We start from the raw sequence: 55,035 nt of genomic DNA on the forward strand, positions 1-55,035 counted from the left end.
GTTCGGAAAACTTGGTTCAAAGACAGCGCCATCCCAACCAGGATCGACAACGACCTAGACAAAGCGATAAAAAGCGGAAAACTTCAAACAACTTTGACGAAGGCCGAAGGAAGTCTCCAAAGATTTCTGGGATCAATAGTATTCACTTATGTTCCAGCAATCAAAGATAGGGATTTTTTCTCTTCAGTTTTAGATGAACTTCAGTTTGTTCTCGTCAATCAGAGTAATAGCTCAACGTCTAGCCTAGACACCGAGCTAGAGAAGTTCAACGCCGAACTTCAAAATACGGCGGAAGAACTTAGAGATGAATTCAAGAAAAAAACAGGAATAGCAGCAAGAATAGCCCTACCATCGGACTATCGACAGTTATTCCGAGCATTCAAAGTTAATACAGATGGCGAATTTGGAGATCACGTATCGCTAGATAATCGTGGCGATGGCGTTCGCGTTCGCTTTCTTCCAGCAATTATGAACTACATTGCTGAGAGGTCGGGGAAGTTGCACATCTGGGGGTTTGAAGAACCCGAAAACTCGATGGAGTACCGCCGGGCCTTCGAACTGTCCCAAGCCATGGGTCAAAATTATTCGAAGAATGCACAAATATTCATAACGACACACTCTCCTGCATTTATTGATATTAATGATGAAAATCAGGCCGTTTTCCTTGCCTCACGATCCGGATCAGACACGAAATTACATAGATTAACCAACCAAAACATAGATGACATAAAAAATGAAGATCCTGATATAATCATTGCGAATGAACTCGGCCATATTCAACTTATGGACTCTTTGAGGCAGAAGTTAGAAGAGAAGATTTTGCACACCGAGAAACTTCAGGATTTAGCTGAAGAGAAAATCGAAGAGCTAAAAGCACTTCAAAAGCCCGTCATTTTGACCGAGGGTAGAAATGATGTGAAAGTATTACAGGAAGCTTGGAAGCGCCTTCGACAAAACGAATGCCCTTTCGAAATAAAATCATGCAGCGTTGTCGATGATGATGAGGGCGAAGCAGGGGGGGCAGATCAACTAGCGAGTTGTTTACGTTCAATTTTACCAGATCACCCACATACAGTTATTGGATTATTTGACAGGGACGATTCTGGTTTGAAGGCGTGGAAGTTAGATAAGAACTTCTCACAGATTCATTCGAACGAAGATATAAAATCTTCTTCAAGCGGCAAAGCACATGCAATGCTATTACCCGTGCCGGAATTTGAGCCTGCCTTTAAAGATAGCCACACCTTGTGTTTGGAATTGATGTTCCCTGAGACAGCCGTCCGAAAAGAAATTGAGGGAAATAAACTTTCGCTTGTACCTATTAAAATCATCCATAAGCTAGGCGCTGTTGAGCTAAAACAAGAGGATGGGACTAAATTATGGCAGATGCGCGTTTCAGGTAACAAGAAATATTTCGCCGAAAAAATTGTCCCAACTCTTAACGATGATGATTTCAAGGAATTTGATAAAATTTTCCAAGCGGCGGAAAATTTAATAGATAAAAATTCTCAAATCACCTAATTCATATGGGCAGGATATTAAAATAACTTGCGCCCCTCCACCGTCATTTGAATAAGGTAGGAGGGGCGCCCCCCCTACCTTCGCAAAGGTGGGCATGATTAACTCACATCAAGCAGCGGCTTCAAATAATGCCCCGTGAATGAGCGCTTGTTCTTCACCACCTGCTCGGGCGTGCCTTCCGCAACGATCTCACCGCCGCGCACGCCGCCTTCCGGGCCGAGGTCGATGATCCAGTCGGCGGTCTTGATGACGTCGAGGTTGTGTTCGATCACCACTACCGAATTGCCCTGGTCGACGAGGCGGTGGAGCACTTCGAGGAGCTTGCGCACGTCCTCGAAATGCAGGCCGGTGGTCGGCTCGTCCAGAATGTAGAGCGTCTGCCCGGTGGAGCGGCGGGCCAGTTCCTTGGCCAGCTTCACGCGCTGCGCCTCGCCGCCCGAAAGCGTCGTCGCCTGCTGGCCGACCTTGACGTAGCCCAGCCCCACTTCGTTGAGCATGTGCATCTTGTCGCGGATCGGGGGCACGGCCTTGAAGAACTCTTCCGCGTCCTCGATCGTCATGTCGAGCACGTCGGCGATGGAGTGGCCCTTGAACTTCACTTCCAGCGTCTCGCGGTTGTAGCGCTTGCCGTGGCATTCCTCGCAGGTGACGTAAACGTCGGGCAGGAAGTGCATCTCGATCTTGATCAGGCCGTCGCCCTGGCACGCCTCGCAGCGGCCGCCCTTGACGTTGAAGCTGAAGCGCCCGGGCTTGTAGCCGCGCGCCTCCGATTCCGGCAGGCCGGCGAACCAGTCGCGGATCTGGGTGAAGGCGCCGGTGTAGGTCGCCGGGTTGGAGCGCGGGGTGCGGCCGATCGGGGACTGGTCGATCTCGATCACCTTGTCGCACATCTCCAGCCCGGTCACCCGGTCGTGCGGACCCGCGATCATGCGCGCGCCGTTCAGCGTGCGCGCGGCGGCGGCGTGGAGCGTATCGAGCGTGAGGCTGGACTTGCCCGAGCCGGAAACCCCGGTGACGCAGCAGAAGGTGCCCAGCGGGAACTTCGCGGTGACGCCGGTGAGGTTGTTGGCCCGCGCGTTCTCCACCGTGACGAAGTGGCCGTTGCCCTTGCGGCGGGTCTGCGGCACCTCGATCCGGCGCGCGCCGGTGAGGTACTGGGCGGTGAGGCTCTGCTTGCTCTTGAGCACCTGCTTGAGCGTGCCTTCGGCCACCACCTCGCCGCCGTGGACGCCCGCGCCGGGGCCGAGGTCCACCACGTGGTCGGCCGCGCGGATCGCGTCCTCGTCATGCTCGACGACGATGACCGTGTTGCCAAGGTCGCGCAGGCGCTTGAGGGTTTCCAGCAGGCGGTCGTTGTCGCGCTGGTGCAGGCCGATGCTCGGCTCGTCCAGTACGTAGAGCACGCCCGAGAGGCCCGAGCCGATCTGGCTGGCGAGGCGGATGCGCTGGCTCTCCCCGCCCGACAGCGTGCCCGAGGTGCGGTCGAGGTTGAGATAGTCGAGCCCCACGTTGTTGAGGAAGCCGAGGCGCTCGTTGATCTCTTTCAGGATGGCGCGGGCGATCTGCTGCTGCTGGTCGGTGAGCTTGCCTTCCAGTTCGCCGAACCACGCGAAGGCGTCCGCCACCGAAAGCCGCGCGGCATCGGCGATGTCGCTATCGGCAATGCGCACGGACAGCGCCTCGGGCTTGAGGCGCTTGCCGTCGCAGGTCTCGCAAGGCTGGGCGGTCTGGAACTTGGACAGCTCCTCGCGCATCCAGGCGCTGTCGGTCTGGATCATGCGGCGGTTGAGGTTGCCGATGACACCCTCGAACGGCTTGTTGACGGTGTATTCCTTGCGCCCGTCCTTGAAGGTGAGCGGGACCGGCGCGCCCGCGGTGCCGTAGAGGACGACGATCTTCACCTCGTCGGGCAGGTCCTGCCAGGGCGTGGTGAGGTCGAAGCCGAAGTGCGCGGCAAGGCTGGAGAGCACCTGCATGTAATAGGGGCTGGGCGGGTTGGACTTGGCCCAGGGCACGATCGCCCCCTGCTTGAGCGTCAGGTTCTCGTTCGGGACGACGAGCTGCGGGTCGAACAGCAGCTTCTCGCCCAGGCCGTCGCAGGCCGGGCACGCGCCCTGCGGGGCGTTGAAGCTGAACAGGCGCGGCTCGATCTCCTCGATGGTGAAGCCGCTGACCGGGCAGGCGAACTTCTCGGAAAAGACGATGCGGTTGGGCGGCAGGCCCGCGCCCTTGAGGTTGCGTCCCTGCGCTTCCTCTTCCTCGCGGCCCGGGACGTTGCCGTCGGCAAGGTCGACATAGGCGAGCCCGTCGGCCAGCTTGAGCGCCTGCTCGAAACTGTCGGCAAGGCGCGTCTGGATGCCCTCCTTCACGGCGATGCGGTCGACCACCACCTCGATGTCGTGCTTGTACTTCTTGTCGAGCGCGGGGGCGTCCTCGATCGCATGCATCTCGCCGTCGATGCGCACGCGGGTGTAGCCCGCCTTCTGCCACTCGGCCAGTTCCTTGCGGTATTCGCCCTTGCGGCCGCGCACGACGGGGGCAAGCAGGTAGAGGCGCGTGCCTTGCGGCAGGGCCATGACCCGGTCGACCATGTTGGACACCGTCTGCGCCTCGATCGGCAGGCCGGTGGCGGGCGAGTAGGGAATGCCCACGCGCGCCCACAGCAGGCGCATGTAGTCCCAGATCTCGGTCACCGTCGCCACCGTGGAACGCGGGTTGCGGCTGGTGGTCTTCTGCTCGATCGAGATCGCGGGAGAAAGCCCGTCGATATGCTCGACATCGGGCTTCTGCATCATCTCGAGGAACTGACGGGCATAGGCGCTCAGGCTCTCGACATAGCGGCGCTGGCCCTCGGCATAGATCGTGTCGAACGCCAGGCTCGACTTGCCCGAGCCCGAAAGGCCGGTGATGACGATCAGCTTCTCACGCGGAAGCGCAATGTCGAAGCCCTTGAGGTTGTGCTCGCGCGCGCCGCGCACGGTAATGTGGGAGAGACTCATGGGGAGCGTGTGTTCCAGATTTGTTCGCGTCGATCAAGCGGCGGGGTGACTTGCCCGCAAGATGGGATGCAAACGGTTTATCGCAATGGCTTTGCATCGCCCCGGACGAATTGGCAAAACGCGCGCAGGGTTCAGGTGAAGGTCTAAAAGATCATGCAGCGTTTTGGTTTCCTGTGCGCAGCGGCGCTGGCCGCGGCGACATTGTCCGGTCCGGTCCATGCGGACGATCCGTACGAGAAACTGACGCCCGAGGAACTCGCCCGCGACAAGGCGACGATCCGCCGCCTCAACCGCGAACAGCTCGACTACGTGCGCAAGCGCGACGCGCAATATGCCAAGGGCTGGCGCGCCTACGACGACGCCCGGCGCTCACCTGACTATGGCGAAAGCCGCTATGCCCGGCAGATGCGCGACTACGAGTCCGACCGCCGCGACTACGAGCGCGCGATGGCCGACTGGCGCGAAGACGTCGCCGCCTGCCGCGCCGGCTACTACTCACGCTGCCGCCGCTGAGGCGGGCGAGTCCCCGGGCTGACTTGCGCCCGGCTGCATCTTCCCTTCGTCATTCCCGCACAGGCGGGAATCCAGCTCTCGATGCGCGCTATCGGGCGTCCTGCCACAGCCCAGCTTTCCCCGCGCCGGCGAATTCCCGGTTTACACGCTGGCGCCCTGTCGCACGCAGGATGCAAGCGAACAAACTCTTGAGTCGTCCCCTTCCCCAATACAGCGAATGCGCGTAAAAATGTCGCGGGACACCAAGAAGACGATTCGAATTTTACAAGTAACGGTAACTCCAAGTAATTTTATTTCAGACAGCACTTCAATACCGGGGTGAGTCGAGGGGTTTCTGAATTCTGTAAATCATTTCAGCGTCGTAGTGAGGATATCACGCGGCGCTCAGGTCTTGTCGGGCATATTGCCACATCTACCGATTCCGGGTCGCCTGGAACTTCTCGAGCCGCAGGTTGCAGAGCCTGACGGTCCTTGCCCTGCGCGTCATATCGTCAGGAGACGAACCATGAAGAGAATCCATGCCGCCATCCTCGCCGCGACAATGTTCGCCATCGCAACTCCTTCGCTTGCCGACGTCGTGGTGAAGGACACCGCCTGGTCCAGCCTTCCCCATCGCGAAGTGCGTTTCAATGACCTCAACCTCGATACCCCCCAGGGCATCGACAAGCTCAATGTGCGCATTTCCGCTGCCGTAAGGACGGTCTGCGGCCAGCCCGATGCCCGTATCCCGCGTGAAGTTGCCATGACCCACACCTGCCGCGACCAGTCGCTGCAACGCGCCTTTGCCGATCGCGATTCGATCCTGGCCGCGCGCCTTGCCGCCCGGGACGATCCGAGTCGGCTCGCCGCGCTCGATACATCGATCGCCATTGCGGCCCGCTGAGGAACGGGCGCCGAAGGACCGCCCACCCCCTTCACACCGGACGGTCGACTGAACCGGAAGGCAGGGAACGCTCGCACGCTCCCTGCCTTCGGTCACCCCGTGAGGCAAGCATCGGGNNCCCGATGCTTGCCTCACGGGGCGGCTAACCTAAGATGGGGGCATGAGAAAACTTCCCCCCGTTCTCGCCGCAGCCCTGCTGGCTGCCAGTTCCCACCCTGCCCTTGCCAAAGTCTCGGTCGATGCCGACCGGATCGCGGCCGACGTCAAGACGCTTGCCTCCGATACTTTCGAAGGCCGCGCGCCCGGCACCGCGGGCGAGGACCGCACGATCGGCTACCTGATCGCGCGGTTCCAGGACCTTGGCCTGCAACCCGCCGGCCCGGACGGACAGTGGGTGCAGACCGTCCCCCTGCTCCACACGAAGCTTGAAAAGGCGCGGACCCTGGCCTTTACCGGCCCCAAGGGCGCGATGCCGGTCGAACAGGCCAAGGACCTTTACGTCTCCACCGTGCGGCCCGACGACATTGCCGCCATCGAGAACGCGCCCGTCGTCTTCGTCGGCTATGGCGTGAATGCGCCCGAGCGCGGCTGGGACGACTTCAAGGGCGCGGACCTGAAGGGCAAGGTGGTCGTCTTCCTCGTCAACGATCCCGACTTTGCCGCGAAGCAGGGCGAGCCGGCAGCAGGCAAGTTCGGCGGCCGGACGATGACCTATTACGGGCGCTGGACCTACAAGTTCGAGGAAGCCGCGCGGCAGGGCGCGGTGGGCGCGCTGATCGTGCACGACACGCAAGGCGCGGGCTACGGCTGGAACGTCGTCGTCAGTCCGGGCGGCGAGAACTACGACATCGTGCGCAAGACCGAGGACCTGACAAGCCTGGCCCTGCAGGGCTGGCTATCGGGCGATGCGGCCAAGCGCCTGTTCGCCAGTGCCGGGCTGGACCTAGCCAAACTATCGGCGGCGGCGCGGCGGCCCGATTTCCGGCCGGTCCCGCTCAAGGGCGTGACTTTCGCTGCCGACGTGCCGGTAACTCACGAGCAGATCGCCAGCCACAACGTGCTCGCGCGCATCGAGGGCACGACGCGCGCCGACGAGGTCGTGATGTTCGGCGCGCACTGGGATGCCTACGGCAAGGGCGAACCCGACGCGCAGGGGCGCATCTACCGCGCCGGGGCCAACGACGACGCGCTGGGCATCGCCGCGATGTTCGAGATTGCCCGCGCCATGAAGGCCGAACCCGCACCGCAGCGCAGCGTCGTCTTCGCCGCGTGGACGGCCGAGGAACGCGGGCTGCTCGGCTCCGAGTTCTATGCGGCCAACCCGGTCTATCCGATGGAAAAGACGGTCGCGAACCTCGCCATCGACATCCTGCAGACGGCAGGCGCGGCGAACGACGTCGTGCTGGTGGGCAAGGGTCAGGACACGCTGGAGGACGACATGGCGCGCGTCGCGGCCACGCAGGGGCGCACGGTGACGCAGGAAAGCCTGCCAGAGCGCGGACTGTTCTACCGCGCCGACCATTTCTCCTTCGCCAAGCGCGGGGTGCCGGTCATGCTGCTGATGGGCATTGCCGGGGCGGCTGACCTCAAGCAGGGCGGCACCGCGGCCGGTCAGGCGTGGATCGATGCCTATACAGGCAACTGCTACCACCAGGCCTGCGATGCATGGTCGAGCGACTGGAACCTCGACGGGGCCGTGCAGGACATCGACCTGATCGGCACCATCGGCGAGGAACTGGCGAACTCTGGCAAGTGGCCGCAGTGGAAGGCCGGCTCGGAGTTCAAGGCGATCCGCGACAGAAGCGAAGGCGTGCGGCAATAACCATGCGCCTGCGCCTTCCGATCAGCGCGCTGCTGGTCCTTGCGCTTTCGGCCTGTGGCGGCGGGGTGAAGTTCCGCCCCGTCAGCGACACGCCGGTGCGCGTGGGCCCGCCCTACAAGATCCGCGGCGTGACCTATACGCCCGCCGCGGACCCGCATTACGACATGCTCGGCTATGCGACGTGGTACGGCAACGAGTCCGGCAACCAGACCGCCAATGGCGAACGCTTCCGGCCCGACTGGGTGACTGCCGCGCACAAGACGCTGCCGCTGCCCAGCTATGTCGAGGTTACCTCGCTCGATACCGGTCAGCGCATTATCGTGCGGGTGAACGATCGCGGGCCCTTCGGCGAAAGCGCGCGGATCATCGACCTCTCGCGCGGGGCCGCCGAGCTGCTGGGCGTGCGCGCCAGGGGCAAGGCGGCGGTGCGGGTGCGCGTGGTCGAACCGACCGAGCGCGACCGCGCGGCCCTGCGCGAAGGCAAGGCCGCAAGCAAGCTGCCGCCGATCCCGGAGCGCACGCTGGCCAACCTGCAGGCGCAGTTCGCCCGCGGGGTCGGCTCGCGCTGAGGCCCCGGCCTTACTCGGCCGCTTCGAGCTGGGCGTAGGCGTCGGCTTCCTTGCCGATCAGGATATCGGCCAGGAACCAGTAGGCCTCACCCCAGGCGGCCAGCACTTCGTCGCTGGCGGCATCGCCCAGCACGTCGCGGATCGCCGGAAGCAGGGCATCGGCGACGTAAGGGTAATGCTCGGCCTTCACCCCGGTCTCGACATGGCGCTGGACCATGCGCTGCACCGGCGCGGTGAGGTTCTGCAGCTTGTCCACGTTCTGCGCATAGGCAAGGATCGCGGCGGCAAGTCGGCGCGGCTGTTCGCCGGAAACCTGCGCGGCCTGGTCGAACATCGCCTTCACTTCCTCGTTCACGAACAGGCGCTCGTACATGCGGGTGGTGATGGCGACGCCGTGCTCCTGCAGCACGGGCGCGGTGGCCTTGACGATGGCGACGGTCTGTTCGGAAAGCGGCTGAGCCATGACGAATCCCCTAAAAGATGCAAACTGGATGCATCTATACAGCGCGACTAAAAGATGTAAATAGGAAGCATCATTATTTCGGAGACCCGCCTTGCGCCTTACCGCGCACACCGATTACGCCTTGCGCATCCTGCTCCACGCCGCGCTGACGCAGGCGCAGGACCCAGACGCCCTGCTCTCGATCGCGGCGGTGGCTAAGGCCCATGCGATTTCGCGCAACCATGCCATGAAAGTGGTCAATGCGCTGGGCAACGCGGGCCTGCTGGAGACCCTGCGCGGTCGCGGCGGCGGCTTTCGCCTCGGCAGGCCGGCCGACGAGATCCGGCTGGGCGACGTCGTGCGCCTGACCGAGCCGAACCTGCAGCCCGCCGACTGCGGATCGTGCGTCATGCAGCGCCACTGCGGCCTGATCTCGCCGCTCGACCGGGCGGTGCATGCCTTCCTCGCCGAACTGGACAAGCAGACGCTGGCCCAGGCCGCGGTGGAATCGCGCCTTCCCGCCATGGCCGCGCCGCTCTGACGGGAACTTTCAGCGCCCCTGCACGTTCTCCTCCATGCGAGAGGAGAAAACGCAATGGACACGACCAAGATCGGACAAGAGATCCCCTATCGCCGCAAGAACGATCCGCGCAGGACCGGCTCGCTGATTTTCGATCGCGAGCGCGACGATCATGTGCGCGACAATGAAGGCGGCGAAGAGATGAAGGTCTGGTCCGGCGGACACTTCAAGAAGAGCTGACCGCCGGATCGACAGCCCCCTGCGCAAGTTTCCGCCGACGCAACAAATGTTCGTCTGGCGCAGGGGGCGCATGGTGTTTGGAACAGCCCTGCTCCCGCTTGCAATCGGTGGCCTGCTGACGCGCGTGCGCAACGTGTTCGACCAGCTCGTTTCGGCCAATACCAACGACACGCTCGATGCCCTCGATACCGCGATGTCGCCCAAGCTCGCCGCGCCGTCCCTCGAGACGGGGAGGAAATCCGGGCTGCGGCATGGCGGCCGGTCCCGCTCATCCTGAGCCTGCCGAAGGACAGGCACCAAGGCCGCCCTAACGCGCGTCCAGCGTAAAGGGCGAAGGCTGCCCCAGCGACAGGGCACGCTCGCCCGGATCGCCCAGCCAGCGTGCCGGGCAGTTCCAGACCCGGTGGATCACTTCACGGGCCAGCGCGATCTCGGGCGGGCCCTCGGCCTCGACCCTGCCGTTCTTGAGCACCACCACCTGATCGGCGTGGTTCATTGCCGTCGCCAGGTCGTGCAGCACCAGCACGACACCGCGCCCGGCCCTCGTCTGCTGGCGAAAGCGCCGCATCAGGGCGGCGGCATGGGCAAGATCGAGATTGGCGAAAGGCTCGTCGGCCAGCACCCAGCCAGGGCGGGTCGCCAGGACGCGCGCCATCAGTGCCCTTGCCCGCTCGCCGCCCGACAGACGCGAAACCGGGCGATGGCGAAGGGCTTCGAGGTCCATCGCGGCAATCGCCTCGTCGATGGCTTCCTGCGCCTCCTTTGCCGGGGCATCCTTCCACGGCAGGCGGCCGATCGAGACCAGCACTTCGACCGAAACGTCCCAGGCCACTTCGGGCGACTGCGGGAGATAGCCGATCCACTGCGCACGCTGGGCCGTCGAGCATTGCGACAGGGGCCGTCCGCCCAGCTGGACATCGCCCACATCGGGCCGCAGCAGCCCGGCCATGCACGAAAGCAGCGTCGACTTGCCCGCGCCGTTGGGGCCGCAGATCGCCGTGACCATCCCGCGACGGCACTGCAAGGACACGCCGTCGAGCCGGTTCTTCACGCTCAGGTTGCTGGCGCCAAGGCTCATGCCAGTTCCTGACGCATCTTGAGCAGCAGGTGCAGGAAGAACGGCGTCCCGAGCAGGCTGAGGGCGATGCCGAGACGCAGTTCGCCCCCGGCCAATGGCAGCACGCGGCACAGGCAATCGGAAATGAGCAAAAGCAGCGCGCCTGCCAGCGCGCTCGGGACGATCAGCGAGGACGGGCGGTGGTCGGTAAAGGGGCGCACGAAGTGGGGCACCATCAGGCCGACGAAACCGATGATCCCGGCCACTGCCACGCCCGAGCCGACCGTCAGGCCGATGCCGATGATCATCATCGCCTGCAGCTGGAACGGCTCGACCCCCAGCGAGCGCGCCGCGGCTTCGCCCAGCGTCAGGGCATTGAGGCTGCGCCCGGCGGCCAGGAGCACGCCGATCCCCGCGGCGGTAAGCGGCAGGGCGATCCAGACTTCGCGCCAGGAGCGGTCGGCAAGCGAGCCCATCGTCCAGGTGACGATCTCGGTCATGGCGAAGGGCGATGGGCTCAGGCTGATCGCAAGGCTCATCAGCGCGCCGGCAAGGCTGGAGACCATCAGGCCCGCCAGCGTGAACAGCGCGACGCCGCCGCTGCGACCGGCAATCAGTGCCAGCAGCGTCATCGCTCCGCAGGCCCCGGCAAGCGCGAAGACCGGCAGCAGCCACGGCGAGGCGGCATAGCCGGTCCAGAAGCTGAGCACCGCGCCCAGCGCTGCGCCGGGTGCAATGCCGAAGAGACCCGGGTCGGCCAGCGGATTGCGCAGGAAGCCCTGCATCGCGGCTCCGGCAGCGCCCAGCCCCGCGCCCACCACCAGCGCCAGCACCGCGCGCGGCAGACGCAGCTGGACGAGGATGATCGAAGCATTGTGCGCCGTCGGCGAAAAGGGATCGATCCACACGCGTCCGGCGAGCAGTGAAAGCGGCACGGCCACCAGCAGGCCGGCCAGCAGCAGGAGGACGAGGCGCGGGTTCATCGCACCCGTGCCGTCCGCATCGCCGCGTCCTGCCGGTCCAGTTCGCGCCGGGCGCGTCCGAGCGCGTCGATGGCGCGCGGGATCGTCGGGCCGCCGCACCAGAGGATCGAACGATCGAGCGGAAAACGCTTCATGCGGCTCAGGCTCGCGAGAGCGGGGTGATGCAGCATGCGGTCCTCTTCGGCCAGCGGATTGCCAACTGCGAAGACGACGCGCGGCGGATCGGCCAGTACTTTCTCGAGCGGCAGGAAATCGGCCTGCGAAAGCCCGCGTGCACTGGCCGCGTTCGTAAAGCCGGTGTGCTTCATCATGTCAACGATCAGGGTGTCGTCACCTGCGACCAGCCCTGCCGATTCCCAGACCAGCGCCGGTACGGGCGTAGCGCCCCGGGCCGGCGCGGCGCGGGCCAGCGCCTCGTCGATCCGGCCGATCAGGCGCTTGCCCAGTTCGGGATGGCCGGTGAGGCCCGCAAGTTCCCGGATCTGGCCGCGCGCAGCCTCAAGGTCCGGCGCAATCGGCATCTTCACCACCTTGAAGCCCAGCTCGTCGAGCGCGCTGGCCGTGGCGGGCGGCAGGAAACTGCTGGCGACAACCACTTTCGGGCCGATGGCGGCGACTTCCTCCACCGTGCCCGAGACCGCGCGGTAACGGCGCGCCTTGGCAAGGTCCATCGAAGTGGACTGGGCATCGTGGCTGTAGCCCGAGATCGCCAGCAACTGGCCCGGCCCGGTCACTTCGGCCAGGATCGCATCGGTGCAGGGATTGAGCGAGACGATGGTCGGGTGGGCCGGATCGCCCCGCGCGGCAAGCGGGGCGGCCCCGGAATGGCCACCCCCGCAACCCGATATGCAGGCCCATGCCAGCGCAAGGACCCCGGCGCGGACCAGGGCCCGCGCCAGATGCTTCCCTCCGGTCCTCCCGGACTGCGGGGGAAGCGACAGGGTCACATCTTCACCCGAACCCCGGCATAGGCCGAGCGGCCCGGCGTGCCGTAGCCCGAGACCGTCGTGTAATCGGCATCGGTCAGGTTCTCGATGCGCGCGAAGACTTCGTAGCGCTGCGCTATCGTGTAGCTCGCCCGCAGGGTCGCGGTCACGTAACCGTCCAGCGGGGTCGTATTGTAATTGTCGTTGTAGCTGTCGGACACCATGCGGATATCGCCGCCCAGCGTCAGCCCTTCAAGCGGCGCGTCCCAGTCGGCCGAGACGGTGAGTGCATTGCGCGGACGGCGGGCAAGGTCGTTGCCCCGGTTGAGATCGCCGGCCGTGCGGTTCACCGACTTGACGTAAGTATAGACCGCGCTGGCACGCAGGCGCTCGGAAACCCGGGCGCCCAACTCGATCTCGGCGCCGGTTGCGCGGGCCTTCCCGACATTGGCATAGAAACCGTAGCGGCCATCCCCGCAAAGCGCATCGCTCGATCCGAAGCACGAGACGTAGTCGATCAGGTTGCGGCTGTCGCGGCGAAAGCCGGTGACCGCGAAGTGCAGCGGGCCGTTGCGGTCGCCATACTCGATCCCGGCATCGTAGCTGCGGCTGCGCTCGGGCATCAGGTCGGGATTGCCGTATTCGGAGAACAGCTGATAGAGCGTGGGCACCTTGAAGCCTTCGCCGTAGGAGGCGCGGATGCGCCAGCCCGCCGCCACGGTGACGCTGCCGTTGGCACCGAAGGTCCACTTGTCGCCGAAATTGGAGTGGTCGTCGTAGCGCACGCCCGCGGCCAGGCTGAACAGATTGCCGTAGTAGCCGAGCAGGCCATGCACGCTCGTCAGTTCCGCGTCGGCGCGAATGCGCGAGCCGTAGAGGAAATCGTCGGACTTGATGTGCGACCATTCATGGGCGCCCCCGAAGTCGAGCCGGACGGCATCGGTGGCGTCGTAGGAGCCACTCAGTTCCGCCCTTTCGCTGCGGCCCTGCGTTTCGGAATTGAACTGGTCCGAGATCGTCGGGTCGTAGTAACGGCGGCGGGTGTCCGAAACCTGATAGCCTGCATCGAGCGTGAGCGCATCGCCGGTCCACGTCAGCCCCGCGCGGCCGCCCAGCTCGCGGGTCTTCTGGTACTCGGGCGTATCGGCGAAAGTGTAATCCGGCGCCGGATAGCCATCGAGGTCGAGCGTGCCATCGGTAAAGCGGCCCACCACGCTGGCGGTAAGGCCCGGCACCAGATCGACGTGGGCACGGCCACCGGCCCGCCACTGCCTGAAGCCGTCGGCCTCGGTACCGGACGCCGCCTGGCTGATGCCATCGGTGCGCATGTAACCGCCATTGAGGTTGACGCCGTAGGTCTCGCCGGAAAGCCCGGCCGAAACCTGCCCGTCGAAGCTGTCGCGCGCGCCATACTCTGCCGAGCCCTCGACGCCGTTGACGTCGCGGCTGGTGATCGCCAGCACGCCGCCGATGGCTTCCGATCCCCAGACGACCGAGTTCGAGCCGCGCAGCAGTTCGACCCTGCCGACCGGCCCGGTCATCAGGTTGCCGAAATCGAACCCGCCGCTGGGCGCGGCAATGTCCGCAACGCGCAGGCCGTCGACCAGCACCAGAAGCTGCTGGGAATTGGCGCCGCGCACGAACAGGCTCGTCGTCCCGCCGATGCTGCCGTTACGGCTGAAGGTCACGCCCGGCAGGCGCTCCAGCACGCGGGCGACGTCCGGCCCCTGGATGGAATCGATCTCCTCGCTGCCGACGACGCTGACGGGCTGCCCCGCCTGATCGACGCGCAGCGCGCTGCCGGTCGCGATCACCGTGATCGCGTCACCCAGCGGAACGAACGGCGCGACATCGGCCTCATCGGCAAGAGCGGGGGAAACAAGAGCGGGTGTGGACACGGCAAGCGCGGTGCCGAGCAGATACAGATACTTCACGTACAAACCTCCAACCTGAACGAAGCGTCGCTCGTGGCTGAGGCCGCGCCTTCACGGCGCATGACTCGCTGCATTCCGGTCCAACCCGCCCGGCGCGGAACGACCATCACTGGCAGGTCTCCTGGCTCCCGGATCATAGCGCCGCCCCACCTTCCCGGCATCCTTGTGACAAGACGCCAGTGGCCAATCGGGACGGAACTCCCCGGTCACAGTTGCGGGGACAGCGCCGGAATCGAACCGGCTTCCCTCTTAGGTCCGGCAAGCCGGACAACCCGTGACGTGGCCGGGCGGATACTGCGGTGTTGCAGGCTTTGCAAGCACGGCCGCGCAAGTACCTGCCCGCGCAACCGGTTTGTTTACCGGTTAAGGCTACAAGGCGGCGGTGTGTCGCTTCGGGACGGCGACCACGGAGCGGATGCGCCGGATCGATAGGCGGGTTAGGCGCAGGATGCGCCGACGAGCCACGTTGACGGGGCGCACGTTGAAGTGGCGCACATTGACGGTGCGCACTTTGACAAGGCGAGCGAAAGGAACCGAGTGACCGAGCCACCTGCCCTGATGGCCCTGATCGGCGAAAGCGAGGCGCGCCCGCGCGACTTCGCGGCCCGGTTCGAGCGCGGGCGCAGGAACCGGCATGCGCACCGCGCCCATCTGCAGCGGCGCTGGAGCGTGGCTGCTGCAGGCCTTGCCGCCATCGCCCTGCCTGCCTTCGCCTCACCGGGACACTGGGACCGCTTCACCATCGCCGCTGCCACGGCCGAGGCGCAGACCCCCGAGCCGATGCCCTTCGAGCGCGCCGGATCGAGTTTTCCCGGCTCCGCCTTCTATTACCTCGAACAGGAAGCCGCGCCCCTGCAGGTGGGCGAAGGCATCCATTCCGACGCCGGGGACGCGGACGCACCGGCCCCTGAAGCCCGCGCCCCTGCCCGCCCGCTCACCATCGATGCCAGCGGCATCGACCGCACCCGCGCGCTGCAGTGCATGACCGCCGCCATATACTATGAAGCCGCAAGCGAGGCCGAAGCCGGCCAGCGTGCGGTTGCGCAGGTCGTGCTCAACCGGGTGGCCCACCCGGCCTATCCCAATACCGTGTGCGGCGTGGTCTACGAAGGATCGGAACGCTCCACCGGCTGCCAGTTCTCGTTCACCTGCGACGGCTCGCTCGCCCGCAAACCTTCGCGCTATTTCTGGGACCGGGCGATGCAGGTCGCCCGCGCCGCGCTGTCGGGCTACGTCTATGCCCCGGTCGGCCTGGCGACGCATTACCACACCGTGCAGGTCCATCCCTACTGGGCTGCGAGCCTCGATTACCTCGGCACCATCGGGGCGCATCGCTTCTACAGCTTCCATGGCGCGGCGGGCCGCCCGGGCGCCTTCCGCTTCGCCTACCTGGGCGGCGAACCGGCAGCCGCGCCGCACCCCCGCGACACCGCTTCGCCCACCATGGCGGCGGCAGACACGCTCGATCCGGTGGCGATCCAGCGCAAGTTCGATGCGCAAGGGGCAGCGCCGACTGCCGCGACAAGCCCGATCGAGACAGCCGCCGCCAAGACCGCGCCCGCGCCGATCTATTCCAGCGCCATTCGCGAACGCGGCGGCGAAGCACTCTACCGGGCGCAGAAGCTGCCCGAAACCGGCGACATCAAGCCGCAATACGCCAATAGCGGCCGCTGGATCGCCCAGCCGGGCACCTGACCCGGCGCGACCTGTCTCCTTTCGGGGCACCGTGAGGCCATGGCAAGAATTCGGCAACCATAGGCCATTACAAACACTTAGAGCATCATCGTCATAAGGGTGGCGATCAGAACAACGACACAAAGGGCCCGCCTGACATGACGATCCGCTTCTCCGCTGCCTATGGCGGAAAAAGTCCAGCGATTGTGCGTGCCCTGTGCCCCTCCGCCCCCCTGGGCGCAGTCAACGACAATGGCTGCAGGCCCATTCTCGGCGGCTCCGCCCGCCGCGCCATCGCTGCCTATTCGGAACAGATGCACCTGCCGATGCAGGCGGCGAACGACCAGCGGATGCTGACCGAGGCCCTGCGCCACTTCGCCCGCCACGGCCTCTCGGCCGCTGCCCATGCGCGCGAGAACGCGGAAGCCGCCAAGGCCGCCAGCGACGAGGAAGCGTGCCGCTGGTGGATCTCGATCTGCCGCCAGCTGGACCGCCGCATGGCCGACGCCCTGGCGCGCAAGATCGCCCGCCACGGCTGATCCTGCGGCGGCGAGACGGCCGCGCCCCATCGTCGCAGGTAATGCCGCGCGCGATACCGATCCTTCGCCAGGCTCGGGATGAGCGGTGCGTGTGGGGTGAGCACAGCCGCTCCGAATCGCGACGGCGCGCAAGCCCCTCAAGTCCGCGCATCTTGCCCTTCCGGCGATTCGCCCCGAGCCTCTTGCAATGCCCTGGCTTCGGTGAGAGACATGTCCCGCGCCGCGCAAGACTTACGCAAACCTTGCCAAATCGTTGAAAATTCGCGCTTGGCGGTCCTGTTTTATCGCCACTATTGCAATTGCGAACTATTATCAATTAAAAGTGCCCGCTTGCGCCCTGCCCGCGTCGTTTCGCGGTTGCAATGTCGGTGCGAGGGGCGTAGGGCCCGCTTCGCAACTGACGGCACCTGCCTTATGCGGGACAAAGCAGGCCGCCTTTCACGTCCGAGGTCCCGCCATTGGGAAGGACAAGCACGCATCATGGCTCGTAAGAAGATTGCCCTTATCGGCGCCGGCAACATCGGCGGCACCCTCGCGCACCTCGCTGCGCAGAAGGAACTGGGCGACATCGTCCTGTTCGACATCGCCGAAGGCATCCCCCAGGGCAAGGCTCTCGACCTGTCGCAGTGCGGTCCCGTCGAAGGCTTCGACGCCGCCATCACCGGCACCAATGACTACGCCGACATCGCCGGCGCCGACGTCATCATCGTCACCGCTGGCGTTCCCCGCAAGCCGGGCATGAGCCGCGACGACCTGCTGGGCATCAACCTCAAGGTGATGAAGTCGGTCGGCGAAGGCATCAAGCAGTACGCTCCCGACGCTTTCGTGATCTGCATCACCAACCCGCTCGACGCGATGGTCTGGGCGCTACGCGAATTCTCCGGCCTGCCCCACAGCAAGGTCGTCGGCATGGCCGGCGTGCTGGACTCGGCGCGCTTCTCGACCTTCCTCGCCTGGGAATTCGGCGTTTCGGTGCGCGACGTCACCAGCTTCGTGCTGGGCGGCCACGGCGACACCATGGTCCCTGTCGTCGAGTACTCGACCGTCAAGGGCATCCCCGTTCCCGACCTCATCAAGATGGGCAAGTCGACCCAGGAGCGCATCGACGAGATCGTCAAGCGCACGGCCAACGGCGGCGGCGAGATCGTCGGCCTGCTCAAGACCGGCTCGGCGTTCTACGCTCCGGCCGCTTCCGCCATTGCCATGGCTGAATCCTACCTCGGCGACCAGAAGCGCATCCTGCCCTGCGCCGCCTACCTCGAAGGCCAGTACGGCGTCGACGGTCTCTACGTCGGCGTGCCGGTGAAGATCGGCAAGGACGGCGTCGAGGAAGTCATCGAGATCTCGCTCGACGAGAAGGCCAAGGCAGGCCTGCAGGTCTCGATCGACGCGGTCAAGGAACTGCTGGTAGCCTGCAAGGGCATCGACGGCTCGCTGGCCTGAGGAAATAGCCGTCGTGCGATGCGGGCCTGACAATCTCGCCAGTATCGCACGGCGCAAATAGTTTCTTGGAACCTCCCCAGCCAATCAGGCTGCTTCCACGATCAGGAACAGGAAAAGATCCATGTCCATTCTCGTCGACAAGAATACCAAGGTCATCACCCAGGGGATGACCGGCAAGACCGGCAGCTTCCACACCCAGGCCGCGCTCGACTACGGCACGCAGATGGTTGCCGGCGTCACCCCCGGCAAGGGCGGCACCGAACACCTCGGCCTGCCCCAGTTCGACACGGTTGCCGAAGCCAAGGCCGTGACCGGCGCCAATGCCTCGTGCGTCTACGTTCCGCCCTCGGGCTGTGCCGACGCGATCCTCGAAGCCATCGATGCCGAAATCGAACTGATCGTCGCCATCACCGAGGGCGTTCCGGTTCTCGACATGGTTCGCGTCAAGCGCGCCCTGACCGGTTCGAAGTCGCGCCTCATCGGCCCCAACTGCCCCGGCCTGCTCACCCCCGGTGAATGCAAGATCGGCATCATGCCCGCCAACATCTTCTCGAAGGGTTCGGTCGGCGTGGTCTCGCGCTCGGGCACGCTGACCTACGAAGCCGTGTTCCAGACCACCAATGCGGGCCTCGGCCAGACCACCGCTGTCGGCATCGGCGGCGACCCGGTCAACGGCACCAACTTCATCGACGTGCTCGAACTCTTCCTCGCCGACGACGAGACCAAGTCGATCATCATGATCGGCGAAATCGGCGGCTCGGCCGAAGAAGAAGCCGCGCAGTTCCTCAAGGACGAGGCCAAGCGCGGCCGCAAGAAGCCGATGGCCGGCTTCATCGCGGGCCGAACCGCCCCTCCGGGACGCCGCATGGGCCACGCCGGTGCCATCGTCTCGGGCGGCCAGGGCGGCGCCGAAGACAAGATCGCAGCCATGGAAGAAGCTGGCATCCGCGTTGCGGCCAGCCCCTCGCTGCTCGGTGAAACCCTTGTGGAAGCCCTCAAGGAATTCGCCTGACGATCAGGTCGGTGCATGTGTCCGGCGGGGCCCGCCCCGCCGGACCCTGCGCCGGGTCGCCAAGTACAGGCAGAACCATAACTGCATAGACGGCCAGCCAGGTTTTCCTCCCCGGGAACCAGCCGGCTTCCAATTGATTGCTCGGTAACGTCGGGCTGTTAATCCGACGAGGTAAGGTGATTCCGATGGGCAACGAAAATCTCGATTTCACTCCGGACCTCGGCATGGACGAACCCCAGCCCGGACCGAGCTGGCAGCGCAGCAACTGGCCGCGCGTAGGGGCCGAGTTCGAGGACGACCTCACCCAGGGTCTCGATCCCACGGCCCTCAAGGTCCAGATCGAAAAGGCAGCTGCCAAGGGCGGCAAGAAGGTCGATCAGGCCAGCCTCGACCAGGCTGCCGCCGACGCGATCCGCGCCATGATGCTGATCCGCACCTATCGCGTGCGCGGTCACCTGGCGGCGGACCTCGACCCGCTCGGCCTCAACCAGCGCAAGCTGCCCCAGGACCTCACCCCCGAATACCACGGCTTCACCGGCGACGCGCTCGACCGGCCGGTGTTCGTCGGCGGCAACCTCGGCCTCGAGTGGACCACGGTGCGCGAACTGGTGCAGATCCTGCGCGCCAACTACTGCGGCAAGGTCGGCCTCGAATACATGCACATCGCCGATGTCGAGGAACGCCGTTTCCTCCAGGAGCGGATGGAAGGCGCCGACAAGGAAATCGAGTTCACCCCCGAGGGCAAGAAGGCGATTCTTCAGGCCGTCGTGCGCGGCGAGCAGTACGAGAAGTTTCTCGGCAAGAAGTACGTCGGCACCAAGCGCTTCGGCCTCGACGGCGGTGAATCGATGATCCCGGCGCTGGAGTCGGTGATCAAGTACGGCGGCGCCCAGGGCGTCAAGGAAATCGTCTACGGCATGGCCCACCGCGGCCGGCTCAACGTTCTCGCCAACGTGATGGCCAAGCCCTACAAGGTCATCTTCCACGAATTCTCCGGCGGCACCGCCAACCCCGAGGACGTCGGCGGTTCGGGCGACGTGAAGTACCACCTGGGCACTTCGACCGACCGCGAGTTCGACGGCATCAAGGTCCACATGAGCCTGATGCCCAACCCCTCGCACCTCGAAACGGTCGACCCGGTCGTGCTCGGCAAGGTCCGTGCCTACCAGGTCTTCCACGACGACATCGGCGACGACGTGGGCCCCGGCGCCAAGCACAAGCAGGTCCTGCCGGTGCTGATCCACGGCGACGCGGCCTTCGCCGGCCAGGGCGTGGTGTGGGAATGCTTCGGCCTTTCGGGCGTTGCCGGCTACAACACCGGCGGCTGCATCCACTTCGTCATCAACAACCAGATCGGCTTCACCACGACGCCGAACTTCGCGCGCAACTCGCCCTACCCGACCGACGTCGCCAAGGGTGTCCAGGCGCCGATCCTGCACGTCAACGGCGACGATCCGGCCGCGGTGACCTTCGCCTGCAAGCTGGCGATCGACTATCGCCAGACCTTCGGCCGCGACATCGTGATCGACATGTGGTGCTACCGCCGCTTCGGCCATAACGAAGGCGACGAGCCCAGCTTCACGCAGCCGCTGATGTATGCGCAGATCAAGAAGCACCCCTCGGTCAGCACGATCTACGCCGAGCGCCTGAAGGCCGAAGGCGTGATCGACGACGCCTTCCTTGCCGAGACGGTGGAAGGCTTCAACAACCACCTCGAAGAGGAATTCGAGGCGGCCAAGACCTACAAGGCCAACCATGCCGACTGGTTCGGCGGGCGCTGGAGCGGCTTCAACAAGCCGGTCGATCCGGAAACCGCGCGCCGCAACGTGCATACCGGCATCGAGGGCAAGCTGTTCGACAGCCTCGGCCGTACCCTCACCACGGTCCCCGACGACCTGACCATCCACAAGACCCTCGCCCGCGTCATCCAGGCGAAGGACGAGATGTTCAAGACCGGCGAGGGCTTCGACTGGGCCACCGCCGAAGCGCTCGCTTTCGGCAGCCTCGTCTCCGAAGGCTACGGCGTGCGCCTGTCCGGCCAGGACTGCGAACGCGGGACGTTCTCGCAGCGCCACGCCGTCTGGGTCGACCAGAAGACCGAGCGCAAGTACACGCCGCTCGAAACCCTGCCCCACGGCACCTTCGAGGTTCTGAACTCGACGCTTTCGGAATACGGCGTGCTCGGCTTCGAGTACGGCTATGCCAGCGCCGATCCGAAGACCCTGGTCCTGTGGGAAGCGCAGTTCGGCGACTTCGCCAACGGCGCGCAGATCATCATCGACCAGTACATCGCCGCATCGGAAGCCAAGTGGCTGCGCGCCAACGGCCTCGTGATGCTGCTGCCGCACGGCTACGAAGGCCAGGGTCCGGAGCACTCCTCCGCCCGCCTCGAACGCTACCTGCAGCTCTGCGCCTCGGACAACATCCAGGTGTGCAACATCACCACCCCGGCCAACTACTTCCACGTGCTGCGCCGGCAGATGCACCGTCCGTTCCGCAAGCCGCTGATCATCATGACGCCCAAGTCGCTGCTGCGCCATCCGATGGCGAAGTCGCCGGCTTCGGACTTCGTGGGCGAAGGCCACTTCTTCCGCATCCTGTCGGACCCGAAGGCGCCGAGCGACGAGAAGACCAAGAAGGTCATCCTGTGTTCGGGCAAGGTCGCCTACGACCTGTTCGAGGCGCGCGACCAGAACGACATCGACGACACCCAGATCATCCGCATCGAGCAGCTCTACCCCTTCCCGGGCGAACCGCTGGCCCTGCGCCTCTCGCGCATGAAGAACCTCGAGGAGATCGTCTGGTGCCAGGAAGAGCCTAAGAACAACGGCGCCTGGTTCTTCGTCGAATCGCTGATCGAGGAATCCGCCAAGGAAGCCGGCATCTCTGCGTGCCGTCCGCGCTATGCCGGCCGCGGCGCCTCGGCCTCGCCCGCAACCGGCCTTGCCAAGCGCCATGCCGCCGAACAGGCCGCGCTGGTGGCCGATGCACTCCACCTTTCCGTCCGTGACGAACTCCGACGCAAGCAGAAGGCTTGAGATAACCCATGTCCACCGAAGTCAAGGTCCCCACGCTCGGCGAATCCGTTTCCGAGGCCACCATCGGCCAGTGGCTGAAGCAGCCCGGCGAGGCGGTTGCCGCTGACGAGCCGATTGCCAGCCTCGAGACCGACAAGGTCGCCATCGACGTCATGGCCCCGCACGCGGGTGTCATGGGCCAGCAGCTCGCAGGCGAAGGCGACACCGTCACCGTCGGTGCGCTGATCGCCACCATCGAGGAAGGTTCGGGCTCGGCCCCGGCTCCCAAGAAGGAAGCCGCCGCGAAGAGCGACGCTCCGGCCCCTGCCGCTGCTGCGCCCGCCGCCGCTCCGGCCGCTGCCGAAGACGCACCCTCGGGCGCCTCGGTCCTCTCGCCGGCAGTGCGCCGCGCGGTGCTGGAATACGGCATCGATCCCTCGACCATCAAGGGCACCGGCAAGGACGGGCGCATCACCAAGGACGACGTGATCGCCGCCGCCAAGAACAAGCCGGCTTCCGCGCCTGCCTCGGCCGCTCCGGCCGCATCCGCCGCGCCCGCGCGCAAGGAAGAGCGCGTCAAGATGACGCGCCTGCGCCAGACGATCGCCAAGCGCCTCAAGAGCGCGCAGGACAATGCCGCCCTGCTCACCACCTTCAACGACGTCGACATGTCGGCGGTCATGGAAGCGCGTGAGAAGTACAAGGACGTCTTCGCCAAGAAGCACGGCATGAAGCTCGGCTTCATGTCCTTCTTCGCCAAGGCCTCGGTCCTTGCGCTCAAGGACATCCCGGCGGTCAACGCCCAGATCGACGGCGACGAGATCGTCTATCACGACTATGTCGACATCTCGATCGCGGTCTCGGCCCCGAACGGCCTCGTCGTCCCGGTCGTGCGCGACTGCGACAAGCTGGGCTTCGCCGGCATCGAGCAGGCCATCGCCGACTACGGCAAGCGCGCCAAGGAAGGCACGCTGACCATGGAAGACATGAAGGGCGGTACCTTCACGATTTCCAACGGCGGCGTGTTCGGCGGCCTGATGTCGACCCCGATCATCAACCCGCCGCAGTCGGCGGTGCTGGGCCTCCACCGCATCGAGGACCGACCGGTCGTGCGCAATGGCGAAATCGTCATCCGTCCGATGATGTACATCGCGCTGTCCTACGACCACCGCATCATCGACGGTCGCGAGGCGGTCACCGCGCTCAAGACCATCAAGGAAGCGATCGAGGATCCCACGCGTCTCCTGATTGACCTTTGATCCCGATCACCCCGCCCACCTTCGAAGATCGACGGACCGGGCGGGGTTTTCACTTGTGCTGAAATGACTATTTTCCCCTCGTGCCGCACCTGCTTCGGGCACGAGCGTACGGAGGCCTCACATGGCTGATTACGATTACGACGTCCTTGTCATCGGTGCCGGCCCGGGCGGCTACGTTGCCGCGATCCGCGCCGCGCAGCTCGGCCTCAAGACCGCCTGCGCCGAAGGGCGCGAGACGCTGGGCGGTACCTGCCTCAACGTCGGCTGCATTCCCTCCAAGGCGATGCTCCATGCCTCGGAATACTTCGAGCAGGCCGCCAGCGGCGCGATGACCAAGCTGGGCGTCAAGGTCACGCCCGAACTCGACCTGGAGGCCATGCACGGCCAGCGCCGCGATTCGGTGAAGGGCCTGACCGGCGGCATCGAGTTCCTGTTCAAGAAGAACAAGATCGACTGGCTCAAGGGCTATGCGCAGTTCAAGGACGCGCACACCGTCGAAGTTGCCGGCAAGTCGGTAACCGCCAAGAACATCGTCATCGCCACCGGCTCCTCGGTCACCCCCCTGCCCGGCGTCGAGATCGACAATGACAAGGGCGTCGTCGTCGATTCGACCGGCGCGCTGGAACTGGCTTCGGTTCCCAAGAAGATGGTCGTCATCGGCGGCGGCGTGATCGGCCTCGAGCTCGGCTCGGTCTGGCGACGCCTCGGCGCGGAAGTGACCGTCGTCGAATTCCTCGACCAGCTCCTGCCCGGCATGGACGGCGAAGTGCGCAAGGAAGCGGGCAAGCTGTTCAAGAAGCAGGGCATGACGCTCAAGCTGGGCACCAAGGTGACCGGCGTCGAAGTGAAGGGCAAGAAGGCCAGGGTCACCGTCGAGCCAGCCGCGGGCGGCGATGCCGAAGTGATCGAGGCCGACGCAGTGCTCGTCTCGATCGGCCGTCGTCCCAACACCGAGGGCCTCGGCCTCGACAAGATCGGCCTCGAGCTCAACCAGCGCGGCCAGATCGAGACCGACCACGACTTCGCGACCAAGGTCGACGGCGTCTGGGCCATCGGCGACGTGATCCCCGGCCCGATGCTGGCGCACAAGGCCGAGGATGAAGGCATTGCCGTGGCCGAGAACATCGCAGGCCTCACCGGCATCGTGAACCACGACGTCATCCCCGGCGTGGTCTATACTTTCCCCGAGATCGCCGGCGTCGGCCTGACCGAGGAAGCGGCCAAGGAGCGCGGTGCAGTCAAGGTCGGCAAGTTCCCGATGCTCGCCAACTCGCGTGCCAAGACCAACCACGAGCCCGACGGCTTCGTGAAGGTGATCGCCGATGCCGAGACCGACCGCGTGCTCGGCGTGTGGTGCATCGCCTCGGTTGCCGGCACGATGATCGCCCAGGCCGCGCAGGCCATGGAATTCGGCGCGACCAGCGAAGACATCGCCTATACCTGCCACGCGCACCCGACCCATTCGGAAGCGATCAAGGAAGCGGCGATGGCCGTGACCGGCAAGCCAATCCACATCTGACCGTCTATTGCAGACTGACATGAAGGCCGGTGCTGCCCCGCAGCGCCGGCCTTTTGTCTTTCCGGCTCCCGGTGCAGATCGCGTGCAGCACGACAACGAGACTCTCGGGAAACAATCGGGAATTGAAGCGGCTCTATCCGGGATATGATTATTTTTTGATCACTATTGCCTAATTTTTAAGCAGATAGAGATGGATTGATATGTCGCTGGCCCTGATTCCCCTTGCCCTCGTCACTGCAACCGCTCCCACCCACTCCATCGACATCCACCACAGCGGTGCGAACCATGCCGTAGAGTATCGCGGCGTGATCGAGACCAATGCGAAGATCCGCAGGACGGGCGCCCCCACCCGCGCCCACAGCACCCGCTGCGATCTCACCGCTACCGTCTCCGTCGAGCGCCACATCATGATGGGCGCGAGCACGCCGGCGCTGACCAGCACGATTGCCCCCACCAAGGTTCTCGAACAAACCGCATACGGCCCCTGCGCGAACGCGGCGGAACGTCTCGAAAAGCTCGTGGCCGCACATCACGGGAAGATCTTGAAATTCCTCGCCTCTGCTGCAGAAGCGGACCGCCCGTCTGCGCTTGCCGCCATAGAGGCGGTGCGTTCGCTGGCCGTCAATTGAATCGAACCAAGGAAAAGACTTGTCCCTTAACCCACACTACGCCCTTGCCGTTGCCCTGCCGCTAATCCTCGCAGCCGCCCCGGCCTGTGCGCAATCCATGGAGCAGACCGGCGCCAGCATCGAGGCCACGACCGACTATCGCGAGGACGGCCTGAGCTGGAGCGACAGCGCCCCGGCCCTGCGCGCCGAAGGCACGCTCGCCCTGAGCCATGATCTCTCGATCTCGGCCAGCGTCGCCACCCTGCGCGGCAGCCGGCGTCACGGCGGCAGCGATTGGGGCTTCACCATCGCCCCGCGCTATTCCACCACGGCGGCGGGCTGGGATCTTTCCGCAGGGATTGCCGGCCACCTGTTCGCCGGGGCCGATGATGGTGCGAAGGGCCTCGACTACGTGGAACTGGAAGGGCGCGCAGCCCGCACGCTGGGACCGGCACAGCTGGCCCTGGGCGTCAGCTACGCGCCGTCTCAGGATGCCATCGGCGGCAGCTATGGCCATGCCGGCGCCGACCTTGGCGTCGGCCTGCCCGGCACGCCGATCACCGCCTATGCCGGCGGCGGCTACGCCTTCGGCAATTCGAACGGCGATGCCAGGAGCACGCGCCTGCGTCCGGACGGCAACTACGCCAACTGGTACATGGGCGCCGAGCAGAGCTTCGGGCCGATTGCGGTGGGCGTGCTCTACTCGGACACCTCGATCAACCGGCACCGCGCCGCAGCCGTGGAATATGGCGACAAGGGCACGGGCGAACGCCTGAGCGCCTACGCCCGCGTCTCCCTTTAACCCCTTGCCCCCGCAGGACCAGCCTGCGGGGGATTCCCGAGACACTCGCCGCGCGCCGAATGCATGCCTGCGCGCGGCGAGCCGAAGAACGCATTCTCCCGTCACTCGTTTACCCGAGGCTGCGCCTCCACCGGTCGAAAGCCGATGGAATGCGCCGCCCCGATCGGCGAGTTCGCTTTCCGGGGCCGGTCCCCGGGCGATGCCCTGCACCGGCCCCGGATCGCGGGTCGCACCGCCGCAAGAGGCCCCACGGCGCAGGGCAGGAGTAGCGTTTGAACAGGATCGAATGTCTCGACGGCCTGCGCGGCCTTGCCGCGCTGTGGGTACTGATCGGCCATTGCCTGATCCTTACCGGCTTTTCCCTCCCGATTCTCGGCAAGCCGGACCTGGGCGTCGACCTGTTCATCCTGCTGTCCGGCTTCCTGATGACTTTCCAGTTCCAGCTGCGAAAGGACAGGGAAGACTGGGCACGCCCCGCCACCTGGGCTGCCTTCTGGACCCGGCGCTTCTTCCGGATCTCGCCGCTCTATTTCGTCCTGCTCGCCGCCGCGTTGCTGGCGGGCAAGGCGATCTACGCAGACCGCGTCGTGATCGACAGTTTTCTCGGCCAGCCCCTGCAGGCGCCGGAGCGCTATACCGACGCGAGCGCCTCGAACATCGCTCTCCACATCACCTACCTGTTCGGCCTCCTGCCCGAATATGCCTTCCGCACACCCCTGCCCGACTGGAGCCTCGGGCTGGAGATGCAATTCTACGCAGTGTTCCCCTTCGCCGTACTCCTTGCCGGACGCTTGGGCTGGATAAGGACCGCGCTGTGCGTCTCGATCCTCTCGGTATCGATTGCCCTGCTGGCGGGCGCGCTGGGCGCGGCCTATCCGATGCCTTCGTTCCTGCCGCTCAAGATGCACCTGTTTGCCGCCGGCATGCTCATCGCGGCGGCGCTGGAAAGGCAGCAGGCGGCCTGCCTCGCCGCCGCTGCCGTGCTGGTAGCCATCCCCATCGGCGGCAAGACCGACCTGCTCCACCTCGTCGTGCGCGAGGGGATCTTCCTCGGCTTCTTCGCGCTGGTGCACTGGCGGGCGATACCGTGGATCGACCGCCTGTCCCGCCTGCTCGGAGCGCCGCCGTTCCACTGGCTGGGCGAGCTGTCCTACGGCGTCTATCTCGTCCACCTGCTGGTCCTGCACCGCGTTGCCGCCTGGACCATCGAGGAATGGGCGCAGGACATGCCCGCGGCCGCCCGCTTCACCCTGACTTTCGCGATCACCGCGCCCATCGCCTACGGGCTGGCCTACGCAAGTTATCGGCTGGTCGAGCTGCAGGGACAATCGCTTGGCCGGGCCGTCATCGCCCGCTTCGGCCGGCGCAAGCTTGCGCGCCAGACCCGGGCAGAAGAATACGCTGCCCCCTGAGGCAGTCCACCACGCGACTAGCTGGCGCAGGTCGCGCTTGGCCCCGCCCCGCATTGCCCCTATTTCTGACGCCATGTCCCTGCGCCCGTTCCATCTCGCCTTTCCCGTCCACGACCTTGCAGCCGCGCGCACTTTCTGGGGCGAACTGATCGGCTGCCCGGAAGGGCGCAGCAGCGACGGATGGATCGACTTCGATTTCTTCGGACACCAGATCGTGGCCCATCTCCTACCCGGCATGGCTCCGCCCGACACCGGAGCAAACCCGGTAGACGGGCACGACGTGCCGGTGCCGCACTTCGGCGTGGTCCTCACCCTGGAGCAATGGCGCGAGCTGGCAGAGCGGCTGACGGCGGCCGGCATGGACTTCGTCATGCCCCCGCACGTGCGCTTTCCCGGTCAACCCGGAGAGCAGGCGACGATGTTCTTTCGCGACCCTTCGGGAAATGCCATCGAAATGAAGGCCTTCGCGGATTTGGGTCAGCTTTTCGCGCGCGCATGATCCGGCGGCGCTCCCCCCAGGATCTTCCACACATTTGCTAACCCGGCTAAGTTAAATTGCTGATATGCCGCTTGAAGTGATTATAACCCAGTTCCTATTTAACGTGATGCAAAGCATTGCAAAGGGATTGGGGTGAAGGCGGCCTACTATCAGGAGAACGGCGGACCGGAGGTCCTGCGTTACGGATCGGTGCCTGATCCGCAGCTGGCCGAGGACGCCGTGCTGATCCGTGTCGAGTTCATTTCCGTAGAGGGAATGGACATGGTGTGCCGTCACCTGATCCCTTTCGAGGAAGAGCAGCATATCGCCGGCTGCCAGGCGGCTGGCACTGTCGAGGCACTGGGCAGCGCCGTGAGCGGCTTTCGCATCGGCGACCGCGTCGTCGGCTTCCATTTCGGCGGCAGCCATGCCGAACTTTTCGCCGCGCCGCAGGGCAGCGTCTGGCACGTCCCCGAAGGCATGGACCTCGCCCTGGCCGCCGTCGTCCCCCTCACCTTCGGCACTGCGCACGATTGCCTTCATGCCTTCGGACAGGTTCGGCCGGGCATGGACGTGCTGGTCCATGGCGCGACCCTTGGCGTCGGGATCGCCGCGGTCCAGCTTGCCAAGGCCGCAGGCGCCAAGATCACCGGCACTGCCCTTGGCGACGATCGCCTGTCGCGCATCGCCCCCCTCGGACTGGACCATGCCATCGACTATCGCGATCCCGACCGGGTCAAACGCTTCCGCGAGATCACGTTCGGCAAGGGCTTCGACCTCGTGGTCGACTCCGGCACCGGAATGGAGAAGGATTCCGTCGTCCAGTCCATGCGTGTCGGGGGCCGCTACGCTATTGCCGGTGTCGCCAACACCCGGCTGCCGCAGTTCGGCTATCTGGAATCGATCATGCACGGCCTTGTCGTGGGCGGCATCACCATCGCCCATGCCATGCACACGCCGCGCGGCCATGCCGTCGTATCCGAATTGCTCGAAAGCGCCGCGCGGGGCGAGATCGAGATGCCGATCGAGCACGAATTCGCCCTGTGCGAGGCCGAGGAAGCCCACCGCTTCGTCATGGAAGGCCATCCCTTCGGACGCGTGGTCATGCGTCCCTGAGGGGCTGTGGACGGCCTTTATCCAACACCGGCATTATCCCCCGTCACCCCGGAACCGATCCCGGGTCCCGCTTGCGCAGGGATGACGGGGAAATGACTTCCCGAAACTGCGATCAGATCGCCTCGGGATAGATCGGACGGATGTCGACCGGCAGTGAGCCCATCGAGGCGATGGCGGCTTCGGCATGGGCGTCGAGCTTCGCCCACTTGTCCATGAAGGCCTTGGTGCCCGCGTAATCGCCATGGGCCTGCAGCATCAGAATGTCATGCAGCAGGTCGCGAACGCCCGCTTCCATCCGGGTGTTATCGATGACGTAGCGGCCCGCGGCCTCGTCCCAGCGAAACGCGCCCTTGTCCAGCAGGTAGGCGTATTGCAGCGCCGCGCCCTTGCCGTGCGCCTCCACCGCACCGAAACGCACGGCGCGGAAGATACCGGTGAAGTAGGTGGCGAAGAGCTGCGGCTTCTCCGCCGCCGGGATCTCTCCCTTGCGCATCATCAGCAGGATGTTCCAGACCCCCGCAACGTCGGCCTTGGCCTCTTCGAGCGCCGAGCCCTGTTCCTTGAGCATCTTGTCGACCGTCGTCGTCTCGCCGTTCACGACGATCGTGCCCGGCCCGAGGCTGTGCGAGAGTTCATGGAACAGCGTCTCGAACTGCATGTACTTCTTGTCCACGAGCGCGGCCTGATCGGGTTCAAGCACCAGCGAGCCCATCGGCTTGAGGATGCGTTCGAACTTGGCGCCCAGCACGTTGGACAGGATCACCTTCTTCGCGCCCTTCGCCTCGCGCACGCGCTCGTCGTTGGGCAGGTTGAAGGCAATGGTCTGGACGCCGGGCACGTTGTCGCCCCCGCCGTGGACCTGCTCGGCCACCGCAATCGGGCTGGCGAAGCCGCGCTGGAAGTTCTTGTAGCGATCCTCGATGGGAAGATTGGCTTCCATGTCCTTGAGATAGTTCTTGTACTTGGCAAGCGCTGCGGACTCCTGCGGGTCCTTGAGCGTCACGAAGCTCTCGAAGGCGGTCTTCGCGCCCATCAGGCGGTCGGTATAGACTTCGTATGGCCCGATCGCGACTTCGATGGGCGTGCCGGTCAGGTCCATCCAGGCCAGCTCGCTCTCGAAATAGTCGTCGGTGCGGAAGGCCCTGGCGCGCAGGGACAGGAACTTCTTCAGGCTGGCGTTGCCGGTTCGCGCGGCGGCCTGCTCCAGCAGCTGCGCGGCAGGTTCCAGCCACTGCCTGTACTCCACCGAGTACGGCACCGCGACCAGCCTGTCGCCCTCGCGCTTCACCACCGTATAGGGGCTGAGCAGTGCCTCCTTCTGGTCCGGGTGGGCCGCGATATAGGCTTCCAGCGCCTCGCGCGTCAGATCCTCGGGATAGAAGCCTGCACCTTCGGGCATCGGGGTCGAACCCCAGAAGGGATGAAGCTCGGCCAGTTCGTCCCAGGGGCCGAAGTTGCGGTCGAACATCTCGACCAGCAGGTCGCGGTCGGACCGGCGGTTCATCGAGACCGCGCGGCGCACCTGCGGGTTTTCGGCATAGCGCTGGCGCAGGTAGATCTCGCTCATCAGGTCCGATGCCTTGATCAGCAGGTTGACGACGTCGCGCTGCTCCTGGTTGAGGAAGCCGGTCTCGACGTCCATCCGGATCGTCGCCAGCTTCTCCTTCTGCGCCGGCAAGTTGTAGTCGCCATCCGCCTCGGCCGGGATCGGACGGACATCGGCCGGCGGCGCCGAGGCGACTTCGCCGGGGGCCTGCGTGCACGCTCCGCCGGCAAGCAGGAGGGGAAGGAGCGAGAAGCGCATCAGCCTGGACGCGGACGTCTTTTCCGTTGCGGGCGTTCTGTTCGTTGCGGGCTTGTTATTCGTTGCGGGCATGGGGGAATGTCCGTTGATTGTGTGTGACCTGTCTGGAGACTTAGCGCCCTGCCATGGCGACGCAAGGCCCCTGCCCTGTGCTGTGGATGGTGCTAAGGGACAGGCATGATGCCGATGCTTTCCGCGATAACGCCGCCGCCCGTGCCCGCCCTGCCGCCGATGCTGGACCTGCTGGGCATTGCCGTCTTCGCGCTGACCGGCGCACTGGTGGCCGCGCGCCTGCGCCAGACATTCGTGACCGTAGCCTTCTTCGCGCTCGTCACCGGCGTCGGCGGCGGTTCGGTGCGCGACCTGCTGATCGGCGCCCCGGTATTCTGGATTCAGGACCCGCTCGTCGCGCCCGTCTGCTTCGCCGTCGCCCTGATCGCCTGGTTCACGCCGGTGCGCTGGTGGGAAGGCAAGCTGCTCGAATGGGCCGATGCGCTGGGGCTGGCGACTTATGCAGTGTTCGGCACGATCAAGGCGCTGGCCTGGGGCGTGCCCACGGTCGCTGCGATCATGATGGGCGTCATCACCGGCTGCGTCGGCGGCATCGTGCGCGATGTCCTTGCCGGCCAGCCCTCGATCCTGATGCGCCCGGAACTCTACGTCACCGCTGCAGCGCTTTCCGCCGCTCTGGCCGGTCTCGGCATCGCGCTTGGGCTGTCGGCGCAATTGACCTGGGCGATCGCGGTGTTTGCCGGCTTCACCATGCGCGGTGCGGCGATCCACTGGTCCATCGCCCTGCCCGGCCATGCCGGCGCGCCGGAGGACTGAGGCGCCGGCCGCCTCGCCCGTCGCCAGTCTCGAGAAGCGTCGACCCTGGCGTGACTGGACGGGAGATCAGATCAGGGCGTGGCCGTCGACCGCCACCGAGCGCACGCGCCCCTCGCGGTCGATGCTGCAGGCAAACTCGCGGCCATCCTCAAGCCGGCCTTCGACGCTGTAGCGTTCACCCATGCGCGCGACATTGTCGACGGTATCGATGCGACGTTCGCCGCGTTCGATCTCGTCGGCGCAGCTTGCCACCATGTCGTCGAAGCTCTCGTTCGAACGGGCGCCCTCGGGATAGTCACGCGGATTGCCCCGTTCCTCGCGCGGGACGTCACCGTAACCGCGATCCTCGGGCGCATCGTAGTCCGGCCCGCCGGGGTAGCGGGAGGGTTCCTCGACCTGCTTGTCTCTCGCGGACTTGCTGGCAGCGCTGGCGATGGCTGCGATGCCGCCGACGATCAGCAGGCCGGCCAGAACGTCACCGCCATCGAGGCCGCGGTCATGGTGGTGATGGCGATAGCCCCGCCAGTCGCCGTAGCCGCGGGCGAAAACCGGCGTCGCGGTCATGGACAAGGCCGCAGCGGCGGCAAGCGAGACAGCTATGCGTGAACGGAAGGTCTTCATTGCAGGTCAGTCCCACATCCGGCGCGCACGATCCGCGCCGCCCATCATCGACATGAAATAGGCGGCCCATGCTTTCTTCGGCATGAACCGCCCATCCTCTCAGCCTTTCGGCTCGTCGCAAATGTTACAGGCCGCGAATGCCCTTGAAGTCGAGGTCGCGGATCCCGCCGCGATAATCGACCTTGCACTCGAACGAACCGGAATCGTAGCCGCGCAGCGAGCTGTTCCAACCCCGGTAATCGCGGTTCCAGCCCCGGCCATAGTCATGGTCGCCCGAGCGCCAGTGACGGCCCATGGCGTTCACCGCGATACGGCCCTTGACCTTGTAGCCGTAGCTCTTGCGATCGACCTTGCGCACGTCGGTTACCTTGGCCCCGCCGCCATAGCTGTAGCGGCTGGCCGCCCGCTCGGCCGTGCGCACGCATTGCTGCACGGCATCGCGCGCGCTCATGCCCCGGCCATATCCGGCCCGGCCATAGTCGTAGCGCCCGCGGCGATCGCGGTCGTAGCGATAGTCGTAGCGGTCGTTGCCGCTGCTGGCGGCCGCGGCAACCGCAGCGATCCCGCCGATGACGAGGGCACCGGCAATCACGTTCCCGGTGCCGATCCCGCCGCTGTGGTCCCGGGCCAATGCCGGGCTGGCCGTCGCAACCGCCATGGCACCGGCGGCCACGGTGCCGACCACATTCCTGGTGAACTTTTCCATGGCTTCGTTTCCTTTCTCATCCGGACGCCATGTCCGGGCATGAGAAGGTTCTAGCAATCGGGCCATGAGGTGACGCTGAACCCCGGCTACAGCCATTGTTCAGCTAAATAGTCATTTTTCTGAACGCTGGTCACCTTGCGGAATCTTCAGCCCGGTCCAGCGCGCAATGAAGGCGAGTATGTCCGCGCCTTCCTCGATCGCCTTGTCGGTGGGCTTGCCCGAACCGTGCCCGGCCCGCGTCTCGATCCGGATCAGGTGCGGCCTGTCGCCGATATCGGCCGCCTGAAGCGCCGCAGTGTACTTGAACGAGTGCCCGGGCACGACGCGGTCGTCGGTGTCCGCCGTGGTCACCAGAATCGCGGGGTAGTCCACCCCGCTGCGAATGTTGTGATAAGGCGAATAGGATCGCAGGATGCGAAAGTCGGCTTCCCTGTCCGGATAACCGTAATCGTCCACCCAGTACCGCCCGGCCGTGAAACGATCGAAGCGCAGCATGTCCATCACGCCCACTTGCGCCACGGCGGCCGCGTAGAGATCGGGCCGCTGGTTGACCACCGCGCCGACCAGAAGTCCGCCGTTGGACCCGCCCTGGATGGCAAGGCCGTCCTTCTTCGCGATGCCCTCGTCGATCAGGTACTCGCTGGCGGCGATGAAGTCGTCGAACACGTTCTGCTTGTTCGCACGGCGCCCCGCATCGTGCCACTCCCGCCCGTACTCGCCGCCGCCGCGCAGGTTCGCCAGGGCAAAGGCACCGCCCGCCTCCAGCCAGGCAAGGCGCACCGCGGAGAAGCCCGGAGTCAGCGAGACGTCGAAACCGCCGTAGCCGTAAAGCAGTGTCGGCACCGGCCGGTTCATCCGCGCCACCGTCTTGCCGCGCACGACGAACATCGGCACGCGGGTGCCGTCCTTCGACCTGAAGAAGCGCTGCTCGACCGAATAGTCCTGCGGATCGAAGCACAGCTTGGGCTCGGCAAAGGGTTCGGTCTCGCCCGAAGCGATGTTCATGCGGTAGATCGCGGCGGGACAGTTGAAACTCGAAAAGGCGTAGAAGGTCTCGGGATCACCCGGACGGCCGCGAAAGCCCGAGGCTGTGCCGATACCGTTCAGCGTGATCGTGCGCCCCGGCCTGCCATCGAGTCCGATGATCTCGGCATGACTGGCGGCATCGCGCATGTAGTTGAGCACGAGCTGATCGCCGACGATGCCCGCGCGCTCGAGGATGTCCGTGCGCTCGCCGACGAGTTCGGTCCATTCCGGATTGTCCTTGGACAAGTCGATGCCGACCAGGCGGTAGCGCGGCGCATCCTTGTTGGTGACGTACCACAAGTGCTCTCCGGAGCCCTCAACGAGGCGCCAGTCGTCGGTGAACCCGGAGACGATCTTGCGCGCCTTCCAGCCCTGCTCTGCGCGCTTGTCGAGATCGATCACGGAGACCTCGTACCGCGCATCGGTGCCCACGGACGTGGTGATGACCGCCAGCCTGCCGTCCTGCGTCACCCGCGCGAAGTGATTGTACTCGGGATGATCGGGCGTCGCGAAGACCACCTCGTCTTGCGACTGCGGTGTGCCCAGGCGGTGGAAATAGACCGTGTGGTTGTAGTTCAGCCCCTGGAACGCCGTCCCTTCCTCCGGCGCGGGAAAGCGCGAATAGAGGAAGCCTTCCTCGCCGACCCAGGACAGGCCGGTGAACTTGGCCCAGCGCACTGCGTCTTCCAGCGGCTCTCCGCTGCGCACGTCGAGTACGCGCAGGATGCGCCAGTCGCTGCCGCCATCCTGTACGCTGTAGAGCAGGAAGTGCCCCTTCTCGGAGGGTTCCCAGGCGTCCAGCGCGGTCGCGCCGTCGCTAGCCCAGGTATTGGGGTCGAGCAGGAGCTTCGGCTTGCCGTGCAGCCCCTTGCGCACGAACAGCTGCGACTGCGGCTGCAGGCCGGAATTGCGGGTATAGAAATAGCGCTGCCCCGCCTTGTCGGGCAGGCCGTAGCGCTCGTAGTTCATGATCTCGCGGATGCGCTGGGCAAAGCGCGCGCGCTGCGGCAGGCCAGCGAGGTAGTCCTCGGTCACCGCATTCTCGCGCGCAACCCACTCGGCCACCTCGGGCGACTGGCGCACGTCCGCCTCCAGCCAGCGGTAGGGATCGGCGATCTTCTCGCCAAAGTGGGTTTCGACGATGTCGTCGCGGCGCGTTTGCGGATAGGTCTGGTCAGCCATGGTCCCGGCACAGATGGGCGTCGCCAGCGCCAGCGACAAGGTCAGCGCCAGCGGCAGGGTCAACGCCAGCGACAAGGTCAACGCCAGCGAGAAGATCGGCGCCCGCGACGGGGCCCCGGCCACAGGGGGCAACCAACCCAGTGCGACTGCCTTGAGGCGCCGCATCGTTCTCTCCCAATCCCAAACGCAAGAGCGGCCGCGAGTCTAGCACTCGCGACCGCTCACGCAATCTTGTCGATGAATGCGACCGGGCTCAGGCCTCGGCGTATTCCTCGGCTTCGTTCATCACCGGACCCGAATCCTGGCCCTTAGCGTCGACGTCACGGTCGACCAGCTCGATGATCGCGATCGGGGCGGCGTCCGAAGCGCGGATGCCGGCCTTGATGATGCGGGTGTAGCCACCGCTGCGACCGGCATAGCGCTCGGCCAGAACTTCGAAGAGCTTCTTTTCCTGGGCCTCGTCCATCAGGCGCGAGTGGGCCAGACGGCGATTCGAAAGGCCACCGCGCTTTGCGAGCGTGATGAGCTTCTCGATGTAGGGACGCAGTTCCTTCGCCTTGGGCGTGGTGGTCTGGATCTGCTCGTGCTTGATGAGCGCGGCAGCCATGTTGCGCAGAAGGGCGGCGCGGTGGCCCGAGGTGCGCTGCAGCTTACGCTGACCGTACTTGTGACGCATGTTCATTCTCCGTTCGTAGGGGGCCCGTGCGAGGTAGCCCGATCCAGGTGGCCGTCAGGGCCGCCACCTTTCGCCCAAAGCATCGACCCGGCTCGCGCCGGGTCGACTGGTTCCTTATCCAAGGAGCTCCTGTTCGAGCTTCTTGGCCATCTCTTCGATGTTCTCAGGCGGCCAGCCCGGGATGTCCATGCCGAGGCGCAGGCCCATCGAGGAAAGGACTTCCTTGATCTCGTTGAGCGACTTGCGGCCGAAGTTCGGCGTACGGAGCATCTCGGCCTCGGTCTTCTGCACGAGATCGCCGATGTAGATGATGTTGTCGTTCTTGAGGCAGTTCGCCGAACGCACCGACAGTTCAAGCTCGTCGACCTTCTTGAGGAGGTAACGGTTGAGCTGGTTGGTGTCGCTTTCCTCGGGCTGCGCAGCGGCCATGCCGATCATCTGCGGAGCGCCGACCGGGGCGATGTCCTCGAAGTGGACGAACAGGGCCAGCTGGTCCTGAAGGATGCGCGCCGAATAGGCCACGGCATCTTCCGGGGTCACCGTGCCGTCGGTCTCGACGCTCAGGCTCAGCTTGTCGAAGTCCAGCTCCTGGCCGATACGGGCGTTCTCGACCTTGTAGCTGACCTGGCGGACCGGCGAGTAGAGCGAGTCGACCGGGATCAGGCCGATCGGCGCATCGACGGGACGGTTGCCGACGGCGGGGACGTAGCCCTTGCCGGTGTCGGCAGTCAGTTCCATGTTCAGCGTCGCACCTTCGTCGAGGTGGCAGATCACGAGGTCCTTGTTCATGACCTCGATGTCACCCGTGACGACGATGTCGCCAGCCTTGACCTCGGCCGGACCGGTTGCCGAAAGCTGCAGACGCTTCGGGCCTTCGCCCTGCATCTTGAGCGCGATCTGCTTGACGTTCAGGACGATGTCCGTGACGTCTTCATGCACACCGGCAAGCGAAGAGAACTCGTGCAGCACGTTCTCGATCTTGATCGAGGTGATCGCCGCGCCCTGAAGCGAGGAGAGCAGTACGCGACGCAGCGCATTGCCGAGCGTCAGGCCGAAGCCGCGCTCGAGAGGTTCGGCAACGAAAGTCGCCTTCAGCTTGGGGTCTGGTCCCGGCTTGATCTCAAGGCTGTTCGGCTTCTTGAGTTCCTGCCAGTTCTTGATGTTGACAGTCATGGACTTCCCCTGGGATTTCGATGGCGGTTACGTCCTCAGGCCGGGTGGAAAGGCCTGGGACGATCCGAAGGCCGGGCAACGACCGGTTCGTTGCCCGGAATAACTCGATCAGACGCGGCGGCGCTTCGAGGGGCGGACACCGTTGTGCGGGATCGGTGTCACGTCGCGGATCGAGGTAATCGTGAAGCCGACGGCCTGCAGGGCGCGCAGGGCGCTCTCGCGGCCCGAACCCGGACCCTTGACCTCGACCTCGAGGGTGCGCACGCCATGCTCGGCGGCCTTCTTGCCGGCGTCGTCGGCGGCGACCTGGGCAGCATAGGGAGTCGACTTGCGGCTGCCCTTGAAGCCCATCATGCCGGCCGAGGACCACGAAATCGCGTTGCCCTGGGCGTCGGTGATGGTCACCATGGTGTTGTTGAAGCTCGCATTGACGTGCGCAATGCCGCTCGTGATGTTCTTGCGTTCGCGGCGCTTAATGCGCTGGGGTTCGCGTGCCATGTCCGTGTATCCTGTCGATAAATCGCTGCGGAAACCGAGGGCCGAAACGGCCCGTCAGGCTTACTTCTTCTTGCCGGCGATCGGCTTGGCCTTACCCTTGCGGGTACGGGCGTTCGTGTGGGTGCGCTGGCCGCGAACGGGCAGACCCTTACGGTGACGCAGGCCGCGGTAGCAGGCGAGGTCCATGAGGCGCTTGATGTTCATCGCGGTTTCGCGACGAAGGTCACCCTCGACCAGGTGGTCGGCGTCGATGGTTTCACGGATCTGGAGCACTTCGGCGTCCGAGAGGTCCTGAACACGACGGGTGTGATCGATGCCGAGCTTGTCGGCGATCTCAACGGCCTTGGTACGACCGATACCGTGGATATACGTGAGCGCGATGATAACGCGCTTGTTGGTGGGGATGTTCACCCCGGCAATACGAGCCACTTAAATCTCCATGCTCCACAGAAGACGCTTGGACGCCCTCCATCTCAACGCTTGCCACCCGAATTCCGAGGAAACGGCAAAAGCCCAGAAGGCGTACCACACGATGCCTTTGACACGCGCGGCGTGAGCCATCCGGACTACCGTGGTTTTCGAGTGAAGGGCGCGCTTAAAACGATTCGCAGCACCTGTCAACGTCCAGCGGACGATAAACGGTGCCGTGTCCGCCATTGTATGGCGGCCAGCGCTCAACCTGTGTTCACTTACTACCGTATCCACGGCGCGCAGTCAAAATTTGTCAAAACGCGCGCCCTCCATCAGCGACCGATAATTTCGTCGCCGGTGGCAGCAGGCGGCTCTGGCGGACCGGCCTGTTCAGCCTCCGGCGCCTTGGCGGGCTTGTCTTCGGGCAGCGGGAAAGCGGCCGAGAACGCGCCCCCCAGCTTTCCGGCGAGGCTTGCCAGCTGCGCACCGAGCATGCCGTCCACCGCCGGGGCGAGCTTGTCCATCGGCGTGCGCAGGAAACCGCCTACAACATACTCGAGCAAGATCTGCGTGCCGTCCTTGGCAGGCTTGATCTCGATCGTCAGGGTGCCGTTGGCGGCATCGGCCTGCAATGGTCCCAGCGCCCCGACCATGCGCAGCGCACGGTCGCTTTCAATGTAGACCACCCGCATGTGCTCGACGCTGCCGCGCGGCGCGGCATTGGGCGACTTGGGGTTGCGCAGCACTTCGCAGAAGCACCCGCCCGCTTTCGCATCGATCGAAAGATTGGCCGCGTCGCCCGACCATGTATGCGAGGATTCCCACCACTTGGCGGGATCGAGGATCATGTCCCAGGTCTTGGCCGGACTGGTCGAAACCTCGACGAGGTGGCGCACCACGAAACCGCGTTCGGACACTTCCGCCACTTTCGCCCAAGCCGGTACGGCGCTCCCGAAGAGAGCCAGGGCAAGAGCGAATGCAGCGGATTTCATCGGAGCGGTTCTCCTGGAAGGTTTCCGGCCTTTCTCCGCACAGGCGGCGGAGGCGGTCCCGGGTGAGAGGCGGAGCCGCAAGGCCCCTGCCCTTCACCCGTCAGGCACGATCAGGAACCGAGGACGGCCTCGATCGCTGCGGTCACGTCGTCCATGTCCGCCATGCCGTCGATCTTCGCAACGATCCCGCGCGATTCGTAGATCGGCAGGATCGGCGCGGTCTTGGCCCGGTACTCGGCCATGCGCGTGCGCACGGTCTCGGCATTGTCGTCGGGACGGCGCTTGAACTCGGTTCCGCCGCACTTGTCGCAGGTTCCCGGAACCTTGGGCTGCTCGAACTTGTCGTGGTAGCCCTTGCCGCAGGTGGCGCAGGTGAAGCGACCGGTGATGCGTTCGACCAGTGCGTCCTCATCCACCACCAGCTCGATCACATGGTCGAGCTGGCGACCGCGCTGCGCCAGGATCGCATCGAGCGATTCGGCCTGCGCCGCGGTGCGCGGATAGCCATCGAAGATGGCGCCCGCATCGGGGCCCATCGCGTCGAGTTCGTCACCGATCAGCGCCGACACGATTTCGTCTGAAACCAGCTCGCCTCGTTCCATGACGGCCTTGGCCTCGAGCCCGGTCGGCGTTTCCGCCTTCACTGCCGCACGCAACATGTCACCGGTCGAAAGCTGGCGCATGCCGTGCCGCTCGACGAGACGCTGTGCCTGGGTGCCCTTACCCGCTCCCGGCGGACCCAGCAGAATGATATTCACGCCTTACCCCTCAGTTATATGTCCGGCGCTCGCCCCTTAGCGGATGCGGCCTTTCAGTTTCGCCTTCTTGATCAGGTCGCCGTACTGGTGCGCCAGCAGGTGAGACTGGATCTGGGTGATCGTATCGACCGTCACGTTGACGACGATCAGCAGACTCGTGCCACCCATGAAGAGCAGCGGCAAGCCGGTCATCGACAGGAAGTACTCAGGTACCGTGCAGACGATGGTCAGGTAGATCGCACCGATCACCGTTACGCGCGTCAGCACGTAGTCGAGATAGGTCGCGGTATTCTTGCCCGGACGGATGCCCGGGATGAAGCCGCCGTTCTTCTTCAGGTTCTCGGCAGTCTCTTCCGGATTGAAGACGACGGCGGTGTAGAAGAACGAGAAGAACACGATGCCGGCTGCGTAGAGCAGCATGTAGAGCGGCTTGCCGTGGCCCAGGTACTGGTTCAGCGTCACCACGATCTGGCCCATCGTCGATTCCGGCGAAAGCGAATTGCCGGCGAACTGGGTGATCGTGAGCGGCAGCAGTAGCAGCGAGCTGGCGAAGATCGGCGGGATCACGCCCGCGGTGTTGATCTTGAGCGGCAGGTGACTGCGGTCGGCCTGCATCATGCCGCGCTGCGTGGCGCGCTTGGGATACTGGATCAGCAGGCGGCGCTGTGCGCGCTCCATGAAACAGATCATCAGGATCATCGCGATGATGAGGACGATCAGCGCCATGATCAGGAACGAACCGGTGTCGCCCGCACTGTAGGCCTGACCCAGGTTGCTGGCGAAAGTCGGCATCTGCGCGACAATGCCGGCCATGATGATCAGCGATACGCCGTTGCCGATGCCGCGCGAAGTGATCTGCTCACCCAGCCACAGCAGGAACATCGTGCCGCCCACCAGCGAGATGACCGCACCGATGCGGAACATGAAGCCCGGATCGACGACCGCTTGCAGGCCGCTCGACGCGCCATAGGCCTCGAGGCTGACAGCCAGGAAGTAGCCCTGGATCGCGCACAGGCCAACGGTGCCGAAGCGGGTGTACTGGTTCAGCTTCTTGCGGCCGGCCTCGCCTTCCTTCTTCAGCGCGATCAGCGCCGGATGGAGCGAAGCGGCCAGCTGCACCACGATCGAGGCGGTGATGTAAGGCATCACGCCGAGCGCGATCAGGCTCATGCGCGAAAGCGAACCGCCCGAGAAGGTGTTGAACAGGTCGAGAATGCCGCCCTGCGTCTGGCTGTAGAGCGATTCGAGAATCAGCGGGTTCACACCCGGCAGCGGCACGAAGCTCAGGAAGCGGAAGACGATCAGCGCACCGATCGTGAACCAGATGCGGTTCTTGAGTTCGGTTGCCTTGGAGAAATTGGCAAGACTGAGCGAACTTGCGATGTTGTCGGCGCGAGATGCCATGACGTTAGGGATGCCTCGAAGAATCTTATCGGAGTCGCCCTTAGCGGCTGCATGCCGGCTTGTCGAACCCCGGGACAGGAACTCGTCATATAGTTCTCGAGGCGGGAGCGAAAACCCCTGTCTCGAAAAACCGTGGACTGAACAGCATGAGAGGGCGAAGCGCCTGGCGCCCGCCCTCTCCGGATCATCAGATCACTTTACCGCCTTGCCTCAGGCTTCGGCTGCTTCCTTGGCGGGAAGCACCACCGAACCACCGGCCTTTTCGACCGCGGCAACGGCGCCCTTCGAGGCACCGGCGACGTTGAATTCGACCTTGGCAGTCAGCTCGCCCTTGCCGAGCAGGCGGACGCCGTCCTTGCCACCGCGGGCCAGGCCAGCGGTCTTCAGGGCGGCGTGATCGACGGTGCCCGAAATGTCGAGCTTGCCGGCGTCGATCGCCTTCTGGACCATGCCCAGGTTCACTTCGGCAAAGTCCTTGGCGAACTTCTTGTTCGAGAAGCCGCGCTTCGGAAGACGCATGTGGAGCGGCATCTGGCCGCCCTCGAAGCCGTTGATCGAAACGCCCGAACGTGCCTTCGCACCCTTCTGGCCACGGCCACCGGTCTTGCCCTTGCCCGAGCCGATGCCACGGCCGATACGCATACGGCGATGACGGGCACCCGAGTTGTCGCGGATATCATTCAGTTTCATAGTCTGCACTCGCTTTCGCTTTAGGTCGCGCTTGATAGGAAGGCGGCCCCTTAGGGGATCGGGCGGCGAATGTCACCCCCCTTTCGCCCGCGCGCCCCTTTCACCGGGCCCCAGATGCCCGGGCCCGGGCATCGCCCCTAGCGCGAGCGCACCCCGACAATCAGCGAAGCCTCGCCATCGATCACGTTGCCGAAGACGCCGCGCGCCGGCTTCCAGTGCAGGACATCGAGGCCCAGCGCGCAGATCTTCTCGTCGTAGTCGGGATAGTCGGTCGAAGGCTCGATGCGGCAGCCGGTCGATTCGCCATCGCTGTTCACCGTGAAATAGATCCGGTGCTTGGTCAGATACCGGTTCTTGCTGAACTGCTCGGCGAAACTGTCGTTGAGCTGCGTCAGCCCGTGGTTGAACCGGTCGATATCGCCATCGGAGAGGCGCGGCAGTTCCTGCAGCGCGTTGAAATCGTCCTCGGTCACCAGCGGCTGCATGCGGCGCAGCATGCCCACCCATTGCTGCACGCGCGCCACCTGCATCGGCGAGCGGCGGTCATAGATCGTCTGGCAGCGCGATCCGCCCGGGCTCGATTCGGCCCGCAGCAGCAGGTCGGAAGCGCCGCGGCGGCGATAGGCGATCGCCCAGGCGAGCGGCGTCATGCCGAACAGGTCCGGCGTGTTCACGTCGTACTGACCGGACCGCAGCAGGCCGTCGAGGCGGCTGACCGAACCGCGCCGTGCCAGTTCGGCAAGGGTCGGCGCAGAGCGCACCGGCCCGAGATCGGCGAAACCGAATGCGTGATCGGAAGGCCCGGCGCCCTGTACCTGCAGCGTGCCGTCCTCGCCGAGTTCGACCTTGCCGTCGAACTTGCGGCAGATGTCCCCATAAGGGTAGCGCTCGTCAGCCAGGATCGCCGCGTTGTAGGCCCGCGCGAACGTCTCGGCGCGGGTCAGGTAGTCGATCTTTGGCTGGTCGGCGGGAACCCCGTCGATGAACGACACGGCGCGGATCGCGCGCGCGCTCAACCCGCCCATGATCCGGCACTGCGCGCCATAGACCGAAGTGGAGACGCCCTTTGCGGTAAGCGCCCCGGCCAGGCGGAAATCGCCGCGATCCAGAGCCTCGGCTGCCTGAGCGGCCGGATCGAGCGACTTGCCCTCCAGCAGCGCCTTGCGCAGGGCATCGTCCACCTTGCGCTGCATGCGCAGCAGTTCGGGATCGGACAGTTCGTCGATGCAGGCGCTCTCGCTGCCGATCGCTTCCAGCGCATTGGCGTCGCGGTTATCTTCGCTGACCGGGCGCGTATCGCAGGCGGCCGTGCCAAGCAGCGTCAGGCAGAGAAGCGAAACGGCAAGAGAACGACTGGCCAAGGTATTCCTCGTCTGGAGATCCGGCCCCGGTGCGGCGCCCGGGGCTTGCGAGCGCCCTTAGCACAGCGGGCGGACAGAGGAAGGTGTCACGAGAGGCAGGCCGGCGCGAACAGGCGCTATTTCGCCCTGCCCTGCCGATTGCAGTCCGCCCAGACGTCCATCTTGCTCGAGAGGAGCCACTCGGGCGTCTCCACGCGGGCAACGAGGCGGCAGTTGGCATGGATATAGGCGCGCACCGGCGCCAGCGTCTCCCAGTTGACCGGATCCTGCCGCGGCTTTGGTGCGAGCACGACGGTGCTGGGACGCTCGGCCAGGACCCGCCGCACTTCGCCTGCGGTGGAGAGGTGGCTGACGTCCTTCTCTATCGTCTGGGCAAGGTGATGCGGGAAGACCAGCGGGGTCACGAAGCGGTGCCCGGTCAGGTGATAGAGCTGGAAAGGCCCGTCGTAGACGAACAGCGGGCCGCCATCGTCATGCGCCCGCACGGCCTTGGCCAGTTGCGCCATCGCCGCGCGCGAGCGCCGGGCATGCTCGAAGTCCAGCACCGACGTTTCGCGAAACGCGAGGAAGCCCAGCACTACCATGGCGATGGGCCCGGCGATACGTCCCTGGAGCAGTCCCGCGCTGACGATGGTGAGCGGCACGAGGATCGGCAGGGCATAATGAACGTAGAAATTGGGAACCGAGAGCAGCCCCAAGGTCGCCGCCAGGAGCCAGAAAGCCATGAATTGGCGCTGCAGCGGAACCATCTTCGGAATGCCGAGCACGCCCATGACGAGAAACGGCGCAAGCCTGATGAACATGAGGATCGTGCGGATACCGGAGGCCAACCAGACTTTCGGCTTGGCCAGGTTCGATGTCACCATCGCGTGCCAGTAGATCGCCCAGTAGCCTTCCAGCCAGTACCAGGCCGAAATCGCCAGCATCGGCGCAGCTCCCAGCAGCGCCCACGATGCAATGATCGCGCAGACCCTGCGGCGCGGAAGCGGTGAGTGCCACAAGGTCCAGGCGCTATAGAGGCCGAGGAAGGCGCTCTCGAAGAAGCTGGTCTGCTTGACCGTGATCGCACATCCACCCAGCAGCATGGCTGCATAGGGACGCCAACCCGGCTTTCCTTCGCGAAGGTCCGGCACCGCCTGCAGGACCAGCAGCGCCGCACCTCCCACGAAGAGATTGTAGAAGATCGGGGACTGGCCGCCGAAACCCTGCTCCTGCTCCAGCCATAACAGATAGGCGATTCCCGCAAGAAGACCGCCCTGCGCCCGGTTCCAGAAACTCGCGATCGAACCGATCACCCACGCCGTCGCCGCCGCGAAGACCGTTGCCACCAGCTGGTAGGCCAGCGGGGCATAGGAAATGAAGGCAATCAGGTAATAGAGAAAGAACAGCCCCCAGGGCTTGCGGTCCCAGACGTCGACATAGGGCACCGCATGCTGCTCGTGCATGGCGATGCCGACGGTCTGGTAGAACGTCTCGTCGACGTGGAGGTTGGGGTCGCCGAATGTGCTGGCGCGCAGGGCGAGTGCAACGAGCAGGAAGATGATCCCGTACCACGCCGGGAACCGTGATTGCTTCATCTCGGCAAAAGCCCCCTGCCCTCATCGCCCGCAGCCCGATGCGCCATCGGCGGGCCGCCCCGAGGCGCAGTCCTAACCGGCAAGTCCGCGTAATCAAAGCGCGACGCGGCGAATCGCGCAACGGGCCAAGGAAAAAGGGCCCCGACGTCGCCGCCGGAGCCCTTTTCGAATGTCTCTCGACCGTTCCCCGCAAGGGAGAACCGACGAGCAGGTCAGTCGACCACGGCCACCATGTGGGGCAGCTTGGCGATCGCACCGCGAACTTCGGCGGTGTCCTCGAGTTCGACGACCTTGTGCATCTTGCCGAGGCCAAGACCGATGAGGATCTTCTTCTGGCTCTCGGGGCGACGGATCGGCGAACCGATCTGCTTGATCTTGATCTTGGCCATGGTTGATTACTCCACGATGGCTTCGGCAGCGGCCTCGGCCTCTGCTTCGCTGGCACCGCCACGACCAAGGAGGTCGGCAACCTTCTTGCCACGACGCTGGGCAACCGACTTCGGCGAAGTCTGGTTGGTCAGCGCGTCGAAGGTGGCGCGGATCATGTTGTAGGGGTTCGACGTACCGACCGACTTGGTCACGACGTCAGCAACGCCCAGGCTCTCGAACACGGCGCGCATCGGACCGCCGGCGATGATGCCGGTACCGGCCGGGGCGGTACGCACGTTGACCTTGCCGGCACCGAAACGGCCCTTGCCGTCATGGTGCAGGGTGCGGCCTTCCTTGAGCGGCACGCGGACCATCTTCTTCTTGGCAGAAGCAGTGGCCTTGGTGATCGCCTCGGGAACTTCGCGAGCCTTCGCGTGGCCGAAACCGACGCGGCCCTTGCCGTCGCCAACGACGACGAGAGCAGCGAAACCGAAGCGCTTGCCGCCCTTCACGGTCTTCGAAACGCGGTTGATGTGGACGAGCTTTTCGATCAGCTCCTCACCACCATCTTCCTCGTTGCGATTGCCGCGACGGTCGTCGCGACGGCCACGGCCGCCACGCTCGCCACGATCACCGCGACCACGGCCGCCACGACCGCGACCCTCACGGGCCTCCTGCGGCTCACCGCCCTGCGGGTGCTCAGCCGCAATCGGCTGTTCGGGGTTGGTGTTTTCGTCAGCCATGATCAGAACTCCAGCCCGCCTTCGCGGGCGGCTTCGGCCAGCGCCTTGACGCGGCCATGGAACAGGAAACCGCCACGGTCGAACACGACGGAAGTCACGCCCGCCTTCTTGGCAGCCTCGGCGAGCTCCTTGCCGACGCGGGTAGCCGCGTCGACGTCGGTGCCCTTGCCGCCAAGGGTATTGGCGGCAGCCACGGTGCGGCCCTGCGCATCATCGATGATCTGCGCATAGATGTGACGCCCGGTGCGGTGCACCGACAGACGCGGACGATCGCCGCCACGGGCACGCAGAGCGGTACGAACACGCCGGCGACGGCGTTCGAAAAGGGAAAGCTTTGCCATTACTTCTTCTTCCCTTCCTTGCGGAAGATGAACTCGCCGCGGTACTTGATGCCCTTGCCCTTGTAGGGTTCGGGCTTGCGCCAGCGACGGATCTCGGCCGCAATCTGGCCGACCTTCTGCTTGTCAATACCGGAGATCTCGACCGTGGTGTTGTCCGGGGTCTTGATCTCGATGCCTTCGGGCACGTCGATGTCGACATCGTGCGAGAAGCCGAGCTGAAGCTTGAGCTTCTTGCCCTGGGCCTGCGCACGGTAGCCGACGCCCTTGATCTCGAGGACCTTGGAGAAACCTTCGGTCACGCCTTCGATCAGGTTGGCGACGAGCGTGCGCTGCATGCCCCAGTGGCTGCGGGCCTGCTTCGACTGGTTGATCGGCTTCACCGCGATGGTGCCGTCTTCAACCGCGTAGGTCACCTGGTCAGAAAGACCCATGGTCAGGGCGCCCTTGGGCCCCTTGACCGAGAGGATGCCGTTGTCGATCGCGGCGGTGACACCGCCGGGGATCGCAACCGCCTTCTTGCCGATGCGGCTCATCAGAACACCTCCGCAAGCACTTCGCCGCCGACGTTCTGCGAACGGGCTTCCGCGTCGGAAAGCACGCCCTTGGGCGTCGAGACGATGGTGATGCCAAGGCCGTTGCGCACGATCGGAAGTTCCTTGGAACCCGAATAGACGCGGCGACCAGGCTTGGAAACGCGCTGAACGTGCTTGATGGCGGGCTCGCCTTCAAAGTACTTCAGTTCGATGCGCAGCTGCGGGTGAGCGCCGGTGGCATCTTCGCTGTAGCCACGGATGTAGCCTTCGCGCTGGAGCACTTCGAGCACGCGTGCACGAAGCTTGGAGGCCGGCGACAGGACGGAGTCCTTCTTGGCGCGCTGGCCGTTGCGGATGCGGGTGAGCATATCACCCAGGGGATCGGTCATAGCCATTTTCTATATGCCCCTTACCAGCTCGACTTCGTCACGCCGGGGATCATGCCCTTGTTGGCAAGATCGCGCAGCTCGACGCGGCAGAGGCCGAACTTGCGGTAGTAACCGCGCGGACGGCCGGTCGTGGCGCAGCGGTTGCGAACCCGGGTCGGGTTGCCGTTGCGCGGGATCTCGGCCAGCTTCAGGCGGGCGATGAGACGCTCGGTTTCGTCGAGCGATTCATCGTCAGCGATCGCCTTGAGGCGCGCATACTTGCCTGCGTACTTCTTGACGAGCTTCTTGCGACGCTCGTTCTTGTTCACGGAACTCAGTTTCGCCATGGACTTAAGCTCTCTTCCTCAGCGGCGGCTCACGCCGCCTCCTTCTGTTCCTCGGCTTCGGCCGGGAACGGGAAACCGAACAGACGCAGCAGCTCGCGCGCCTCGTCGTCGGTCTTGGCGGTGGTGGTGACGATGATGTCCATGCCACGCACCTTCTCGATCTTGTCGTAGCTGATCTCCGGGAAGATGATCTGCTCCTTGAGACCCATCGCGTAGTTGCCGCGGCCGTCGAACGACTTCGGGTTGAGGCCACGGAAGTCACGGATGCGGGGCATCGCGATGGTGATCAGACGATCGAGGAACTCGTACATGCGTTCACGGCGCAGGGTAACCTTGCAACCGATCGGCATGCCTTCACGCAGCTTGAACTGCGCGATCGACTTGCGAGCCTTGGTGATCACGGGCTTCTGGCCGGCGATCGCCTCCATCTCGGCAGCGGCGGTCTGGACCTTCTTCTTGTCCTGGCTCGCCTCGCCCACGCCCATGTTGAGCGTGATCTTCTCGATCCTGGGCACTTCCATGACGTTCTTGTAACCGAACTTCTCGGTCATCGCCTTGACGATCTCGTCGTCGTAGCGCGAACGCATGCGCGGAGTGTACTTCTCAGCCATCGATGGTCTCCCCGGACTTCACGGCCACACGGACCTTCTTGCCGTCCTTGGTTTCGAAGCGAACGCGGGTCGGCTTGCCGTCCTTGTCGGCAACCGCGACCTTGCTGATCGCCATCGGAGCCGGCGTGCGCTCGATGCCACCCTGCGGGTTCATCTGCGTCGGCTTGCGGTGCTTGGTGGCGACGTTGACGCCTTCGACCACGACCTTGCCGTCCTTCGGGAGAACCTGAAGCACGGTACCGGTGCGGCCCTTGTCCTTGCCGGACAGGACGACGACGCTGTCACCCTTCTTGATCTTCGCGGCAGCCATTACAGCACCTCCGGAGCGAGCGAGATGATCTTCATGAAGCCACGTCCGCGCAGTTCACGCACGACGGGGCCGAAGATACGGGTGCCGATCGGCTCCTCGTTCTTGTTGACGAGGACAGCGGCGTTGCTGTCGAAGCGGATAACGCTGCCGTCAGCGCGGCGCACGTCCTTCTTGGTGCGCACGATCACCGCACGGTGAACGTCGCCCTTCTTGACGCGAGCGCGGGGCTGCGCCTCCTTCACCGACACCACGATGATGTCGCCGACGCCGGCGAAGCGACGCTTGGACCCGCCCAGTACCTTGATGCACTGGACGCGCTTTGCGCCGCTGTTGTCCGCGACGTCGAGATTGGATTGCATCTGGATCATCGATCCGGTTCCTTCTCAACTGGCTTACTGGGACTTTGGCCGAAACCAGCCCAGCAGTTCCAAAAAAACGTCTTAGTTCGCTGCTTCGACGTCGAGGTTGGCCTCGACAGCAGTGCCCTTGCTTGCAGCGAGGCGATCCAGCACCTTCCAGGACTTGGTCTTGGAGATCGGCTTGGTTTCCTCGATGCGGACGCGCTCACCGGTGCGGTAGGCGTTGTCCTCGTCGTGGGCATGGTACTTCTTCGAACGGCGGATGATCTTCCCGTACAACGGGTGCTTCACCTTACGCTCGACGAGCACGGTAACGGTCTTGTCGGTCTTGTCGGAAACGACGGTACCGATCAGAATACGCTTTGGCATCGTGTTTCCTCCTTACGCCTTCGCCGCACGCTCAGCCTGGAGCGTCTTGATGCGGGCGATGTCGCGACGGACTTCCTTGATGCGTGCCGGGCGCTCGAGCTGGCTCGTGGCGGCCTGGAAACGCAGGTTGAACTGTTCGCGCTTGAGGTCGACGAGTTCAGCGGTCAGCTGGTCGTCGGTCTTGGCGCGCAAGTCTTCAGTGCGGTTCGCCATTACTTGTCTCCACCCAAGTGCGAGGTGTCGCCGAGACGGGCAACGACCTTGGTCTTGATCGGCAGCTTCATCGCGGCGCGGCTGAAAGCCTCCGCGGCGAGCGGGCCGGCAACGCCGTCCAGTTCGAACAGGATGCGACCCGGCTTGACGCGGGCTGCCCAGTATTCGACCGAACCCTTGCCCTTACCCTGACGGACTTCGGCAGGCTTCTTCGAAACCGGCACGTCCGGGAAGACGCGGATCCAGAGACGGCCCTGGCGCTTGATGTGACGCGTGATCGCGCGGCGAGCCGCCTCGATCTGGCGGGCGGTGATCCGCTCGGGCTCGAGGGCCTTGAGGCCGTACGAGCCGAAGTTCAGGTCGGTACCACCCTTGGCATTGCCATGGATCTTACCCTTGAACGCCTTGCGGAACTTGGTTTTCTTCGGTTGCAGCATGGTGCTTCTCTACCTCAAGCCTCAGCGCGCCGGACGGACGCCGGAGGTCTGGGCCTCCATCATCAAACGATCCTGCGCCGTCGGGTCGTGGCCGAGAATCTCGCCCTTGAAGACCCACACCTTGATGCCGATGATGCCATAGGCGGTCAGCGCCTCGGCTTCGGCATAGTCGATGTTCGCACGCAGCGTGTGGAGCGGAACGCGGCCTTCGCGATACTGCTCGACACGGGCGATTTCAGCGCCGCCGAGACGGCCACCGCACATGATCTTGACGCCTTCGGCGCCCAGACGCATCGCGGACTGCATCGCACGCTTCATGGCGCGGCGGAAAGCGACGCGACGCACGAGCTGGTCGGCAATGCCCTGGGCGACGAGCTTGGCGTCGATTTCCGGCTTGCGGATTTCGACGATGTTCAGCTTCACTTCGCTTTCGGTCATCGCAGCGAGCTTCTTGCGAAGCTTCTCGATGTCGGCGCCCTTCTTGCCGATGATGACACCCGGACGGGCGGCATAGATCGACACGCGGCACAGCTTGGCGGGACGCTCGATCACCACCTTCGAGATCGCTGCCTGCGGCACGCTCTCGATGATGAACTTGCGGATCTTGAGGTCTTCCTCAAGCAGCTTGCCGTAGTCCCGGCCTTCCGCGAACCAGCGGCTGTCCCAGGTACGGTTGATCTGCAGACGCAGACCGATCGGATTGCTCTTGTGACCCATGGATCAGGCCTCCTCGACTTCGCGAACGACGATCCTGAGGCGCGAGAACGGCTTGAGGATCCGGGTGGACTTGCCGCGACCACGAGCGTGGAAACGCTTCATGGTGATCGACTTGCCGACCGACGCCTCGGCAACGACGAGAGCGTCGACGTCGAGGTTGTGGTTGTTTTCCGCATTGGCGATCGCCGAAGCGAGAACCTTGCGTGCATCCACGGCCATCGCCTTCTTCGAGAAAGCGAGGATGTTCATGGCTTCCTCGGCCTTCTTGCCGCGGATCAGGCCGGCGACGAGGTTGAGCTTCTGGGCGGAACCACGAATGGTGGTGCCGACCGCAAGAGCTTCCTTCTCGCCAACGCGGCGGGGTGCTGCCTGCTTGCTCATTAGCGCTTGCCCTTCTTGTCGGCGGCGTGACCGGGGAACGTGCGCGTGGGCGCAAATTCACCGAGCTTGTGGCCGACCATGTCCTCGTTGACCGAGACCGGGATGAACTTGTGACCGTTGTAGACCTGGAAGGTCAAACCAACGAACTGCGGAAGGATAGTGGAACGACGCGACCAGGTCTTGATCGGGCCGGCCTTGGCTCCTGCATCCTGCGCGACCTCGGCCTTCTTGAGAAGGTACAGGTCGACGAAGGGGCCTTTCCAGACGGAACGTGCCATCGTGTCTTACCTCTTCTTCTTGGCGTGGCGCGAACGGATGATCATCTTGTCCGTCTGCTTGTTGTTGCGAGTGCGGGCACCCTTGGTCGGCTTGCCCCACGGAGTGACCGGGTGACGGCCGCCCGAGGTGCGGCCTTCACCACCGCCGTGCGGGTGGTCGACCGGGTTCTTGGCGACGCCGCGGGTCAGCGGGCGACGGCCCATCCAACGCTTGCGGCCAGCCTTGGCGAGGGTCTGGTTCTGGTTGTCGGGGTTCGAGACCGCGCCAACCGTGCCCATGCAATCGCCGCGCAGGTAGCGCTGCTCGCCCGAGTTGAGGCGCACGATGACCATGCCGCGGTCACGACCGACGACCTGGACGTAAGTGCCTGCCGAACGGGCGATCTGGCCGCCCTTGCCCGGCTTCATCTCGACGTTGTGGCAGATCGTGCCGACCGGCATCTGCGACAGAAGCATCGCATTGCCCGGCTTCACGTCGGTCTTCTCGCCGGCGACGACGACGTCGCCGATGGCCAGACGCTGCGGCGCGAGGATGTAGGCGAGTTCACCGTCCGTGTACTTCACGAGTGCGATGAAAGCGGTGCGGTTGGGATCGTATTCGATCCGCTCCACGGTCGCTTCCATGTCCCACTTGCGACGCTTGAAGTCGATGAAGCGGTACTTCTGCTTGTGACCACCGGCGATGCCGCGCGAAGTGACATGGCCCTTGTTGTTGCGGCCACCGGTCTTGTTCTTACCTTCGGTAAGCGCCTTGACCGGCTTGCCCTTCCACAGCGCCGACTTGTCGACGAGGACCAGGCCGCGACGGGCGGGGCTGGTCGGGTTGTAGTTCTTCAGTGCCATCGAATCAGCCCCGTACGCCTTCGGTCACGTCAATCGACTGACCTTCGGCCAGCGTGACGATCGCCTTCTTCACGTCGCTGCGGCGGTAAGCCTTACCGCGCCAGCGCTTGGTCTTGCCCTTGGTGACCAGGGTGTTCACGCCAGTAACCTTGACGTCGAACAGAGCTTCGACAGCAGCCTTGATCTCGGGCTTGCTCGCGCCGCCGGCAACCTTGAAGACGACCGCGTTGTTCTCCGAAAGGAGGGTCGACTTCTCGGTGATGTGGGGAGCGAGGATCACGTCGTAGTGACGGATGTCCACGTTGCTCTTAGCCATTGAAACGCGCCTCCAGCTTCTCGACCGCGGCGCGCGTCAGCACCAGCGTATCATGCTTCAGGATGTCATAGACGTTGGCGCCGACAGCCGGGAGCACGTTGACGCCGACGATGTTGCGGGCTGCACGAGCGAAATTGTCGTTCACCGCTTCGCCGTCGATCACGAGCACCTTCTTGCCGAAGCCAGCCTTGGCGAGCTGACCGGCGAGCGCCTTGGTCTTGGCTTCACCGTCGAGGGTGTCGACGATGACGAGACCGTTCTGGGCCTTCGAGGACAGAGCCATCTTGAGGCCGAGAGCGCGGATCTTCTTGTTCAGCGAGATGTTGAACTCGCGGCGACGTGCACCGTGAGCCTTACCACCGCCGATGAAGACCGGAGCCGCACGGTCACCGTGACGAGCCGTGCCGCCGCCCTTCTGGCGACCCCACTTCTTGCCGGTGCGTGCAACGTCCGAGCGCTCGCGGGTGGCGCGGGCGATGCCGCGACGGTTTTCGAGCTGCCAGGTGACGACGCGGTGCAGGATATCTGCGCGCGGCTCGAGACCGAACACGTCATCCGACAGTTCGATGTCGCCCTTGCCGGCGCTGCCATCGAGGTTGAGGACCTTGACCTTCACGACTTAGCCCTCCTGGCCTTCGGTCGCTTCCGGCGCCGCGGTGTCTTCCGCAGGCGTGTCGGCAGCGGCCGTGTCATTGCTGTTTGCGGCCTGCTTCAGGCCGGCGGGGTACGGAGCCTCGGCGTGACGGTCGACCTTGACGGCGTCCGAAACGGTCAGCCAGCTGTTCTTCGCGCCCGGGACCGAGCCCTTGACGAAGATCAGGCCGCGCTCATCGTCCACGCGGACGATCTCGAGGTTCTGCTGGGTGCGCTGACGGTCGCCCATGTGGCCGGCCATCTTCTTGTTCTTGAAGACCTTGCCCGGATCCTGGCGGTTACCCGTCGAACCGTGCGAACGGTGCGAGAGCGAAACACCGTGGGTGGCGCGAAGACCGCCGAAGCCCCAACGCTTCATGGCGCCCGCAAAGCCCTTGCCCTGGGTGTGACCGGCAACGTCGACGAGCTGGCCGGGCACGAAGTGCGAGGCAGCGATGGTCGAGCCGACGTCGAGCAGCGCATCGTCGGCGACGCGGAACTCGGCAACGCGCATCTTGAGCGGAACTTCAGCCTTGGCGAAGTGCTCGCGCTGCGGCTTGGCAACGTTCTTCTGCTTGGCTTCGCCGGCACCAAGCTGAACCGCGACGTATCCGTCACGATCGGCAGTGCGAACCGAAACCACCTGGCAATCTTCCAGCGCCAGAACGGTAACCGGCACGTGCCGTCCGTCCTCCTGGAACAGTCGGGTCATCCCGACCTTCTTGGCGATCACGCCTGTACGCATGACCTTTACTCCTTACAGAGGCCTGCGCGAGCCCATCCCGCACAGGCGTGTCCAGCCCAAATTGTGATGCATGCCCCGTCCGGGCTGGGTGCTCCCTTGCCGGTGCCCTTGGCACCTGCCGGAAGCGAGACGGGGGACGCATTCCCGGCACTGGCCCGAAGGCAGCACCGGAGGTATCCCTTGTGTCCCCGCCGGTTTCCCTTGGGGGCTCTGTCTCTGCGGGTTTCTCCCCGCAAAGCCGGCCTCGAGGGCCGACAAGGTCAGTTGGATCCGAGGATCCGAATGTCGTTCCGGCAGTTTAAGGTCCGCCCGGAAAGGACCATGGGGCCGCCAAAGGCAGCCCCTGAAGCCGGCTTAGGCCAGCTTGATCTCAACGTTCACGCCTGCAGCCAGGTCGAGCTTCATCAGCGCGTCGACAGTGGCGGCGTTCGGCTGCACGATGTCGAGAAGACGCTTGTAGGTGCGAACCTCGAACTGCTCACGCGACTTCTTGTCGATGTGAGGACCGCGGTTCACGGTGAACTTTTCGATCTTCGTCGGAAGCGGAATGGGGCCCCGAATGAGCGCGCCGGTACGGCGGGCGGTGTCGGCGATCTCGCCAGTGGCCTGGTCGAGTACGCGGTGGTCAAACGCCTTCAGGCGAATGCGGATGTTCTGAGCTTCCATTACCTACTACCGATGAGAAAGAGCCTAGGGACCGTAGCCCCGAACAAATTCGAGCCGCGCCCCTACACCGCATCCCGGATTCGTGCAAGCCCTTTGCGCCCCTTATTTTCGCCGATTTCCGCGGCCGCAACGAAATGATGCACCCAGCCTGATTCGCGAAACATTCGTCCAGGCCAAAAATACGCGGCAACGCACGGACCTGTCAGCGCTGCTTCTTCTTGCCGAGCGCGGCGTTGAAGTCGGGATCCTTGTTCGCAACCCAGCCGAGGAACTTCTCGATACGCGGGTCGATCTTCAGGAGATCGACATCGAGACCGTAGCGCTGAAGCTCGGAATTGGTGAAAGTGGTGATCAGCATGTTCTGGCAGATCGGGTGCATCGGCACCGTGTCGCGCCCTCCCCGGCTCTTCGGCACCGGGTGATGCCAGATCACCGTCTCGCCGCAGGGCCTGGAGCAGAGC

The 55,035-nt window shown here is 64.7% G+C and carries 62 protein-coding genes and 1 riboswitch (2 of these 63 running past the window's edge); of the genes, 21 read left to right on the forward strand and 41 right to left on the reverse strand.

Going from position 1 to position 55,035, the window contains the following annotated elements:
- A protein-coding gene (locus tag J3474_RS14890; protein WP_242528421.1) for an ATP-dependent endonuclease crosses the window boundary here: on the forward strand, nt 1-1,521 show its 3' portion. The gene continues 324 nt to the left of window position 1, outside the view; the window shows 1,521 of its 1,845 coding nt (coding positions 325-1,845); its start codon lies off the left edge, out of view; it ends in the stop codon at nt 1,519-1,521.
- 98 nt (nt 1,522-1,619) lie between these two features.
- On the opposite strand, the gene uvrA is transcribed toward J3474_RS14890, so the two are convergent.
- Nucleotides 1,620-4,520 (reverse strand): excinuclease ABC subunit UvrA, encoded by a 2,901-nt coding sequence (gene uvrA, locus J3474_RS14895; RefSeq protein WP_207094686.1) that lies wholly within the window; start codon nt 4,518-4,520, stop codon nt 1,620-1,622.
- A 153-nt stretch (nt 4,521-4,673) separates the two neighbouring features.
- Here uvrA and J3474_RS14900 point away from each other — a divergent pair, with 153 nt between their 5' ends.
- The 4 genes from J3474_RS14900 to J3474_RS14915 all read left to right on the forward strand — a co-directional run bounded on the left by J3474_RS14900 (nt 4,674) and on the right by J3474_RS14915 (nt 8,307).
- A complete protein-coding gene (locus tag J3474_RS14900) occupies nt 4,674-5,033 on the forward strand; it encodes a hypothetical protein (RefSeq protein WP_207094687.1) in 360 nt (119 codons plus the stop codon).
- A gap of 505 nt (nt 5,034-5,538) precedes the next feature.
- On the forward strand, nt 5,539-5,916 hold the full coding sequence (locus J3474_RS14905) for a UrcA family protein (RefSeq protein WP_007011814.1): 378 nt from the start codon (nt 5,539-5,541) through the stop codon (nt 5,914-5,916).
- A gap of 160 nt (nt 5,917-6,076) precedes the next feature.
- The gene (locus J3474_RS14910) at nt 6,077-7,738 is read left to right on the forward strand and encodes a M28 family metallopeptidase (RefSeq protein ID WP_207094688.1); all 1,662 of its coding nucleotides are present in this window, start codon (nt 6,077-6,079) and stop codon (nt 7,736-7,738) included.
- 2 nt (nt 7,739-7,740) lie between these two features.
- The gene (locus J3474_RS14915; protein ID WP_007011816.1) at nt 7,741-8,307 is read left to right on the forward strand and encodes a septal ring lytic transglycosylase RlpA family protein; all 567 of its coding nucleotides are present in this window, start codon (nt 7,741-7,743) and stop codon (nt 8,305-8,307) included.
- Between the two features lie 10 nt (nt 8,308-8,317).
- On the opposite strand, the gene J3474_RS14920 is transcribed toward J3474_RS14915, so the two are convergent.
- Nucleotides 8,318-8,770: a globin domain-containing protein gene (locus J3474_RS14920; RefSeq protein ID WP_007011817.1), complete on the reverse strand. Its 453-nt coding sequence runs from the start codon at nt 8,768-8,770 to the stop codon at nt 8,318-8,320.
- Nucleotides 8,771-8,861: 91 nt separating this feature from the next.
- On the opposite strand from J3474_RS14920, the gene J3474_RS14925 reads away from it, so the two are divergent.
- From J3474_RS14925 to J3474_RS14935, 3 genes are read left to right on the forward strand one after another with little or no spacing between them, the layout of a single operon-like run.
- Nucleotides 8,862-9,290 carry an Rrf2 family transcriptional regulator gene (locus J3474_RS14925; RefSeq protein ID WP_207094689.1) on the forward strand — a complete coding sequence of 143 codons (429 nt, stop codon included), beginning with the start codon at nt 8,862-8,864 and terminating at the stop codon, nt 9,288-9,290.
- A gap of 54 nt (nt 9,291-9,344) precedes the next feature.
- On the forward strand, nt 9,345-9,509 hold the full coding sequence (locus J3474_RS14930) for a hypothetical protein (protein ID WP_007011819.1): 165 nt from the start codon (nt 9,345-9,347) through the stop codon (nt 9,507-9,509).
- 46 nt (nt 9,510-9,555) lie between these two features.
- Entirely contained in the window at nt 9,556-9,786 is a 231-nt protein-coding gene (locus J3474_RS14935) for a hypothetical protein (RefSeq protein ID WP_207094690.1), read from the forward strand.
- Between the two features lie 30 nt (nt 9,787-9,816).
- Here the strand turns inward: J3474_RS14935 and J3474_RS14940 are convergent, their stop codons facing one another.
- The 4 genes from J3474_RS14940 to J3474_RS14955 are packed head-to-tail and all read right to left on the reverse strand — an operon-like array spanning nt 9,817 to nt 14,409.
- On the reverse strand, nt 9,817-10,587 hold the full coding sequence (locus J3474_RS14940; RefSeq protein WP_207094691.1) for an ABC transporter ATP-binding protein: 771 nt from the start codon (nt 10,585-10,587) through the stop codon (nt 9,817-9,819).
- Nucleotides 10,584-11,549 carry an iron ABC transporter permease gene (locus J3474_RS14945; protein ID WP_207094692.1) on the reverse strand — a complete coding sequence of 322 codons (966 nt, stop codon included), beginning with the start codon at nt 11,547-11,549 and terminating at the stop codon, nt 10,584-10,586. Before J3474_RS14945 ends, J3474_RS14940 begins: the two co-directional genes overlap by 4 nt.
- The gene (locus J3474_RS14950; protein ID WP_207094693.1) at nt 11,546-12,496 is read right to left on the reverse strand and encodes an ABC transporter substrate-binding protein; all 951 of its coding nucleotides are present in this window, start codon (nt 12,494-12,496) and stop codon (nt 11,546-11,548) included. Before J3474_RS14950 ends, J3474_RS14945 begins: the two co-directional genes overlap by 4 nt.
- Nucleotides 12,493-14,409, reverse strand: a complete 1,917-nt coding sequence (locus tag J3474_RS14955) for a TonB-dependent siderophore receptor (protein WP_207094694.1) — start codon at nt 14,407-14,409, stop codon at nt 12,493-12,495. Before J3474_RS14955 ends, J3474_RS14950 begins: the two co-directional genes overlap by 4 nt.
- Nucleotides 14,410-14,502: 93 nt before the next feature.
- Nucleotides 14,503-14,700, reverse strand: a riboswitch (cobalamin riboswitch).
- A 195-nt stretch (nt 14,701-14,895) separates the two neighbouring features.
- Here J3474_RS14955 and J3474_RS14960 point away from each other — a divergent pair.
- The 12 genes from J3474_RS14960 to J3474_RS15015 all read left to right on the forward strand — a co-directional run bounded on the left by J3474_RS14960 (nt 14,896) and on the right by J3474_RS15015 (nt 29,288).
- Nucleotides 14,896-16,104 carry a cell wall hydrolase gene (locus tag J3474_RS14960; RefSeq protein ID WP_207094695.1) on the forward strand — a complete coding sequence of 403 codons (1,209 nt, stop codon included), beginning with the start codon at nt 14,896-14,898 and terminating at the stop codon, nt 16,102-16,104.
- A gap of 137 nt (nt 16,105-16,241) precedes the next feature.
- Nucleotides 16,242-16,622 carry a hypothetical protein gene (locus J3474_RS14965; RefSeq protein WP_007011827.1) on the forward strand — a complete coding sequence of 127 codons (381 nt, stop codon included), beginning with the start codon at nt 16,242-16,244 and terminating at the stop codon, nt 16,620-16,622.
- A 480-nt stretch (nt 16,623-17,102) separates the two neighbouring features.
- Nucleotides 17,103-18,065: a malate dehydrogenase gene (mdh, locus tag J3474_RS14970; RefSeq protein WP_007011828.1), complete on the forward strand. Its 963-nt coding sequence runs from the start codon at nt 17,103-17,105 to the stop codon at nt 18,063-18,065.
- Between the two features lie 121 nt (nt 18,066-18,186).
- The gene (sucD, locus tag J3474_RS14975; protein WP_013832957.1) at nt 18,187-19,077 is read left to right on the forward strand and encodes a succinate--CoA ligase subunit alpha; all 891 of its coding nucleotides are present in this window, start codon (nt 18,187-18,189) and stop codon (nt 19,075-19,077) included.
- A 185-nt stretch (nt 19,078-19,262) separates the two neighbouring features.
- Nucleotides 19,263-22,115 carry a 2-oxoglutarate dehydrogenase E1 component gene (locus J3474_RS14980; protein ID WP_207094696.1) on the forward strand — a complete coding sequence of 951 codons (2,853 nt, stop codon included), beginning with the start codon at nt 19,263-19,265 and terminating at the stop codon, nt 22,113-22,115.
- An 8-nt stretch (nt 22,116-22,123) separates the two neighbouring features.
- A complete protein-coding gene (gene odhB / locus J3474_RS14985) occupies nt 22,124-23,353 on the forward strand; it encodes a 2-oxoglutarate dehydrogenase complex dihydrolipoyllysine-residue succinyltransferase (protein WP_207094697.1) in 1,230 nt (409 codons plus the stop codon).
- A gap of 121 nt (nt 23,354-23,474) precedes the next feature.
- Complete coding sequence (gene lpdA, locus J3474_RS14990) at nt 23,475-24,872, forward strand: dihydrolipoyl dehydrogenase (RefSeq protein WP_207094698.1); 1,398 nt, start codon at nt 23,475-23,477, stop codon at nt 24,870-24,872.
- A 200-nt stretch (nt 24,873-25,072) separates the two neighbouring features.
- A complete protein-coding gene (locus tag J3474_RS14995; protein ID WP_207094699.1) occupies nt 25,073-25,501 on the forward strand; it encodes a hypothetical protein in 429 nt (142 codons plus the stop codon).
- A gap of 19 nt (nt 25,502-25,520) precedes the next feature.
- Complete coding sequence (locus J3474_RS15000) at nt 25,521-26,282, forward strand: TorF family putative porin (protein WP_207094700.1); 762 nt, start codon at nt 25,521-25,523, stop codon at nt 26,280-26,282.
- Between the two features lie 272 nt (nt 26,283-26,554).
- On the forward strand, nt 26,555-27,694 hold the full coding sequence (locus J3474_RS15005) for an acyltransferase (RefSeq protein WP_207094701.1): 1,140 nt from the start codon (nt 26,555-26,557) through the stop codon (nt 27,692-27,694).
- Between the two features lie 73 nt (nt 27,695-27,767).
- Nucleotides 27,768-28,193, forward strand: a complete 426-nt coding sequence (locus J3474_RS15010) for a VOC family protein (RefSeq protein ID WP_207094702.1) — start codon at nt 27,768-27,770, stop codon at nt 28,191-28,193.
- A 132-nt stretch (nt 28,194-28,325) separates the two neighbouring features.
- Entirely contained in the window at nt 28,326-29,288 is a 963-nt protein-coding gene (locus tag J3474_RS15015) for a zinc-binding alcohol dehydrogenase family protein (RefSeq protein WP_207094703.1), read from the forward strand.
- Nucleotides 29,289-29,400: 112 nt separating this feature from the next.
- Here J3474_RS15015 and J3474_RS15020 read toward each other — a convergent pair whose 3' ends face one another.
- Nucleotides 29,401-31,092, reverse strand: coding sequence for a hypothetical protein (locus tag J3474_RS15020; RefSeq protein WP_207094704.1), 1,692 nt, complete (start codon nt 31,090-31,092; stop codon nt 29,401-29,403).
- 177 nt (nt 31,093-31,269) lie between these two features.
- Between J3474_RS15020 and J3474_RS15025 the strand changes: the two genes are divergently transcribed.
- Nucleotides 31,270-31,920, forward strand: a complete 651-nt coding sequence (locus J3474_RS15025; RefSeq protein WP_007011838.1) for a trimeric intracellular cation channel family protein — start codon at nt 31,270-31,272, stop codon at nt 31,918-31,920.
- A gap of 66 nt (nt 31,921-31,986) precedes the next feature.
- Here the strand turns inward: J3474_RS15025 and J3474_RS15030 are convergent, their stop codons facing one another.
- The 34 genes from J3474_RS15030 to J3474_RS15195 form a co-directional block, all read right to left on the reverse strand.
- On the reverse strand, nt 31,987-32,541 hold the full coding sequence (locus J3474_RS15030; RefSeq protein ID WP_238532468.1) for a hypothetical protein: 555 nt from the start codon (nt 32,539-32,541) through the stop codon (nt 31,987-31,989).
- Nucleotides 32,542-32,665: 124 nt separating this feature from the next.
- Nucleotides 32,666-33,247 carry a hypothetical protein gene (locus J3474_RS15035; protein WP_207094705.1) on the reverse strand — a complete coding sequence of 194 codons (582 nt, stop codon included), beginning with the start codon at nt 33,245-33,247 and terminating at the stop codon, nt 32,666-32,668.
- Nucleotides 33,248-33,358: 111 nt separating this feature from the next.
- Nucleotides 33,359-35,455, reverse strand: a complete 2,097-nt coding sequence (locus J3474_RS15040) for a prolyl oligopeptidase family protein (RefSeq protein WP_242528433.1) — start codon at nt 35,453-35,455, stop codon at nt 33,359-33,361.
- A 253-nt stretch (nt 35,456-35,708) separates the two neighbouring features.
- Complete coding sequence (gene rplQ / locus J3474_RS15045; protein WP_013832944.1) at nt 35,709-36,131, reverse strand: 50S ribosomal protein L17; 423 nt, start codon at nt 36,129-36,131, stop codon at nt 35,709-35,711.
- 114 nt (nt 36,132-36,245) lie between these two features.
- On the reverse strand, nt 36,246-37,304 hold the full coding sequence (locus J3474_RS15050) for a DNA-directed RNA polymerase subunit alpha (protein WP_207094706.1): 1,059 nt from the start codon (nt 37,302-37,304) through the stop codon (nt 36,246-36,248).
- Nucleotides 37,305-37,412: 108 nt separating this feature from the next.
- Nucleotides 37,413-37,802 carry a 30S ribosomal protein S11 gene (gene rpsK / locus J3474_RS15055; RefSeq protein WP_007011846.1) on the reverse strand — a complete coding sequence of 130 codons (390 nt, stop codon included), beginning with the start codon at nt 37,800-37,802 and terminating at the stop codon, nt 37,413-37,415.
- Between the two features lie 60 nt (nt 37,803-37,862).
- Nucleotides 37,863-38,231: a 30S ribosomal protein S13 gene (gene rpsM, locus J3474_RS15060; protein WP_007011847.1), complete on the reverse strand. Its 369-nt coding sequence runs from the start codon at nt 38,229-38,231 to the stop codon at nt 37,863-37,865.
- A 314-nt stretch (nt 38,232-38,545) separates the two neighbouring features.
- Nucleotides 38,546-39,205, reverse strand: a complete 660-nt coding sequence (locus J3474_RS15065) for an SRPBCC domain-containing protein (protein WP_207094707.1) — start codon at nt 39,203-39,205, stop codon at nt 38,546-38,548.
- A 110-nt stretch (nt 39,206-39,315) separates the two neighbouring features.
- Nucleotides 39,316-39,963: an adenylate kinase gene (locus J3474_RS15070; protein WP_207094708.1), complete on the reverse strand. Its 648-nt coding sequence runs from the start codon at nt 39,961-39,963 to the stop codon at nt 39,316-39,318.
- Nucleotides 39,964-39,999: 36 nt separating this feature from the next.
- The gene (gene secY / locus J3474_RS15075) at nt 40,000-41,367 is read right to left on the reverse strand and encodes a preprotein translocase subunit SecY (RefSeq protein ID WP_007011850.1); all 1,368 of its coding nucleotides are present in this window, start codon (nt 41,365-41,367) and stop codon (nt 40,000-40,002) included.
- Between the two features lie 210 nt (nt 41,368-41,577).
- The gene (gene rplO / locus J3474_RS15080) at nt 41,578-42,057 is read right to left on the reverse strand and encodes a 50S ribosomal protein L15 (protein WP_013832940.1); all 480 of its coding nucleotides are present in this window, start codon (nt 42,055-42,057) and stop codon (nt 41,578-41,580) included.
- Between the two features lie 137 nt (nt 42,058-42,194).
- The gene (locus J3474_RS15085) at nt 42,195-43,418 is read right to left on the reverse strand and encodes an ankyrin repeat domain-containing protein (protein WP_207094709.1); all 1,224 of its coding nucleotides are present in this window, start codon (nt 43,416-43,418) and stop codon (nt 42,195-42,197) included.
- 116 nt (nt 43,419-43,534) lie between these two features.
- Nucleotides 43,535-44,995, reverse strand: coding sequence for a hypothetical protein (locus J3474_RS15090; protein ID WP_207094710.1), 1,461 nt, complete (start codon nt 44,993-44,995; stop codon nt 43,535-43,537).
- Nucleotides 44,996-45,207: 212 nt separating this feature from the next.
- Nucleotides 45,208-45,384, reverse strand: coding sequence for a 50S ribosomal protein L30 (gene rpmD, locus J3474_RS15095; protein ID WP_013832937.1), 177 nt, complete (start codon nt 45,382-45,384; stop codon nt 45,208-45,210).
- A 6-nt stretch (nt 45,385-45,390) separates the two neighbouring features.
- On the reverse strand, nt 45,391-46,107 hold the full coding sequence (gene rpsE, locus J3474_RS15100; RefSeq protein WP_007011855.1) for a 30S ribosomal protein S5: 717 nt from the start codon (nt 46,105-46,107) through the stop codon (nt 45,391-45,393).
- A gap of 2 nt (nt 46,108-46,109) precedes the next feature.
- Nucleotides 46,110-46,448 carry a 50S ribosomal protein L18 gene (rplR, locus tag J3474_RS15105; RefSeq protein WP_007011856.1) on the reverse strand — a complete coding sequence of 113 codons (339 nt, stop codon included), beginning with the start codon at nt 46,446-46,448 and terminating at the stop codon, nt 46,110-46,112.
- Entirely contained in the window at nt 46,448-46,981 is a 534-nt protein-coding gene (gene rplF / locus J3474_RS15110; protein ID WP_013832935.1) for a 50S ribosomal protein L6, read from the reverse strand. The genes rplR and rplF overlap by 1 nt, the downstream gene beginning before the upstream one ends.
- Nucleotides 46,981-47,376 carry a 30S ribosomal protein S8 gene (rpsH, locus tag J3474_RS15115; protein ID WP_013832934.1) on the reverse strand — a complete coding sequence of 132 codons (396 nt, stop codon included), beginning with the start codon at nt 47,374-47,376 and terminating at the stop codon, nt 46,981-46,983. Before rpsH ends, rplF begins: the two co-directional genes overlap by 1 nt.
- A 14-nt stretch (nt 47,377-47,390) precedes the next feature.
- Nucleotides 47,391-47,696, reverse strand: a complete 306-nt coding sequence (gene rpsN / locus J3474_RS15120; RefSeq protein WP_207094711.1) for a 30S ribosomal protein S14 — start codon at nt 47,694-47,696, stop codon at nt 47,391-47,393.
- Between the two features lie 29 nt (nt 47,697-47,725).
- Nucleotides 47,726-48,307, reverse strand: coding sequence for a 50S ribosomal protein L5 (gene rplE / locus J3474_RS15125; RefSeq protein WP_013832933.1), 582 nt, complete (start codon nt 48,305-48,307; stop codon nt 47,726-47,728).
- Entirely contained in the window at nt 48,300-48,617 is a 318-nt protein-coding gene (gene rplX, locus J3474_RS15130) for a 50S ribosomal protein L24 (protein ID WP_007011861.1), read from the reverse strand. Before rplX ends, rplE begins: the two co-directional genes overlap by 8 nt.
- Nucleotides 48,617-48,985 carry a 50S ribosomal protein L14 gene (gene rplN, locus J3474_RS15135; protein WP_007011862.1) on the reverse strand — a complete coding sequence of 123 codons (369 nt, stop codon included), beginning with the start codon at nt 48,983-48,985 and terminating at the stop codon, nt 48,617-48,619. The genes rplX and rplN overlap by 1 nt, the downstream gene beginning before the upstream one ends.
- A gap of 72 nt (nt 48,986-49,057) precedes the next feature.
- The gene (gene rpsQ / locus J3474_RS15140) at nt 49,058-49,345 is read right to left on the reverse strand and encodes a 30S ribosomal protein S17 (RefSeq protein WP_007011863.1); all 288 of its coding nucleotides are present in this window, start codon (nt 49,343-49,345) and stop codon (nt 49,058-49,060) included.
- Nucleotides 49,346-49,357: 12 nt separating this feature from the next.
- Entirely contained in the window at nt 49,358-49,558 is a 201-nt protein-coding gene (rpmC, locus tag J3474_RS15145) for a 50S ribosomal protein L29 (protein WP_007011864.1), read from the reverse strand.
- Nucleotides 49,558-49,995, reverse strand: a complete 438-nt coding sequence (rplP, locus tag J3474_RS15150; protein ID WP_007011865.1) for a 50S ribosomal protein L16 — start codon at nt 49,993-49,995, stop codon at nt 49,558-49,560. The genes rpmC and rplP overlap by 1 nt, the downstream gene beginning before the upstream one ends.
- A 21-nt stretch (nt 49,996-50,016) precedes the next feature.
- Nucleotides 50,017-50,712 (reverse strand): 30S ribosomal protein S3, encoded by a 696-nt coding sequence (rpsC, locus tag J3474_RS15155; RefSeq protein WP_007011866.1) that lies wholly within the window; start codon nt 50,710-50,712, stop codon nt 50,017-50,019.
- A 3-nt stretch (nt 50,713-50,715) separates the two neighbouring features.
- Nucleotides 50,716-51,093 (reverse strand): 50S ribosomal protein L22, encoded by a 378-nt coding sequence (gene rplV / locus J3474_RS15160; protein ID WP_007011867.1) that lies wholly within the window; start codon nt 51,091-51,093, stop codon nt 50,716-50,718.
- Entirely contained in the window at nt 51,093-51,371 is a 279-nt protein-coding gene (rpsS, locus tag J3474_RS15165) for a 30S ribosomal protein S19 (protein ID WP_007011868.1), read from the reverse strand. The genes rplV and rpsS overlap by 1 nt, the downstream gene beginning before the upstream one ends.
- Before the next feature lie 6 nt (nt 51,372-51,377).
- Nucleotides 51,378-52,214 (reverse strand): 50S ribosomal protein L2, encoded by an 837-nt coding sequence (gene rplB / locus J3474_RS15170; protein ID WP_007011869.1) that lies wholly within the window; start codon nt 52,212-52,214, stop codon nt 51,378-51,380.
- Nucleotides 52,215-52,218: 4 nt separating this feature from the next.
- Nucleotides 52,219-52,530 (reverse strand): 50S ribosomal protein L23, encoded by a 312-nt coding sequence (locus tag J3474_RS15175; protein WP_013832932.1) that lies wholly within the window; start codon nt 52,528-52,530, stop codon nt 52,219-52,221.
- Complete coding sequence (gene rplD / locus J3474_RS15180) at nt 52,523-53,146, reverse strand: 50S ribosomal protein L4 (RefSeq protein WP_007011871.1); 624 nt, start codon at nt 53,144-53,146, stop codon at nt 52,523-52,525. Before rplD ends, J3474_RS15175 begins: the two co-directional genes overlap by 8 nt.
- A gap of 3 nt (nt 53,147-53,149) precedes the next feature.
- A complete protein-coding gene (rplC, locus tag J3474_RS15185; RefSeq protein ID WP_013832931.1) occupies nt 53,150-53,908 on the reverse strand; it encodes a 50S ribosomal protein L3 in 759 nt (252 codons plus the stop codon).
- A 354-nt stretch (nt 53,909-54,262) separates the two neighbouring features.
- Nucleotides 54,263-54,574, reverse strand: coding sequence for a 30S ribosomal protein S10 (rpsJ, locus tag J3474_RS15190; protein ID WP_007011873.1), 312 nt, complete (start codon nt 54,572-54,574; stop codon nt 54,263-54,265).
- A 202-nt stretch (nt 54,575-54,776) separates the two neighbouring features.
- On the reverse strand, nt 54,777-55,035 hold the 3' portion of the coding sequence (locus tag J3474_RS15195; RefSeq protein ID WP_207094712.1) for a hypothetical protein. The gene runs 92 nt beyond the window's last position; only the last 259 of its 351 coding nucleotides appear in the window; its start codon lies off the right edge, out of view; its stop codon occupies nt 54,777-54,779.

The organism is Novosphingobium sp. PY1 (genome assembly GCF_017312445.1).
Taxonomy (GTDB): Bacteria; Pseudomonadota; Alphaproteobacteria; order Sphingomonadales; family Sphingomonadaceae; genus Novosphingobium.

Coding starts and splice junctions, on each gene's coding strand:
- uvrA (WP_207094686.1), bottom strand. CDS start 4,520: ATGAGTCTCTCCCACATTACCGTGCGCGGCGCGCGCGAGCACAACCTC.
- J3474_RS14900 (WP_207094687.1), top strand. CDS start 4,674: ATGCAGCGTTTTGGTTTCCTGTGCGCAGCGGCGCTGGCCGCGGCGACA.
- J3474_RS14905 (WP_007011814.1), top strand. CDS start 5,539: ATGAAGAGAATCCATGCCGCCATCCTCGCCGCGACAATGTTCGCCATC.
- J3474_RS14910 (WP_207094688.1), top strand. CDS start 6,077: ATGAGAAAACTTCCCCCCGTTCTCGCCGCAGCCCTGCTGGCTGCCAGT.
- J3474_RS14915 (WP_007011816.1), top strand. CDS start 7,741: ATGCGCCTGCGCCTTCCGATCAGCGCGCTGCTGGTCCTTGCGCTTTCG.
- J3474_RS14920 (WP_007011817.1), bottom strand. CDS start 8,770: ATGGCTCAGCCGCTTTCCGAACAGACCGTCGCCATCGTCAAGGCCACC.
- J3474_RS14930 (WP_007011819.1), top strand. CDS start 9,345: ATGGACACGACCAAGATCGGACAAGAGATCCCCTATCGCCGCAAGAAC.
- J3474_RS14935 (WP_207094690.1), top strand. CDS start 9,556: ATGTTCGTCTGGCGCAGGGGGCGCATGGTGTTTGGAACAGCCCTGCTC.
- J3474_RS14940 (WP_207094691.1), bottom strand. CDS start 10,587: ATGAGCCTTGGCGCCAGCAACCTGAGCGTGAAGAACCGGCTCGACGGC.
- J3474_RS14945 (WP_207094692.1), bottom strand. CDS start 11,549: ATGAACCCGCGCCTCGTCCTCCTGCTGCTGGCCGGCCTGCTGGTGGCC.
- J3474_RS14965 (WP_007011827.1), top strand. CDS start 16,242: ATGACGATCCGCTTCTCCGCTGCCTATGGCGGAAAAAGTCCAGCGATT.
- mdh (WP_007011828.1), top strand. CDS start 17,103: ATGGCTCGTAAGAAGATTGCCCTTATCGGCGCCGGCAACATCGGCGGC.
- sucD (WP_013832957.1), top strand. CDS start 18,187: ATGTCCATTCTCGTCGACAAGAATACCAAGGTCATCACCCAGGGGATG.
- J3474_RS14980 (WP_207094696.1), top strand. CDS start 19,263: ATGGGCAACGAAAATCTCGATTTCACTCCGGACCTCGGCATGGACGAA.
- odhB (WP_207094697.1), top strand. CDS start 22,124: ATGTCCACCGAAGTCAAGGTCCCCACGCTCGGCGAATCCGTTTCCGAG.
- lpdA (WP_207094698.1), top strand. CDS start 23,475: ATGGCTGATTACGATTACGACGTCCTTGTCATCGGTGCCGGCCCGGGC.
- J3474_RS14995 (WP_207094699.1), top strand. CDS start 25,073: ATGTCGCTGGCCCTGATTCCCCTTGCCCTCGTCACTGCAACCGCTCCC.
- J3474_RS15010 (WP_207094702.1), top strand. CDS start 27,768: ATGTCCCTGCGCCCGTTCCATCTCGCCTTTCCCGTCCACGACCTTGCA.
- J3474_RS15020 (WP_207094704.1), bottom strand. CDS start 31,092: ATGCGCTTCTCGCTCCTTCCCCTCCTGCTTGCCGGCGGAGCGTGCACG.
- J3474_RS15025 (WP_007011838.1), top strand. CDS start 31,270: ATGATGCCGATGCTTTCCGCGATAACGCCGCCGCCCGTGCCCGCCCTG.
- J3474_RS15030 (WP_238532468.1), bottom strand. CDS start 32,541: ATGAAGACCTTCCGTTCACGCATAGCTGTCTCGCTTGCCGCCGCTGCG.
- J3474_RS15035 (WP_207094705.1), bottom strand. CDS start 33,247: ATGGAAAAGTTCACCAGGAATGTGGTCGGCACCGTGGCCGCCGGTGCC.
- J3474_RS15040 (WP_242528433.1), bottom strand. CDS start 35,455: ATGGCTGACCAGACCTATCCGCAAACGCGCCGCGACGACATCGTCGAA.
- rplQ (WP_013832944.1), bottom strand. CDS start 36,131: ATGCGTCACAAGTACGGTCAGCGTAAGCTGCAGCGCACCTCGGGCCAC.
- J3474_RS15050 (WP_207094706.1), bottom strand. CDS start 37,304: ATGACTGTCAACATCAAGAACTGGCAGGAACTCAAGAAGCCGAACAGC.
- rpsK (WP_007011846.1), bottom strand. CDS start 37,802: ATGGCACGCGAACCCCAGCGCATTAAGCGCCGCGAACGCAAGAACATC.
- J3474_RS15065 (WP_207094707.1), bottom strand. CDS start 39,205: ATGAAATCCGCTGCATTCGCTCTTGCCCTGGCTCTCTTCGGGAGCGCC.
- secY (WP_007011850.1), bottom strand. CDS start 41,367: ATGGCATCTCGCGCCGACAACATCGCAAGTTCGCTCAGTCTTGCCAAT.
- rplO (WP_013832940.1), bottom strand. CDS start 42,057: ATGAAACTGAATGATATCCGCGACAACTCGGGTGCCCGTCATCGCCGT.
- J3474_RS15090 (WP_207094710.1), bottom strand. CDS start 44,995: ATGAAGCAATCACGGTTCCCGGCGTGGTACGGGATCATCTTCCTGCTC.
- rpmD (WP_013832937.1), bottom strand. CDS start 45,384: ATGGCCAAGATCAAGATCAAGCAGATCGGTTCGCCGATCCGTCGCCCC.
- rpsE (WP_007011855.1), bottom strand. CDS start 46,107: ATGGCTGACGAAAACACCAACCCCGAACAGCCGATTGCGGCTGAGCAC.
- rplR (WP_007011856.1), bottom strand. CDS start 46,448: ATGGCAAAGCTTTCCCTTTTCGAACGCCGTCGCCGGCGTGTTCGTACC.
- rplF (WP_013832935.1), bottom strand. CDS start 46,981: ATGAGCCGCATCGGCAAGAAGGCGGTTGCGATCCCCGGCGGTGTCACC.
- rpsH (WP_013832934.1), bottom strand. CDS start 47,376: ATGGCTATGACCGATCCCCTGGGTGATATGCTCACCCGCATCCGCAAC.
- rpsN (WP_207094711.1), bottom strand. CDS start 47,696: ATGGCGAAACTGAGTTCCGTGAACAAGAACGAGCGTCGCAAGAAGCTC.
- rplE (WP_013832933.1), bottom strand. CDS start 48,307: ATGGCTGAGAAGTACACTCCGCGCATGCGTTCGCGCTACGACGACGAG.
- rplX (WP_007011861.1), bottom strand. CDS start 48,617: ATGGCTGCCGCGAAGATCAAGAAGGGTGACAGCGTCGTCGTCCTGTCC.
- rplN (WP_007011862.1), bottom strand. CDS start 48,985: ATGATCCAGATGCAATCCAATCTCGACGTCGCGGACAACAGCGGCGCA.
- rpsQ (WP_007011863.1), bottom strand. CDS start 49,345: ATGCCAAAGCGTATTCTGATCGGTACCGTCGTTTCCGACAAGACCGAC.
- rpmC (WP_007011864.1), bottom strand. CDS start 49,558: ATGGCGAACCGCACTGAAGACTTGCGCGCCAAGACCGACGACCAGCTG.
- rplP (WP_007011865.1), bottom strand. CDS start 49,995: ATGCTGCAACCGAAGAAAACCAAGTTCCGCAAGGCGTTCAAGGGTAAG.
- rpsC (WP_007011866.1), bottom strand. CDS start 50,712: ATGGGTCACAAGAGCAATCCGATCGGTCTGCGTCTGCAGATCAACCGT.
- rplV (WP_007011867.1), bottom strand. CDS start 51,093: ATGAGCAAGCAGGCAGCACCCCGCCGCGTTGGCGAGAAGGAAGCTCTT.
- rpsS (WP_007011868.1), bottom strand. CDS start 51,371: ATGGCACGTTCCGTCTGGAAAGGCCCCTTCGTCGACCTGTACCTTCTC.
- rplB (WP_007011869.1), bottom strand. CDS start 52,214: ATGGCACTGAAGAACTACAACCCGACCAGCCCCGCCCGTCGCGGCCTG.
- J3474_RS15175 (WP_013832932.1), bottom strand. CDS start 52,530: ATGGCTAAGAGCAACGTGGACATCCGTCACTACGACGTGATCCTCGCT.
- rplC (WP_013832931.1), bottom strand. CDS start 53,908: ATGCGTACAGGCGTGATCGCCAAGAAGGTCGGGATGACCCGACTGTTC.
- rpsJ (WP_007011873.1), bottom strand. CDS start 54,574: ATGGAAGCTCAGAACATCCGCATTCGCCTGAAGGCGTTTGACCACCGC.